52 protein-coding genes and 1 other RNA gene (2 of these 53 cut by a window edge) are annotated in these 57,671 nt (G+C 48.7%); 37 read left to right on the forward strand and 16 right to left on the reverse strand.

What is annotated here, in order from left to right; all coding sequences use genetic code 11:
- Positions 1-1,893 carry the 5' portion of a glycoside hydrolase family 15 protein gene (locus H6F93_RS24150; protein ID WP_190686436.1) on the reverse strand. 1,362 nt of this gene lie to the left of the window's left edge, so the window shows 1,893 of its 3,255 coding nt (coding positions 1-1,893); it begins with the start codon at positions 1,891-1,893; its stop codon lies off the left edge, out of view.
- A gap of 457 nt (positions 1,894-2,350) precedes the next feature.
- On the opposite strand from H6F93_RS24150, the gene H6F93_RS34790 reads away from it, so the two are divergent.
- From H6F93_RS34790 to rpsN, 3 genes are all read left to right on the forward strand, one after another.
- A complete protein-coding gene (locus H6F93_RS34790) occupies positions 2,351-2,482 on the forward strand; it encodes a hypothetical protein (RefSeq protein WP_277882027.1) in 132 nt (43 codons plus the stop codon).
- A 217-nt stretch (positions 2,483-2,699) separates the two neighbouring features.
- Positions 2,700-3,464, forward strand: coding sequence for a WecB/TagA/CpsF family glycosyltransferase (locus tag H6F93_RS24155; protein ID WP_190686439.1), 765 nt, complete (start codon positions 2,700-2,702; stop codon positions 3,462-3,464).
- Between the two features lie 143 nt (positions 3,465-3,607).
- Positions 3,608-3,910: a 30S ribosomal protein S14 gene (gene rpsN, locus H6F93_RS24160; protein WP_190642894.1), complete on the forward strand. Its 303-nt coding sequence runs from the start codon at positions 3,608-3,610 to the stop codon at positions 3,908-3,910.
- 162 nt (positions 3,911-4,072) lie between these two features.
- On the opposite strand, the gene H6F93_RS24165 is transcribed toward rpsN, so the two are convergent.
- On the reverse strand, positions 4,073-6,286 hold the full coding sequence (locus H6F93_RS24165) for an AAA family ATPase (RefSeq protein ID WP_190686443.1): 2,214 nt from the start codon (positions 6,284-6,286) through the stop codon (positions 4,073-4,075).
- Positions 6,287-6,568: 282 nt separating this feature from the next.
- On the opposite strand from H6F93_RS24165, the gene H6F93_RS24170 reads away from it, so the two are divergent.
- Together H6F93_RS24170 and H6F93_RS24175 are read left to right on the forward strand one after the other, a co-directional pair.
- Positions 6,569-7,258: a Bax inhibitor-1/YccA family protein gene (locus H6F93_RS24170; RefSeq protein WP_190686446.1), complete on the forward strand. Its 690-nt coding sequence runs from the start codon at positions 6,569-6,571 to the stop codon at positions 7,256-7,258.
- 467 nt (positions 7,259-7,725) lie between these two features.
- Positions 7,726-8,874 (forward strand): WD40 repeat domain-containing protein, encoded by a 1,149-nt coding sequence (locus H6F93_RS24175; RefSeq protein WP_190686449.1) that lies wholly within the window; start codon positions 7,726-7,728, stop codon positions 8,872-8,874.
- Between the two features lie 15 nt (positions 8,875-8,889).
- Here H6F93_RS24175 and H6F93_RS24180 read toward each other — a convergent pair whose 3' ends face one another.
- Positions 8,890-9,375, reverse strand: coding sequence for an NUDIX domain-containing protein (locus H6F93_RS24180; RefSeq protein ID WP_199313976.1), 486 nt, complete (start codon positions 9,373-9,375; stop codon positions 8,890-8,892).
- Positions 9,376-9,598: 223 nt separating this feature from the next.
- On the opposite strand from H6F93_RS24180, the gene mgtE reads away from it, so the two are divergent.
- Entirely contained in the window at positions 9,599-10,942 is a 1,344-nt protein-coding gene (gene mgtE, locus H6F93_RS24185) for a magnesium transporter (protein WP_190686453.1), read from the forward strand.
- 81 nt (positions 10,943-11,023) lie between these two features.
- Here mgtE and H6F93_RS24190 read toward each other — a convergent pair whose 3' ends face one another.
- Together H6F93_RS24190 and H6F93_RS24195 are read right to left on the reverse strand one after the other, a co-directional pair.
- The gene (locus H6F93_RS24190; protein WP_190686457.1) at positions 11,024-12,517 is read right to left on the reverse strand and encodes an ATP-binding protein; all 1,494 of its coding nucleotides are present in this window, start codon (positions 12,515-12,517) and stop codon (positions 11,024-11,026) included.
- Complete coding sequence (locus H6F93_RS24195) at positions 12,514-13,197, reverse strand: response regulator transcription factor (RefSeq protein WP_190686461.1); 684 nt, start codon at positions 13,195-13,197, stop codon at positions 12,514-12,516. Before H6F93_RS24195 ends, H6F93_RS24190 begins: the two co-directional genes overlap by 4 nt.
- Before the next feature lie 172 nt (positions 13,198-13,369).
- Here H6F93_RS24195 and H6F93_RS24200 point away from each other — a divergent pair, with 172 nt between their 5' ends.
- Positions 13,370-13,981: a hypothetical protein gene (locus H6F93_RS24200; protein ID WP_190686464.1), complete on the forward strand. Its 612-nt coding sequence runs from the start codon at positions 13,370-13,372 to the stop codon at positions 13,979-13,981.
- 252 nt (positions 13,982-14,233) lie between these two features.
- Here the strand turns inward: H6F93_RS24200 and H6F93_RS24205 are convergent, their stop codons facing one another.
- Positions 14,234-14,599, reverse strand: coding sequence for a winged helix-turn-helix transcriptional regulator (locus tag H6F93_RS24205; RefSeq protein ID WP_190686468.1), 366 nt, complete (start codon positions 14,597-14,599; stop codon positions 14,234-14,236).
- A 113-nt stretch (positions 14,600-14,712) separates the two neighbouring features.
- On the opposite strand from H6F93_RS24205, the gene H6F93_RS24210 reads away from it, so the two are divergent.
- Both H6F93_RS24210 and H6F93_RS24215 read left to right on the forward strand, forming a co-directional pair.
- Positions 14,713-15,738 (forward strand): zinc-binding alcohol dehydrogenase family protein, encoded by a 1,026-nt coding sequence (locus H6F93_RS24210; protein WP_190686471.1) that lies wholly within the window; start codon positions 14,713-14,715, stop codon positions 15,736-15,738.
- A 137-nt stretch (positions 15,739-15,875) separates the two neighbouring features.
- Positions 15,876-16,301, forward strand: a complete 426-nt coding sequence (locus H6F93_RS24215) for a response regulator (protein ID WP_206755775.1) — start codon at positions 15,876-15,878, stop codon at positions 16,299-16,301.
- A 27-nt stretch (positions 16,302-16,328) separates the two neighbouring features.
- Here the strand turns inward: H6F93_RS24215 and ssrA are convergent.
- Positions 16,329-16,716: a transfer-messenger RNA gene (gene ssrA / locus H6F93_RS24220) on the reverse strand.
- 143 nt (positions 16,717-16,859) lie between these two features.
- On the opposite strand from ssrA, the gene purC reads away from it, so the two are divergent.
- From purC to H6F93_RS24270, 10 genes are all read left to right on the forward strand, one after another.
- On the forward strand, positions 16,860-17,642 hold the full coding sequence (gene purC / locus H6F93_RS24225; RefSeq protein WP_524538006.1) for a phosphoribosylaminoimidazolesuccinocarboxamide synthase: 783 nt from the start codon (positions 16,860-16,862) through the stop codon (positions 17,640-17,642).
- A gap of 154 nt (positions 17,643-17,796) precedes the next feature.
- The gene (locus tag H6F93_RS24230) at positions 17,797-20,124 is read left to right on the forward strand and encodes a BamA/TamA family outer membrane protein (protein WP_524538007.1); all 2,328 of its coding nucleotides are present in this window, start codon (positions 17,797-17,799) and stop codon (positions 20,122-20,124) included.
- Positions 20,125-20,221: 97 nt separating this feature from the next.
- Positions 20,222-21,112, forward strand: coding sequence for a UDP-3-O-acyl-N-acetylglucosamine deacetylase (gene lpxC / locus H6F93_RS24235; RefSeq protein WP_190686479.1), 891 nt, complete (start codon positions 20,222-20,224; stop codon positions 21,110-21,112).
- Positions 21,113-21,194: 82 nt separating this feature from the next.
- The gene (gene fabZ, locus H6F93_RS24240) at positions 21,195-21,707 is read left to right on the forward strand and encodes a 3-hydroxyacyl-ACP dehydratase FabZ (protein ID WP_190642883.1); all 513 of its coding nucleotides are present in this window, start codon (positions 21,195-21,197) and stop codon (positions 21,705-21,707) included.
- 62 nt (positions 21,708-21,769) lie between these two features.
- Positions 21,770-22,597, forward strand: coding sequence for an acyl-ACP--UDP-N-acetylglucosamine O-acyltransferase (gene lpxA / locus H6F93_RS24245; protein ID WP_190642882.1), 828 nt, complete (start codon positions 21,770-21,772; stop codon positions 22,595-22,597).
- On the forward strand, positions 22,594-23,766 hold the full coding sequence (gene lpxB / locus H6F93_RS24250; protein WP_199313980.1) for a lipid-A-disaccharide synthase: 1,173 nt from the start codon (positions 22,594-22,596) through the stop codon (positions 23,764-23,766). Before lpxA ends, lpxB begins: the two co-directional genes overlap by 4 nt.
- Positions 23,767-23,970: 204 nt before the next feature.
- Complete coding sequence (locus H6F93_RS24255) at positions 23,971-24,360, forward strand: hypothetical protein (protein ID WP_190686482.1); 390 nt, start codon at positions 23,971-23,973, stop codon at positions 24,358-24,360.
- A 223-nt stretch (positions 24,361-24,583) separates the two neighbouring features.
- Positions 24,584-24,784: a hypothetical protein gene (locus H6F93_RS24260; protein ID WP_190642880.1), complete on the forward strand. Its 201-nt coding sequence runs from the start codon at positions 24,584-24,586 to the stop codon at positions 24,782-24,784.
- A 368-nt stretch (positions 24,785-25,152) separates the two neighbouring features.
- Complete coding sequence (nadA, locus tag H6F93_RS24265; protein WP_190686486.1) at positions 25,153-26,127, forward strand: quinolinate synthase NadA; 975 nt, start codon at positions 25,153-25,155, stop codon at positions 26,125-26,127.
- Positions 26,128-26,227: 100 nt separating this feature from the next.
- Complete coding sequence (locus H6F93_RS24270; protein WP_190686489.1) at positions 26,228-27,436, forward strand: 4-hydroxy-3-methylbut-2-enyl diphosphate reductase; 1,209 nt, start codon at positions 26,228-26,230, stop codon at positions 27,434-27,436.
- On the opposite strand, the gene H6F93_RS24275 is transcribed toward H6F93_RS24270, so the two are convergent.
- The gene (locus H6F93_RS24275; protein WP_190686687.1) at positions 27,433-27,588 is read right to left on the reverse strand and encodes a hypothetical protein; all 156 of its coding nucleotides are present in this window, start codon (positions 27,586-27,588) and stop codon (positions 27,433-27,435) included. The two genes, H6F93_RS24270 and H6F93_RS24275, sit on opposite strands and share 4 nt — an antisense overlap.
- Entirely contained in the window at positions 27,530-28,165 is a 636-nt protein-coding gene (gene upp / locus H6F93_RS24280; RefSeq protein ID WP_190686492.1) for a uracil phosphoribosyltransferase, read from the reverse strand. The genes H6F93_RS24275 and upp overlap by 59 nt, the downstream gene beginning before the upstream one ends.
- A 282-nt stretch (positions 28,166-28,447) precedes the next feature.
- Here upp and H6F93_RS24285 point away from each other — a divergent pair, with 282 nt between their 5' ends.
- The gene (locus tag H6F93_RS24285; RefSeq protein WP_190642876.1) at positions 28,448-29,350 is read left to right on the forward strand and encodes a permease-like cell division protein FtsX; all 903 of its coding nucleotides are present in this window, start codon (positions 28,448-28,450) and stop codon (positions 29,348-29,350) included.
- Positions 29,351-29,370: 20 nt separating this feature from the next.
- On the opposite strand, the gene H6F93_RS24290 is transcribed toward H6F93_RS24285, so the two are convergent.
- Both H6F93_RS24290 and aat read right to left on the reverse strand, forming a co-directional pair.
- Positions 29,371-30,051 carry a pentapeptide repeat-containing protein gene (locus H6F93_RS24290; protein ID WP_199313981.1) on the reverse strand — a complete coding sequence of 227 codons (681 nt, stop codon included), beginning with the start codon at positions 30,049-30,051 and terminating at the stop codon, positions 29,371-29,373.
- Between the two features lie 235 nt (positions 30,052-30,286).
- On the reverse strand, positions 30,287-30,865 hold the full coding sequence (aat, locus tag H6F93_RS24295) for a leucyl/phenylalanyl-tRNA--protein transferase (RefSeq protein WP_190686495.1): 579 nt from the start codon (positions 30,863-30,865) through the stop codon (positions 30,287-30,289).
- 150 nt (positions 30,866-31,015) lie between these two features.
- On the opposite strand from aat, the gene H6F93_RS24300 reads away from it, so the two are divergent.
- Positions 31,016-31,345 (forward strand): DUF8822 family protein, encoded by a 330-nt coding sequence (locus tag H6F93_RS24300; RefSeq protein WP_190642874.1) that lies wholly within the window; start codon positions 31,016-31,018, stop codon positions 31,343-31,345.
- 27 nt (positions 31,346-31,372) lie between these two features.
- Here H6F93_RS24300 and H6F93_RS24305 read toward each other — a convergent pair whose 3' ends face one another.
- From H6F93_RS24305 to H6F93_RS24315, 3 genes are read right to left on the reverse strand one after another with little or no spacing between them, the layout of a single operon-like run.
- Positions 31,373-31,942: a pentapeptide repeat-containing protein gene (locus H6F93_RS24305; protein ID WP_524538008.1), complete on the reverse strand. Its 570-nt coding sequence runs from the start codon at positions 31,940-31,942 to the stop codon at positions 31,373-31,375.
- 49 nt (positions 31,943-31,991) lie between these two features.
- The gene (locus tag H6F93_RS24310; protein ID WP_190642873.1) at positions 31,992-34,232 is read right to left on the reverse strand and encodes a GumC family protein; all 2,241 of its coding nucleotides are present in this window, start codon (positions 34,230-34,232) and stop codon (positions 31,992-31,994) included.
- Positions 34,233-34,238: 6 nt separating this feature from the next.
- Positions 34,239-35,696 (reverse strand): SLBB domain-containing protein, encoded by a 1,458-nt coding sequence (locus H6F93_RS24315; protein WP_190642872.1) that lies wholly within the window; start codon positions 35,694-35,696, stop codon positions 34,239-34,241.
- Positions 35,697-36,139: 443 nt separating this feature from the next.
- Between H6F93_RS24315 and H6F93_RS24320 the strand changes: the two genes are divergently transcribed.
- From H6F93_RS24320 to H6F93_RS24395, 16 genes are all read left to right on the forward strand, one after another.
- Positions 36,140-37,372 (forward strand): glycosyltransferase, encoded by a 1,233-nt coding sequence (locus H6F93_RS24320; protein WP_199313983.1) that lies wholly within the window; start codon positions 36,140-36,142, stop codon positions 37,370-37,372.
- Between the two features lie 413 nt (positions 37,373-37,785).
- Complete coding sequence (gene hepA / locus H6F93_RS24325; protein WP_190642871.1) at positions 37,786-39,627, forward strand: heterocyst formation ABC transporter subunit HepA; 1,842 nt, start codon at positions 37,786-37,788, stop codon at positions 39,625-39,627.
- 157 nt (positions 39,628-39,784) lie between these two features.
- A complete protein-coding gene (locus H6F93_RS24330) occupies positions 39,785-41,062 on the forward strand; it encodes a polysaccharide pyruvyl transferase family protein (RefSeq protein ID WP_190642870.1) in 1,278 nt (425 codons plus the stop codon).
- Between the two features lie 175 nt (positions 41,063-41,237).
- On the forward strand, positions 41,238-42,188 hold the full coding sequence (locus H6F93_RS24335; RefSeq protein ID WP_190686498.1) for a glycosyltransferase: 951 nt from the start codon (positions 41,238-41,240) through the stop codon (positions 42,186-42,188).
- A 360-nt stretch (positions 42,189-42,548) separates the two neighbouring features.
- Positions 42,549-43,583 (forward strand): glycosyltransferase family 2 protein, encoded by a 1,035-nt coding sequence (locus H6F93_RS24340; protein ID WP_190642868.1) that lies wholly within the window; start codon positions 42,549-42,551, stop codon positions 43,581-43,583.
- 63 nt (positions 43,584-43,646) lie between these two features.
- Entirely contained in the window at positions 43,647-44,642 is a 996-nt protein-coding gene (locus H6F93_RS24345) for a glycosyltransferase (protein WP_190686501.1), read from the forward strand.
- 107 nt (positions 44,643-44,749) lie between these two features.
- Entirely contained in the window at positions 44,750-44,899 is a 150-nt protein-coding gene (locus H6F93_RS24350) for a hypothetical protein (protein ID WP_190686504.1), read from the forward strand.
- Between the two features lie 444 nt (positions 44,900-45,343).
- Entirely contained in the window at positions 45,344-46,486 is a 1,143-nt protein-coding gene (locus H6F93_RS24355) for a glycosyltransferase family 4 protein (RefSeq protein ID WP_190686507.1), read from the forward strand.
- A gap of 238 nt (positions 46,487-46,724) precedes the next feature.
- Entirely contained in the window at positions 46,725-47,687 is a 963-nt protein-coding gene (locus tag H6F93_RS24360) for a glycosyltransferase family 2 protein (protein WP_190686511.1), read from the forward strand.
- A 37-nt stretch (positions 47,688-47,724) separates the two neighbouring features.
- Positions 47,725-48,780, forward strand: coding sequence for a glycosyltransferase (locus tag H6F93_RS24365; protein WP_190686514.1), 1,056 nt, complete (start codon positions 47,725-47,727; stop codon positions 48,778-48,780).
- 12 nt (positions 48,781-48,792) lie between these two features.
- Positions 48,793-50,061 carry a glycosyltransferase family 4 protein gene (locus H6F93_RS24370; RefSeq protein ID WP_190642863.1) on the forward strand — a complete coding sequence of 423 codons (1,269 nt, stop codon included), beginning with the start codon at positions 48,793-48,795 and terminating at the stop codon, positions 50,059-50,061.
- A 134-nt stretch (positions 50,062-50,195) separates the two neighbouring features.
- The gene (locus H6F93_RS24375; RefSeq protein ID WP_190686516.1) at positions 50,196-51,317 is read left to right on the forward strand and encodes a glycosyltransferase family 4 protein; all 1,122 of its coding nucleotides are present in this window, start codon (positions 50,196-50,198) and stop codon (positions 51,315-51,317) included.
- Positions 51,314-52,546 (forward strand): glycosyltransferase family 4 protein, encoded by a 1,233-nt coding sequence (locus tag H6F93_RS24380; RefSeq protein WP_190642861.1) that lies wholly within the window; start codon positions 51,314-51,316, stop codon positions 52,544-52,546. Before H6F93_RS24375 ends, H6F93_RS24380 begins: the two co-directional genes overlap by 4 nt.
- Positions 52,547-52,588: 42 nt before the next feature.
- Complete coding sequence (locus H6F93_RS24385) at positions 52,589-53,749, forward strand: glycosyltransferase family 4 protein (RefSeq protein ID WP_242043601.1); 1,161 nt, start codon at positions 52,589-52,591, stop codon at positions 53,747-53,749.
- 95 nt (positions 53,750-53,844) lie between these two features.
- Positions 53,845-55,239 carry a hypothetical protein gene (locus H6F93_RS24390; RefSeq protein ID WP_190642860.1) on the forward strand — a complete coding sequence of 465 codons (1,395 nt, stop codon included), beginning with the start codon at positions 53,845-53,847 and terminating at the stop codon, positions 55,237-55,239.
- Positions 55,240-55,484: 245 nt separating this feature from the next.
- Entirely contained in the window at positions 55,485-55,880 is a 396-nt protein-coding gene (locus H6F93_RS24395) for a protein tyrosine phosphatase family protein (protein ID WP_190686519.1), read from the forward strand.
- Between the two features lie 99 nt (positions 55,881-55,979).
- Here the strand turns inward: H6F93_RS24395 and H6F93_RS24400 are convergent, their stop codons facing one another.
- Both H6F93_RS24400 and H6F93_RS24405 read right to left on the reverse strand, forming a co-directional pair.
- On the reverse strand, positions 55,980-57,566 hold the full coding sequence (locus H6F93_RS24400; RefSeq protein WP_190686523.1) for a hybrid sensor histidine kinase/response regulator: 1,587 nt from the start codon (positions 57,564-57,566) through the stop codon (positions 55,980-55,982).
- Positions 57,567-57,571: 5 nt separating this feature from the next.
- On the reverse strand, positions 57,572-57,671 hold the final stretch of the coding sequence (locus tag H6F93_RS24405; protein WP_190686526.1) for a sensor histidine kinase. Its footprint extends 1,763 nt past the window's final position; only the last 100 of its 1,863 coding nucleotides appear in the window; its start codon lies off the right edge, out of view; the stop codon is at positions 57,572-57,574.

Here is a 57,671-nt window from a genome sequence, read left to right on the forward strand (position 1 = left end):
TCGTTCTGTGCCAGCCGTCAGCATAAGCTGTCGCAGGTGCCCTAGTTTGACTGCAACGCCATTACATTCCCCGTCACGCAACTCCTTGATTAGCTCTAGTAGTGGGGCTTCGTCGATTGATTCTTGACCAATCTCAAACATGTCATGGGTCAGCAACAGGGTTACAACCGGACGACCTAACTGATACCAGTGGCGCTTGATGTAAGCCAGTTCCCCTTTAATTTGGGCAACTAGAAAGTGGTAGTCCAGAGTTAGGTAAAACTGCTGCTGATCGAGAAAAGCAGGCAAAAACACGGCTGTCTCGCCCTGGAGGCGAAAAATTCTAGAAGTGGTCAGGCTGCGAAGACGGCGTACTGGGCGACCGCTCAACCCCAACGGGTCGTTGCGCCCTACTTGGGCGTAAATCATAGACAAGTCTTCCGCTTGACGCACCTGAACTGGCTCTACCTGCTTGGGGGTTTGAGTGGCAATGCCATAGGCAGCCAGTTCTTGTTGTAAGGATTCGTCCTCAGCGAGCAGCGCAATTTGCACCAGCGGTTCGCGGTGTTCTTCCAGGCGCAGGTGCCGTCCTAGCGGGTCAATATCGCCGATCGCCAGTAACCCTTCTCGCAAAAACTGCCCCAGCAGATACAGGCTCTGGGCCCAGACCAGCGGCAGGTTTTCGTTAGGCTGGCGAGGTTGGCTATGGGGAATAGCGCGTTCGGCGGCAATGTTGTCGGCGGGCACATAATATAGCTCTGGCAATAGCTGTATCCCGTCCACGTTGACCAGTAATCCTTCTAGTCGTTTTTGGTAATCTTCGGACTGTTGGCGATCGCCCCGAAACAGCGCATCCAGCAGCAGGTACGTAAAAAATAGCGGCCACTCACACTCAATATTTTCAAACTGCTTCAGTTCCCAGGGTTCGTAGTGCAGACGACTGACATCTTCTAGCACAGTCTGGTGTCCGTCTCGCAAAAACCGCTTGCAGCCGTACTTGCCCTGAAGCTTGCTGACGACTTGATTACGAGTCCGCTCTACCAATGCGACATTCTCAACTGCGAAAGCCGGAAACCCAATCACGCTCAACAGCGCTGCATCCACTTCTTTAGAATTGGACTCTCTGGGCAGCAATGACTCCAGCGTGATCCGGGCGCGGGCGATCTCGTCAGGCAAAACGTGGATGACCGATGCCTGACTCCCCTGAACACCAAACAGATTCAGCCCGTTCATCGCTTCCAGTGCGGCTTTTGCCATACCGACCGAGCTAGCGTTGAGTTCAGCCTTGCCATGATTAATTTTGTTGCCCCGCTCCCAAATGCCATAGTCGGGAGTCCGGTAGGCGCGACCGATGTAATAGACTAGGTTTTGAATAAAGTTGACCTCATCCAGGGTGAAAATAATTTTCAGCCCAGAAGCTGTCATTTGCGCCAGCATCAGCAGGTATAGCGAGGTCGCATCCAGTTGCAAATGTCCCCATTCGTCATCGCCAACCACCGTGTCACCCGTTGCCGTGTCGTATTTGGCGTGAAGGGAGTCTAACGTTGCCTGAGTCTGTTTGAATCGCTCTACTTTGTCAGCCTGCCGCATCATGGCAAACAGCAAGCCGCGCATCAGCTTGACAACACTGTGTTCTAGCTCGTAAGTGTGCCCCTGGTCTTCGTCCACTTTGCGGTAGGCTAGCGCCAACCCCCAAACTGCCAGAATGCTGTAGACGTTATCTCGGACCCAGGCATCCGTATAATCCCCGTGAATGTTGACTGCTGTGCTTGCAGGCAGCAGCCCGGATACTGGGTTTTGGCGGGACAAAATAACGGCTTTAACCTCCTGGTAATACCCTTCTAAGCGGGTTTTGAGGGACCCAAAAACGGCTGGCTGAGTGGTTTGAGCAGGCTGGGAGGTTGTAGTTTGCATATTCTGATATTTAGAGGTGGAGCTTAAGCCCTGGTTTAAGGGTTGAGTTTTCGTTCGCGAAGCGCACAAAAACCAGCTCTCTCAATCAGGGTTAAACCACGTCCTACGTGTGATGAAGTGGTCAGTAGGCGAATGCTCGGAGGCAAAGGGCGATCGCCCTCTATTGCTACAAAAACATTCCTCATGATTATGGCTTGTTTAAGCCCTCGTTTAAGCTTCATTCACTACTTAAGACGGACGCGAAAGATAAATGCTACGCCGAGCTTAATTAATTCTTCAGATCTTTATTTAAGGCTGCCCAATTTGCCTGTATCTTTACGGAAAGGTTGATAGGCTGAGAAAGTAAATCTCTGGGCAAAAGATTTGTTGAAGCAATCGGTCAGAGCAGACTGCTGGAGCAACTCTAGCTCAGCTTCAGAAGCTTACTTCTGAGAATTTTAGAACGCAGGTGATCGCCATGTCTCGCCGCTACAACGATAACCAGGCTCCGCTAGTCAAAATTGTCTACTCTAAAGTTGAAGTGAACGGCAAAGTTGAACTCGTTCCGCTAGAGCTATACGCTGACGGCACTCTACAGCGCAGCGCATAGGCAATCCAGGGTTGAGCTTGACGACTGAGAAAGCAACATTCAGTTTCCAAGTTCATTCCCTTAGCATCTTTAGATCTTTACAAAGTGTCTATCTCCCCAGGGCAGTGTAAACCGCCCTGCTTTTTTTCGCGATTTTCTGCCTTAAAATCCCGGGCAATGGTGATAAGCTGCGAATTGGCAATTTGTAGTGGCGATCGCAAGGTGAAAAGGAATGGGTATGCCTGAGTCGTTTCAAATGCCCAAGCAGTTAACGGTGCTGGGGCTACCCGTGCATTTGTTGGACGATTATCCAGGTTGGTTAATTCAGCGGCTAAACCTGCGAAAGGGCGTACATGTGGTGACGCTAAACGCAGAAATGTCGATGATAGCAGAGCAAAATGCTGCTCTGGCAACGGTAATTCGACAGGCTGATTTGGTGATCCCCGATGGGGCTGGAGTGGTGTTTTACCTGGGGCTTCGGGGTAAGCGAGTACGCCGTCTTCCAGGAATTGAGCTGGCAGAGGCTTTGTTGCGGCGATCGCTTCCTACTCCAGCTGATTCATGCTCGCCTTCTCGCCCACTCAAAGTCTTTTTCTATGGCGGCGCGCCCGGTGTGTGTCAGTCTGCTGCTGAAGTTTGGCAACAGCGAGTGCCGGGTTTAGCGCTCGTAGGCACTCAACACGGCTACCTTACGCCCGAAGAACAGTCCCAATTTCGCCAAACGCTCAAGGACTTGCAGCCTGACATCATTTTGGTTGGGTTAGGTGTGCCACGCCAGGAAATGTGGATTGCTGAACACCGCCATCTTTGCCCTGAAGCGGTATGGATTGGCGTTGGTGGCAGTTTTGATATTTGGTCAGGCACCAAAACCCGCGCCCCAAAATGGCTGCGAGAAAATCACCTGGAATGGGTTTATCGGCTGTATCAAGAACCCTGGCGCTGGCGGCGCATGATGGCTTTGCCTAAATTTGCGCTGCGGGCGCTAGTGCATTCTCGTAGCTGAGCCCCTTACTCAACTGGACAAATACCGAGTAGCTAAATTGCTATTTTTAGGGTGAATGGGGCACACCCTAAAAATATGCGGTCTTGGAAAAAATTGGTATATGATAAGAAATACTGTCTTAAACGGGGATAACAGAATTTTTCATGGCTAAAAAGAGCATGATTGAGCGGGAGAAGAAGCGCAAAAAGCTGATCGAAAAATACGCTCAAAAGAGACAAGAACTAAAAGAACAGTTTGACAGCGCGGCTACTCAGCAAGAAAGAGTCGCAATTCATCGTCAAATCCAGCAGCTTCCGCGCAACAGTGCCCCCAACCGCCTTCGCAATCGCTGCTGGCTCACAGGCCGTCCTAGAGGCTATTACCGTGATTTTGGGCTTTCTCGTCACGTGATTCGGGAAATGGCTCACCAGGGTTTGTTACCCGGTGTGGTCAAGTCTAGCTGGTAGTTTCCTTTCAGTAAAACAGCTTGAAGCTGCACAGGACAAGCTAAAGCACAAAGCTTAAACCTAGCAGTGCTGTACCAATTAGAAATAGAACCTAAAATCCCCAGATTCTCAAAGAGTCTGGGGATTTTAGGTTTAAGGTGGAAAAACCAACTGCTTTAAAAACTAATGGCTAGCTTGAATAAAGGCGATCGCCCCTTCCCACTTCACCACTTGATTGAGTAAATATTTTGTAAATAACTCACGCACGGTTCTCACTTCGGACTCACTTAAAGAATTAGAAAGGTGATCTGCATAGCTGGGGCGTGATTCTCCCGGTCGAAACCAGCGTTCCAGTAAGTGAGAGGTAATGCGGATGTCGGTTTGGGTTTGTTCGACCTGGATGTCAACAGTTAGGTTTGCGGTGTGAAAGAGCGCTCGCAACTCATCCACATCCCAATTCACCATTGGATCAGATGGGTTAGTGTAAATACTTTCTTCTGCTTTAATCAGTCGATTCAACAGTTTTTTAGTGAACCGTTCAGGCTCTAGCAAGCGGTAAAGCCGCTGGGTATGGCGGGGAATGGTTTCTGCTAAAGTGAGTGACCCAGCAGGTTGAAGTCGTTCTACCAGTGAGTTGAGAATGAAGGGGCGATCGCTCTCTTGCAAAAGAGCATTACGTCCAAGAATATGGTCAAACCGAATATCGGCATACTTTTCTAGCGCCCGCGGCAGGTCAGCTAATGAAGATTGCAGCACAATCGGACGTGAGAGTTCGGGTAAAATAGATGCCTGTTCTTGCAGTGCTTCAGCATCGTTAATGGTGCGAACGCAAGCATATACGCCGCCTTCGGGCACTCGGCGCAGGGCTTCCCAGGTGAGTAATCCGCTACCTGCGTTCAAGTCTAGGATCAGGTGATGGCGTTGGGGTTGAGCGAGATGAAAGAGGCGATCGCGCACCAATCCTAACTGTTCTCCCACTTGGCTCAAAGTCCGCTGTAGCCAACGATCCTGGGTAGAGTTTGTCGGGCTAAAAGTGAGAACTTCGGGTAACGCTACGCCAATTCCTTCTACCAGTGAGGCAAGCTGTTCTTCTCGTCGTCGGGCTACCTGCTGCTGAATGTCCTCCTCATAGCCCTGGTTAGAGGGCTGGTAAAACACCTGTCCTTGGAGGCTGTTGGGCAAATATTGCTGCGCTACCCAATGTTCTCGATAGGAGTGAGGATAGAGGTACCCAGACCCGTGCCCAAAGCTGTGCTTATCCTGGTTTGCGTCTCGCAGATGCAGCGGCACATCCTCTTCCCGCTCTCGCTCAACCGCAGCAAGGGCATCAAAAAATCCCATGACACTGTTGGATTTGGGTACCGTTGCTAGATACAGTGTCGCCTGCGCTAACGGATAGCGTCCCTCGGGCATTCCCACCCGATCAAACGCTTGGGCACAGGCATTCACGATCGCCACTGCGTCAGGAGCTGCCAGTCCGACATCTTCGCTAGCAAGAATTAGCATCCGCCGAAAGATAAAACGCGGATCTTCTCCGGCGTAAACCATGCGTGCTAACCAATACAGTGCTGCATCTGGGTCAGAACCGCGCAGGCTTTTGATGAAGGCGCTGATCGTATCAAAGTGAGCATCCCCTTCTTTGTCGTAGAGGACTGCTCGCTGCTGAATCGACTCCTCGGCTACCGATAGGCTAATGGGAATCACGCCATTTTCATCGGCAGGCGTGGTTTCAACTGCCAGTTCCAGTGCATTCAGCAGGGCACGGGCATCGCCGTTAGCTACGTTAACCAAGTGATCAATCGCATCGGGGTGAAGCTGAATCGTGAGTTTGCCGTAGCCGCGATCGCCATCCTGTAACGCTTGCATCACAACTTGCCTCAAGTCATTCTCATCCAGCGGCTTAAGCTGAAAGATGCGCGATCGGCTCACCAGTGCCTTGTTTACCTCAAAGTAAGGATTTTCTGTGGTTGCGCCAATCAAAATCACTGTGCCGTTTTCCACCCACGGCAACAGGGCATCCTGCTGCGACTTGTTAAACCGATGCACTTCGTCCACAAACAGAATTGTTTTCTGGGCATACATGCCGCGTTTCTCTTGGGCTGTGGCGATCGCCTCTCGAATCTCCTTCACGCCTGCCAGCACTGCATTGATTGAGATGAAGTGAGCCTGAGTCGTGTTGGCAATAATCCGCGCCAAAGTAGTCTTTCCCGTTCCTGGCGGACCATAAAAGATGAGTGAGGAAAGCTGGTCTGCCTGAATTGCCCGTCGCAGCAGTCGCCCCTGCCCGATGATGTGATCCTGCCCGACAAACTGATCTAGCGTCCGGGGACGCATCCGGGCGGCTAGAGGGGCTTCGGTTTCGATCAGCTGCTGGCGCTGTTGGTCAAACAATTCCATGCCCAAAGGGATGCCGGATTGCAACAAGTACTAGTATCGGGGAAAAGCTGCCCAGAATTCAGGTTCAGCTTGGTAGAACTGACAGATGTGTAATGATTATCGACGCTGCTGTTCTTTTTAACCTAAAAGTATGGTACTACTGTCAGTTTTTGACCAGCTCCGCCAAGTTGCTCAGGCGTTGCAGGAAGGTGTGGCTCAGTTCAAAATCAGCCAGTAGTCCAGTTCTGTTTTGCTAAACTCAGAGTAAATTTTCAGTATCTTTCCTCGCACAGGAGACTTGTCATGCTGACTGTTGCTCAGGCACGACCTAATGAAAGAGCCAAATTTATTCAGCAAACTTATCTGCATCTTGCGGGAGCAGTCGGAGCGTTCATTCTCGTAGAGTTCTTGCTATTTCAGCTTGGAATTGCTGGAGCCATTACCAATCTGGTTGCATCTAGTCGCTTTAGCTGGCTGCTGATTTTGGGTGGGTTTGCGCTGTTGGGCTGGTTTTCGCGCAGTCTGGCAGCCAAAGCTGATTCCATTAGCACGCAGTACACAGGTTTGGGAATCTATGTCGTAGCAGAAGCCCTAATCTTTGCGCCAATTCTCTACCTTGCTGCCTTCTTTGCTGATCCGACTGTTTTGCCAACGGCTGCAATTTTGACACTGTTCCTGTTTGCAGGTTTGACGCTGATTGCCTTTACGACACGCACCGACTTTACTTTTCTGGGCGGCATTCTCAAGATTGGTGGACTGGTGGCGATCGGGCTAATTGTGTGTAGCGTGATTTTTGGCTTTAACTTGGGGCTGTTCTTTTCAGTGGTGATGGTAGTTTTTGCGTCGGCTGCGATTTTGTATGACACGTCTAAAGTAATGCATCACTATGCCACTCATCAATATGTTGCTGCGTCGTTAGAACTGTTTGCGTCTGTTGCGTTGTTGTTCTGGTACATCCTGCAAATTGTGATGTCACTTTCTTCGCGCCGTTAGCCATGCGGGGTAAAAAAAGGGAGGCAGGGTAAAGCCCTGCCTCCCTTTTTTTGTTTTTACTTGGTTCTTAAGCCGAAGTTTCTTCCATGTTGGAGGGACGGCCTTGGGGGGTTCCCCCAACCCCCCAGCAGGGGACGTGCTCGTCCCCCAAACCCCCTCCGCAAGGGATTGGGGTTTCGTGGCAGGACGCGCTTCGCATTAGTGAGTGGCAGGGGACTGCTGAACGTTTAACAGCAAATAGTGCTCAACAGTAGACTTCCTGCGTGAATGGTAGCACGGCTCCGCCGCGCTACCATTCACGCTTCAAACAGTGATTCATGCAGGAGGTCTAGTGTTATGACTTTGCGGGAAGAAAAGGCGATGGGAAGATGAGAATAGTGTGAAAAGTTTTACAACACTAAACTGTTTCACGAAACCTGGACACTCGGCTTTGATTCTTTAAAGGTAGTACGAGTTCCGGCTTTGAAATGATGATAGGACAAATTTTTAAGCGATCGCCCCTCCTCTTCACAGGTCTGGTAGGTCTGATGGCGATCGCCACCGCAAGCTGCACTGCCATTCCAACTGCACGAGAAAATGGTGGTCAAAGCACAGTGGCTACCGTAATGGTGGCGGATTGGCAAGAGGCACAATTGCTGCACACCTTACCCGGACATTCTAATAGCCGTTTGATTGATGTTCGCTCTATGACGATCAGTGCAGATGGTTCATCGCTGATCAGCGTTGGCATGAGTGGCAGCGAACCGAACGAGGAGGGATCGTATGACGGCGAAGTGAGAATATGGAATTTGGAGTCGGGTGAACTTACTTCTACAATACCTGGGCTGTTTGATGAAATGTCTGTTGTGACGGTGGGGGCTGATCGCCAAACCTTGGTGGTGGGCGATCGCTCTTACAACATTCAGCTTTGGAACCTGGAGACGGGAGAAAAGCTTCAGACCCTACCCAACATTGGCTATCTGACTGAACTACTCATTTTGAGTCAGGATGGGAAAACATTAATTACTGCCAATCCAGACGATCAGACGGTGCAGGTGTGGGATGTAGAGAGCCAGCAAGTTAAACAAAGTTTTAACGCGGCTCATGAGGCAATTGTGATTGAGGGAAGCGATCGCTCTGTAGAAGTTCCCGGTAGGCTTTCCAGAATTGCTCTAAGTGATGATGGTAAAACACTCGCTACTACAGGATTAGACAAAATTATCAAGCTCTGGAATCTGGAAACAGGGGAACTCATTCTCGCATTTCCAACTGATCATGAGTATCCGATTCATGCACTCACTTTCAGTCCCGATGGTGAGACGCTGGTAAGCGGCAGTTCTGATAATACCGTTAAACTGTGGAGTCAGGAAGGTGAGCTTTTGCACACCCTCACCGGACATTCGGCAACTGTTCTCTCCCTGCAATACAGCCCCAATGGAGAGGTTTTAGCCACTAGCGATTTGGATAGCACAGTCAAACTGTGGAATCCGACAACCGGTGAGTTGATTCAAACACTGGCAGAAGAACCTGTGCGAGAGGGTGGAACAAGCACTTCTCTCACTTTTAGCCCTAATGGTGAAATCTTGGCAGGTGTAAACTACGACGGCACGATTAAAGTGTGGCAAGTATCTCATTAACAGAGAGTCTCAAGGTCAAGCATTCAAATTAATCATCGAGCTTGCCTGCTGCACAATTTGCTTTTCACCTTTGAACGCCAGAAGTTCTAACGCCTGCTCAAGGCTGACCCATCGTGCTTCATGGACTTCGTGATCGTGGTTCTGGACATCACCACTTTCGTAAGCCAGCAGGAAGAAATGAACGAACTTATGAAAGCGCACTCGCTGCCCCTCCAGATCGCCAATGTACCAGTATTCAGTGACGTCAATGGGCTGAATCAGCTTGGTTTGAATTCCCGCTTCCTCTCGCACTTCTCGCAAAGCCGTTATTTCTGGAGTTTCGCCTAAATCTACAATTCCTTTGGGCAGCTGCCACCGCAATTTAGTTCCCACAGAGACAATCACAATTTCAGCCGTCGCTGCTCCAGGACGAAATGCCACCCCGCCTGCTGAGACTTGCTGAACGGTCAAAAGTTTGCTTCTTTCCGGTTTGAACTGCTCCATCGAATTAAAATTCACCACTGCTTTAAAGTACTTAAGGAAGAGACAAACAACTTCTGCCGGATGAGGGCTACCAATTTGGGTATTCGAGAGAGTAACATAAAAATTAGCAATGCCTCTTTAGGCATTGATGCCGAGTTAATCAGTTTTATGGACCGAAGTCCATCACTTAGTACTATTGTTCATCTCCCCTAACCTGGTGAGCTAAGTCTCCCTGCGCGGGGGAGGCTTAGGAGGTTGTGTCATGCTCACTCAGGACGCTCGCGATACGCTGCTGGATATTCAAGATTTTAATCGGCTCAAGCTAGAGCTAAATTATTTACCCGCTGTTGATGTGGGCGACTACATTACAGAACTTCCCCCAGAGCGACAAGCGATCGCCTTTCGCCTGCTCAACAAAATCCAGGCAACTGAGGTATTTGAATACCTGCCGCCAGAGGTGCAGGAATCGCTGATTAGCTCTCTTCAAGACGCGCAGGTGCATCAAATCATCGAAGCAATGCGCCCTGACGACCGGGCAGAATTGTTTGACGAACTGCCCGCTAGAATCGTGCGGCGGCTGTTGGCTCAAATGAGTTCTGGAGAACGCCAGGCAACCGCCACGATTCTCGGTTACCCAGAAGGCACCGCCGGGCGGGCAATGACGACGGAATATGTGCGGTTGCGACAGGGTTTGACTGTAGGCGAGGCACTGAGCAAAATTCGCCAGTCAGACCAGGATAAGGAAACGGTCTACTACGCCTACGTGACGGATGATGAGCGGCGGCTGGTGCGAGTGATATCGCTGCGCCAGCTTTTGTTCTCCATTCCCGATGCGTTGATCCGAGATGTGGCAAGCGATCGCGTCATTAAAGCCTACACCACTATGCCTCAAGAGGAAGTGGCGCAACTGATGAAGCGCTATGACTTGCTAGCGCTACCTGTGGTTGACCGAGAAGATCGTCTGGTGGGCATTATCACTATCGACGATGTTATCGACATTCTCGAAGAAGAAGCCACCGAAGATATCCAAAAACTCGCAGGTGTGAGTGGTGACGAAGCTGCCCTCTCCCCTCCCGCAGTCACCATTCGCAAACGTCTGCCATGGCTCTTGGGCAACATTGGGCTATACATTGGCGCGGCTAGTGCGATCGCCCCTTTTCAGCAGGTGATCTCCGTTGTGCCTGTGCTAGCGGTGATCATGCCCATCCTCTCTAACACAAGCGGCAACGTTGCGATTCAAGCGCTTTCCGTCACCGTGCGCGGACTAGGAATTGGCGAAGTCACTCCCAAAGACACCGTCCGTATTCTTCGTAAAGAACTATTGGCAGGACTGGGAACTGCTTTAGCATTAGGTTTCACTTTAGCAGTTCTATCTTTGATCTGGTCTGCTCCCCAAGAACGCTGGGTTGGTGCAGTCGCAGGCTCTGTCATGGTGATTAATGTATTTGTCGCTGCGACTGCCGGAACGCTCCTTCCAATGGGACTCAAGCGGTTAAACCTTGACCCCGCTTTGATTAGTGGCCCGTTACTCACTACTACTCTGGATGCGATCGGTTTTTTGACCTTCTTGGGGTTGGTTTCAGTCACGCTGGACCTTTTAGGGTGAGAGCGATCGCACCAAAGAATTATCATCTCATCCTATTACTCAATCACTTTTGCAAGAGATTCAAGCTCAGAATGGATAAAGTTAGGATGAGACTTCTGTAACGTGCGGTGCGATCGCCAAGCTTAATGTAAACGAAGTTTGGTTCGGTGCGTCTGGATCAAGCGTGAGATCGCCACCATGAGCGCGGGCAATTTCTCTGGCTAAGCTAAGTCCCAGTCCGGTTCCGTCAACTTTGCGGGTGTGAGCCGGGTCGCCACGGTGAAAGCGATCGAAGATGCGGTGACGGTCAGCGGCAGAAAGCTCTTTTGAAGCATTGCTGAATGTGACTAACACCATTGTGGACTGTTGCTTGGCATCAATCCGCAACCAGCCAGTCGGCAGGTTATATTTAATGGCATTGCTCAAAAGGTTTTGTAGCACCTGAATGAGTAAGTCGCGATCGCCCCAAACCCTTAGACCATCAGCAATTTCAGTCTGCACAGTGAGTTCGGGTGCAAGTAATTCCAAATCATCAACCATCTCAACCAGAATTGCAGACAAATCTACCTCAGCTTGATACAGGCTCATCTGTCCGGCATCGGCAAGGGAAAGCAACAGCAGTTTTCGCACAATCTCACTTAAGCGATGCGCCTCATCAAACAAACTGCCCAACCGCTGCTGCATCTCTGATCCTGCTTCAGCTTGTTGTAGCGTGCGATCGAGTTCACCTTGTAAGATCGTGAGTGGCGTTTTTAGCTCGTGGGCAGCATCGGCACTAAACCGAGAAGCCTGCTTAAAGCTGCGCTCCAGCCGCTCTAACATCTGATTGAAGACCTGGATCAATTCCACAAATTCTACATCGATCGCCTGACTGGAAAGTCGCTGGTCAAGTCCTTTTGCGGAAACATGTTGGATTGCATCAGTGAGTTGGCGAATCGGACGCAACGCTTGACCTGATAGCGTCCAGGCTCCTACCGCTACCAAAATTAACACTACAGGAATTGAGATCAGAAAAATATTGCGGATAACGACCATTTCCTGATCGATACTTTGCAAACTCACCGCGATCGCCACCTCAGATTGAGGAAATCGAATCGCACCAATACGCCAGGCTCCGCTAGTTTTGTATCGAGTTGCAAAGGGAAAGTTTGACAATCGGTCAGTTAGGGGGCGATCGCCCCTCATTCTTCTATCCTGATTGGGAGGTACTGTTTCAGGTAAATCAGTCGGTTCGGGCAACAGTCGAAATAGCGCTGATGCATCCAAATCCGCTGTCCAATTTGCCGACTGGTACAGCACACTGTTTCCCTGAGTAACCTGCAAAGCCACTAAACCAGTGCCTAACTCGCGGGATAGCATCGATTCATAGAACTGCCAGCGTTCTTCTTCTCCCAGGTGATGGGTTCGTTCTGGTGTACCGCGATCGCCATCGGGTAAACGCACAGATCGCCTCAGTTGATTTTCAAGGCTGGCATCTAGACGGCTGACTTTTGTATCGTAAATCAGCTTCCAGGAGACGACGCTAAATCCAACCAGCCCACTACCTGCCAGCAATACCAACAGTAGCGCCAGCCGTAAGCGAAATGATCGCTTCATGACTGAGGATCAGGTTGACGGAACCGATAGCCGACTCCGCGTACACTTTCGATCCAGCTTGGGTTGCCAGTTGGGTCAATTTTTTTACGAATTCGCTGAATGCAAACATCCACCACATTGGTGCTGGGATTAAAGTTATAGCCCCAAACATGCTCCAGGATTTGCGTTCGGGTAAAGACACGACCGGGCGATCGCATCAAATATTCCAACAGATTAAATTCGCGGCTGGTGAGTTCAACAATTTGCTGATCGCAGGTGATTTCGCGGTTAATGCGATCGAGCTTCAGTGTCCCAACCGTGAGTAAATTTTGGCGTTCTCCGATGCTGCGGCGTACGACGGCATGAATTCGGGCAACCAGTTCTTCTACAAAAAATGGCTTGGCGATGTAGTCGTCGGCTCCTAAGTTCAATCCTTCCAGGCGATCGTCGAGTTCATTGCGGGCGGTTAGTAGGATTATGGGCACATTTCGCCCTGCTCGGCGCAGGCTTTTGAGAATCGACAGCCCATCCTTGCCAGGAATCATGATGTCTAGCACCAGCACATCGTATTCATGGTCAATTGCGCGATCGCATCCTTCATTGCCGTTGTCGCAATAGTCCACGACAAAGCCATGTTCTTTGAGTCCGGCTTGAACAAAGTCTGCAATTTTTACTTCATCTTCGACTAACAAAACGTTCATAAAATGCCCGGTGCCACTTCTCAAGTATAAAGTTGCCCATCTTGAGTTCAAATTACAGTTTTGTAATTTTTGTGAGCCCTCATTTGTCATCTTCAACGGAGTTAATCAAATTAGGCACTGAAGGAATTGATTCAGATATGCCTATCACGTTCACACCAAAAAGGTATTTCTCATGATTCGATTACTCATTGCATCCTCACTGTTAGTCGGCACTATGGGTTTAACGCTGTACCAAGCCAATCCAGCGACTTCACTTGAAATGGGGGTGTCTTCAGAGGCGATTACCCCAACGGGGGAAGTGCTTCGCATCGCCCAAGCTACCCCACAAGAGCCGAGAGAAGGACGGACTCGTCGTCAAATTGATTTTGCCGCTGCCGCTTCTGAGCTTGGCATTTCTGAAGCCGAACTGCGAGAAGCTTTGGGAATTTCTGCGGATTCATCTACCGAGCCAGGGCAACGTCAACGATTGGACATTCCAGGAGCAGCCACCCGCCTGAATGTGACAGAAGAACGTTTAGTGGAAGCCCTAGGAATTCCACCCCGTCGCCCCCGTCCTGATTTTGCCGCTGCCGCTGCAACATTAGGTGTGACTGAAGATGAGCTGACAGCAGCTTTGGGCATTCCCGAGAATCCACCAGCGGAGGGCGAGCAAGCAGGTCGTCCACCTCGCCCTGATTTTGCTGCTGCCGCAGAAACATTGGGTGTAACTGAACAACAATTGAGGGAAGCGCTAGGAGTTCCAGACTGCCAGCAGGAGGGCGATCGCCCCACCACCAACTCCTAGCTTTGTCGTTCAATTTCAGTGACATCCAGTGACGTGATGTGTAACTAAAAGCCAAGAAACTCAAGCATCTTGCCTGCTTGATCTGAACAGACAAGATGCCTATTTCATAAGAAGTTTGAGAAAGCTGCACATTGCATTACTAACATCGGGGTTTAGAGCAATTTCCATTTGTATAAACTACAAATTCCTGTAGGGGCGGTTCGCGAACCGCCCCTACGCTATGGCTTGCCGATTAGTGTAATTTATCCAATGCTACGCAGACTCATCTCCGGATAATTGTTTTTGCTGATTCAGCCGATTGATGTATTGCTCCCCCCAATCTCGCATCAGCAGCACAATTGGCTCCAGGCTTTGTCCCAACTCAGTGAGTGAATATTCAACTTTGGGCGGCACTTCGGCATATACTTTCCGACGCACTACACCGTCTGCTTCTAGCTCCCGTAGTTGCAGTGTCAGCATTCTTTGAGTACACCCTTGGGATAAGCGCTGTAACTCATTAAATCGCTTAGTACCTGACAACAAGTGAAATAGAATTACTCCTTTCCACCGTCCTCCAATTACATCCAAAGTGGCATCAACGGGACAGCCGTAGTTGCAATCATACTGGCGATTTTTCATAGTATAACTTTTGATACTACTGCTCAAAAATGTGCGTACTTGGCAATTCTTAAAGTACTTCACATAATCAAATCATAGTACTCAAGCACAGCCACAGTTTTTAGGAGTCATTTATGAAAGCGATCGCCATTGATCAAGCCAAATCTGCCACTGAGACAGACTGTTTTGCTGAAGTTACTCTTGATCTGCCTCCAGTGAGTCCAAGAGATCTATTGGTTAAAGTGAAAGCAGTTTCCGTTAACCCAGTCGATTACAAAGTCAGACGTTCTGTTCAAGCTGGGTCTGCTCCTAAAGTATTAGGTTGGGATGCAGCCGGAATTGTAGAACAGGTAGGCAGTGAAGTAACTCTGTTCAAACCAGGAGATGAGGTGTATTACGCAGGCAGCATTATTCGCGCTGGAAGTAATAGTGAGTACCAGGTGGTAGACGAACGGATCGTCGGCAAAAAGCCTGCTAGCCTTTCCTTTGAAGAGGCTGCTGCCCTGCCTCTCACCACGATTACTGCCTGGGAAGCATTGTTTGAACGGTTGGGAATTGAGCCACAAAAAACTCCAGCAAATGAGGCAAGTAAACTGTTGATTATCGGTGGGGCAGGAGGCGTTGGCTCGATCGCCATTCAACTAGCAAAACAAGTGGCTGGGTTGACTATAATTGCAACTGCATCACGCCCAGAAACTGTTGATTGGTGCGTAAGGATGGGTGCTGACTACACGATTAATCACCGTGAGAAGTTTATATCAGAGCTTGAGAAGCTTGGCATTCCGCAGGTTGATTACATCTTGTGTTTGAATGACACAGACGGACATTGGCAGAACATGGCAGATGTAATCAAACCTCAAGGAAAAATTTGCTCCATTGTTGAAACAGAGCAACCCTTAGATCTGAATTTGCTGAAAAACAAAAGTGTCACCTTTGCTTGGGAGCTAATGTTTACCAAGCCCATGTATGGAACCCCGGACATGCAATCTCAGCATGACCTGCTCAACCAGGTCGCAACTCTGGTCGATCAACAAGTAATTAAAACTACTCTGACTGAGAATTTTGGGCCGCTGAATCCTACTAACTTGGCAAAAGCTCATGCCTTGTTAGAGTCAGGAAAGGCGATCGGGAAAGTTGTTCTCTCTGAAATGGCAACCTAACCTAGAGACTGGTATGGCTCAATAGCTATTCAGCATTTTGGCGGAATCGGAAACAAGATGCTAGGAAATAGACTTTAGGGATTCAATTCGATAAATTGAAAGACACCCCTCCAGTCGTTTCAATGGGTTAGATAGCTGTGATATCGTCAGAGAGCTATCGGATTTTAATCGTGGATGATGTAGCAGATAATCTATTTCTGCTACAAAACTTTTTGGAGTCAGAAGGGTACACGGTTGACGTGGCTCCTAGTGGGGCGATCGCCCTCGACAAAATGCAGGCTTCACCCCCCGACCTGGTGTTGCTAGACGTAATGATGCCCGAAGTCAACGGATATGAGCTAACCCGAAAAATTCGACGCGACCCCAAGCTGCACGCTCTTCCAGTTGTGCTGTTCACAGCCCACATCGAGTCTTGCCGCATCAAAGGTTTAGCGGTGGGTGCGAGCGATTTTGTGCGAAAGCCAATTGACTTTGAAGTGCTGCACGGCATCATCAAAACTTTGTTAGAGCGCAAAAGCACCAGAAAACCCTACGAGTTTTCTCCGCCACCTAACCTCTTCTAAGAGGAGGAAGGAAAACTATGAGCTAATTAATGGAGCTGACGGGAGTCGAACCCGTGTCCGCTCTGGGTATTAATACTTCGCTCACTCACAGGTTTAGCTTCTCTAGCCCTCGAAGCGGGGATTATCCATTATCCCGGATAACAGGATTCTCTGGTGAAGTCTTAGCCAGTAGGCAACCAGAGGTACCTAACCGGAGCATCCGTTGGGGTTTAGTCTACAGTCCTTAACGGAGTCAAACCGTAGACGCTCGAACCTATAAGAGGTTTTTAGGCAACAGCTAGAGCTGGCTTACGAGCAAAAGAAACGATGTTGTTCGCATCTACTTGTTTTTGAGCCTTGATTCACGAGAGTGGACTCCCTCTCGACCTGTATCACAAAGTAGCGTTCGCCAAAACGTCGAAACCGTTACAGCCCCTTGCATCCTTTCAGTATAGCTTGATGTCTGTCAAACGGGTAGCTAAGGCAAGCGCTCAGCCCTACGGAACCGCAGTCCGCTAGACCTGTCCGCTAGAATTGTTAAGTTCCTTCATTCGAGTGATACCAGGTTGGGGTAAAGTAATGCTTTCCCTGACTTTTTGTTTTGAGAAAAATCTCAACTATCTCTACATGGCTGCTCACCAAAAGCTATACGAAGGCAAAGCGAAGATTCTCTACGCGACAGATGATCCCAACGTTTTGCTGTCTTCTTTCAAGGACGATGCGACTGCTTTCAATGCCCAGAAGCGAGGCAGCATTCAAGGCAAGGGTGAAATCAACTGCGCCATTTCTAGCCATTTATTTCAGTTGCTAGAAGCTCAGGGAATCGCCACCCACTTCATTGATTGTCCTTCTGCAAATACGATGCGGGTTCGAGCGGTGAAGATTCTGCCGCTAGAAGTTGTCGTCAGGAACATTGCCGCTGGTAGCCTCTGTCAACAAACTGGACTGGAGCTAGGCACTGTCCTGGAGCTGCCGCTGGTTGAGTTTTACTACAAGAATGATGCGTTGGGTGATCCTCTATTGACGAGCGATCGCCTGCTTCTCCTAAACCTGGCAACCTCAGAACAAGTCGAACAGCTTCGAGCCAAAGCCCTCAAAATTAACCAAATCCTTACTGATTTCTTCCAGCAATGTGGAATTACATTGGTGGACTTCAAACTAGAGTTTGGTTTAGACCCGTCTCAAAATTTGCTGCTTGCAGACGAAATTAGCCCCGATACCTGTCGTTTGTGGAACCAATCCGACCCCGACCCCAAACAGCGCGTTATGGATAAAGACCGTTTTCGTCACGATTTAGGAAACGTCGAAGCAGCTTATCAGCAAGTTTTAGACAGAATCCTGGCTAAAACCACTCAAATTTAGCCCCTCAACCCGAATAGGCGAATGTTGTTCCATCAATGCTGTAAAATTTCTCCGATTGCTCAGCATCGTTTGCTCAAGATCGTTCGACTTTAAAACGATTGGTTCCTCTGCCTGATTCTCTGTGTCCTTCACCTGCAATGGCAGGTCGTGGTGTGTGGAAGTGCTAAAAAACCCAAACAATATGCGTCTCTCTCCAGTTTTACTGGCAGTCTTTACTGCCTCTGCTGCTCTTGGTCTATCCCGTCCTGCCCAATCGCAAACGTCTGAGGTAGCTCCAGCTACCGGACAAAGCAACGGTTCTGAGATCATTGCACAGACAAATCAGTCTGGTTTGTCTACTTCCGTTCTGTCTGCCTTGCCAACGGTGAGCGCCCCAGAACCCTCCATCGCAAATCTTTGGGCGCAGTCTCCCACATCTCCCCCCATAGCAGATCCCCCGGCAGACGCAGGCAGTCCGCCACCCAACACCCAAACGCCAGTACAGGAAACCCCAAACCAGATTCAGTTTGACATTACGCCGTCTTCGGAGGGCGATGATTCGCCGGATGACACCCCAGAGACTCCTGTCGTGCCTTCAGAAGACGCGCAGCCTGAGCAAGATGCCCCTCCTACTGATGTTTCTCCAGCCGATGACCAACCTGGAGATGAGGAGGATGCACCACCCGCAGGCAGTCAGCCCGCTCCTGCCCCCGGCGCAGAAACTTCACCCGCTGAGCCGCGTGTACTCGTCGCAGAAGTAGCAGTAACCGGTGCTGAGGGCGAGCTGCAAGACGTGGTTTATCAAGCGATTCGGACGCAGCCAGGACGCACAACTACCCGTTCGCAGTTGCAGGAAGACATCAACTCAATTTTTGCAACGGGCTTTTTCTCAGACGTGCGAGCCGTGCCACAAGATACCCCGTTGGGTGTGAGAGTCACGTTTGAAGTAGCACCTAACCCAGTCCTACAGGAAGTTCAAGTTCAAGGCAATCAGGTATTGCCCCAAACGGTAGTAGACGAAATTTTTGCTGAGCAGTACGGCAGCATCCTCAATTTAAGAGAGTTTCAGTTTGGCATTGAGGAGCTTAACCAGTGGTATCAGGACAACGGCTATGTATTGGCTCAGGTCATCGATGCTCCTCAGGTTTCGCCCGATGGAACGGTAACGCTGCTGGTTGCTGAGGGTGAAATTGAAGACATTCAAGTGCTTTTTCTAGGCGAGGATGGCGAGACTGAAGACGAAAACGGGGAACCGATTGAAGGCAAAACCAGAGAATTTATCATTACTCGTGAGTTTGAGTCGCAATCGGGAGACGTGTTTAACCAGACTGCGATCCAGTCAGACTTGCAGCGAGTTTTTGGCTTAGGAATTTTTGAGGATGTCAGGGTTTCACTGAATCCAGGCGATGATCCCCGCAAGGTAGATGTGGTCGTCAATGTGATTGAGCGCAATACAGGCTCCTTGGCAGCAGGGGTTGGCTTTAGCTCGGCTAGCGGTTTGTTTGGTACGGTCAGCTATCAAGAGCAAAATCTGGGCGGCAACAACCAGCGGCTCGGAGCAGAGGTTCAGCTTGGAGAACGGGACGCTCTATTATTTGACCTTAACTTTACTGACCCGTGGATTGCGGGTGACCCCTACCGCACCTCTTACACGGTCAATTTGTTTAACCGCCGATCGATCTCGCTGATTTTTGACGGAGGAGAGAACGAGGTTGAGCTAGAGAATGGCGATCGCCCCCGTGTGCAGCGTTTAGGAGGAGGCGTTAGTTTCAGCCGTCCCCTGGATGAATGGCTGGGATTAGAGAACTGGAGAGCCTCTGCGGGCTTGCAATATCAGCGTGTCTCACTTCGCGATGGGGATGGAGAAATTACTCCGCGAGACGAGTTGGGCAACTTGCTCAGCTTTAACGACGACGGCACCGATGATCTGCTGATCTTCCAGCTTGGACTTGCTCAAGATTTGCGAGACAACCCACTTCAGCCGACTAGCGGCTCTTTGCTACGCCTAAGCACCGAGCAAACGGTCCCTCTCAGTGGCATTCTGTTTAACCGCTTGCGGGCGAGCTACAGTTACTACATCCCGGTAGACTACACCAACTTTACCGAAGGACCAGAAACCTTAGCGCTTAACCTTCAGGCAGGAACTATCTTTGGAGATTTACCTCCCTATGAAGCTTTCTCTCTGGGCGGCACTGATTCTGTCCGAGGCTACGATTCAGGGGAATTGGGCAGTGGTCGTAGCTTTGTTCAAGCAACGGCTGAATACCGTTTTCCGATCTTCGCAATTGTAGGTGGAGCACTGTTTGTCGATGTTGGCTCTGATCTGGGTACCGGAGACAATGTACCGGGTGAGCCAGCCGAAATTCGAGACAAACCTGGGTTTGGTTTTGGCTATGGTGTAGGGGTTCGGGTTCAGTCTCCCCTGGGCGCGATCCGAGTTGACTATGGCTTCAATGACGAGGGTGACAGCAGACTGCACTTCGGCATTGGGGAAAGATTTTAGGAAGGATGAGGGATGAAGGATGAAGGGTAGGGTGAGGGAACCAGCAGGGTTCACACCTACTCTTCCCAGCTCCCTACCGTTCGATGAGGGATGAAGGATGAGGGAAATACGGGTGCAGCAGCTAGAACGCAATCCTGAGCGGTTAGTTGAGACTTCACTACAGCACACATTGGCGACCGGGTTTGAGCGGTCAGGGGTCGGTTTGCATTCGGGTTTGTCAACCCATATCCGGGTCTTGCCTGCGCCAGTGGGAGAGGGGCGCTATTTCGTTCGTGTCGATCAGGCAGGGTTGCCCCGCATTCCGGCAAATATCACTGCAGTAAGTCAAACTCTCCTCTCTACAGAGTTGGTTAGTGGGGAGGCTAGGGTTCGCACGGTGGAGCATTTGTTGGCAGCGCTGTCTGGGATGGGAGTTGACAATGCTCGGATTGAAATCGACGGGGCAGAAGTGCCGCTATTGGATGGGTCAGCCCGAGAGTGGGTGGAGGCGATCGCCCACTCTGGTCTAGTTGCCCAGTCTGATCCCCGTTCGGTCTATACGCTTAAGGAACCGATCTGGGTTCACCAGGGCGACGCATTTGTTGCGGCAATACCTGCTCCAGCCTTGCGTTTTACCTACGGCATTGACTTTGACTTGCCTGCGATCGGCAATCAATGGTATAGCTGGACACCAGCCCAAGAAAGTTTTGCAGAGGCGATCGCCCCTGCCCGCACTTTTGGACTGGCGCACCAAATTGAGCAGTTGCAACAAAATGGGTTAATCAAAGGCGGTAGTCTAGAAAATGCGCTGGTTTGTGGAACTGAAGGATGGTTAAACCCACCCCTAAGATTTTCAAATGAGCCAGTGCGTCATAAACTTTTAGACTTAGTAGGGGATTTAAGTTTGTTGGGAATCTTTCCCCTTGTCCATGTCCTAGCCTATAAAGCTAGCCACAGCCTGCACACCCAACTCGCTCGGCTTGTGGCCCAAAATCTTCTGCCCAGCTAGCATCGTTTTAGCGGTGTTGTGAGCAGTTTTCTTTTGCAGTTCTCTTCTAACAAAGCCCTACTTAACCGACCTAACCGAATCCATGTCTACATTAGTTGACGTTCACACACCGACTCCTCTCACGACCGACGCGGAACAAGAGGTGGTAAATCGCCAGCCTAAAAAAGTGTTTACCCTAGAAGAAATTCAGCAACTTCTGCCACACCGCTATCCGTTTTCTCTGGTTGATCGAATCATCGATTATGTGCCTGGCGAACGAGCCGTAGGCATCAAAAACGTTACTTTTAACGAACCCCACTTTCAAGGACACTTTCCTGGGCGACCGATCATGCCCGGAGTGTTAATTGTCGAAGCGATGGCCCAAGTAGGTGGCATCGTTCTCACTCAGCTTCCGGATGTACCCGAAGGCTTACTGATGTTTGCTGGCATCGATAAAGTCCGCTTTCGCCGTCCCGTTGTGCCTGGAGATCAGCTGATCATGACGGTCGATTTGCTTGTCGTGAAGCGACGACGGTTTGGCAAAATGCAGGGACGGGCTGAAGTTGACGGTCAGTTGGTTGCAGAAGGCGAACTGATGTTTTCTCTAGTGGATTAATTGACATAGAAAGTGAATAAAAAGCTGAAAGCGATAGGCTGAAAGCGACTGGAGACCAGCCCTTGACTACTTTGATTCATCCAACTGCTGTAATTCATCCTGGTGCCGAGCTGCACCCCACTGTCAAAGTGGGGCCGTACAGTGTGATTGGGGAAAAGGTAATCGTTGGTGCGGAAACCGTGATTGGGGCACATGTTGTCCTGGATGGCTGGACAGAAATTGGGGAGCACAATCAGATTTTTCCTGGAGCTGTCATTGGGACTGAGCCGCAGGATTTGAAATATGATGGCTCCCTGAGTCTGGTCAAGATTGGCGATCGCAACCGAATTCGAGAATATGTCACCATCAATCGGGCAACTGGAGCGGGGGAAGCTACCATTATTGGCAGCGATACCCTACTGATGGCCTATGTCCATGTTGGTCACAACTGCATCATCGAAGACCAGGTGATCATTGCCAACGCAGTTGCCTTGGCCGGTCACATTTACATTGAGTCTAAAGCCAGAATTAGCGGCGTACTGGGCATTCATCAGTTTGTCCGCATCGGTCGTCTCGCTATGGTTGGTGGCATGAGCCGAGTTGACCGAGACGTGCCTCCCTATATGCTGGTTGAGGGAAACCCCTCGCGCGTGCGATCGCTCAACCAGGTCGGCTTACGGCGGGCAGGATTGGCTGAGGCAGATGACGGTAAAGTTTTGCAATCGCTCAAAAAAGCCTTTCGCATGATCTACCGCTCTGGACTCACCCTTAATCAAGCGATCGAACAATTTGACCTGCTGCCCGACAACGAACACCTCCAACATTTGCGCCAATTTCTGATCGCAGCCCAAGCAAAAGGACGACGCGGACTGACTCCAGGGCGAGGGGGAAAGGGCAAGGATGAAGGATGAGAGATGACAGGCAAATCCGTATCTTTATCAGTACAGGTGAGGTCTCTGGAGATCTTCAAGGCGCATTGCTCGTAAAAGCTTTGCGAGATCGGGCTAAGCAAAATGGGCTGAACCTGGAAATTCTCGCATTGGGCGGAAAACGCATGGCAGCGGCAGGGGCAACGCTGCTAGGCGACACCAGCGCCATTGGCTCGATCGGAATTTTTGAATCTTTACCCTACGTTTTGCCCACCCTGCAAATGCAGCGGCGAGTGAAGCGCTATTTGCGCCAAAATCCGCCTGACCTGGTGGTCATGGTTGACTATCTCGCCCCTAATTTGGGAATTGGCAGCTACGTAAAGCGGCATTTTCCCCAAATTCCTGTGGTTTACTACATTGCCCCGCAGGAGTGGGTCTGGTCGTTGGGCGCAAACAAAACAAAACGCGTGGTAGAACTGGTTGATCGGCTACTGGCAATTTTTCCAGAAGAAGCCCGCTACTACGAAAAGTGGGGAGCTGATGTTACCTGGGTAGGGCATCCCCTAGTTGACCGGATGCAGTCAGCACCCAGCCGATCGCAGGCGCGAGAAGCCTTGGGAATAGCGCCCGATCAGGTGGCGATCGCCCTCCTCCCTGCCTCTCGCCACCAGGAAGTGAAGTATCTGCTGCCTGTCATCTTTGAAGCCGCTCGTCGCATCCAGGCACAACTGCCGCACGTAGAGTTCTGGGTGCCGCTGTCGCTTGAGGCATATCGCCGTCCGGTTGAGCAAGCGATTCAGACTTACGGTTTACGAGCAACTCTAGTGACTGAACAGGTGCAAACCGTCTTTGCTGCAATGGATCTGGCGATCGCCAAATCGGGCACGGTCAACCTGGAGCTTGCCCTGCTCGACATTCCGCAGGTCGTGCTGTATCGAGTTAGTCCTCTTACCGCCTGGATTGCCCAAAACATCCTAAAATTCAAAATCCCGTTCATGTCGCCGCCTAACCTAGTCGAGATGCAGCCCATCGTGCCAGAGTTACTGCAGGACGATGCGACCCCAGAGAGCGTCACCCACACCGCCCTGAAACTGCTGCAGCCAGAACCCAGGCAGCAAATGCTAGCAGACTATCAGAAGATGCGTCAGGCGTTAGGGGAACCGGGAGTGTGCGATCGCGCTGCCCACGAAATTCTCAGCCTTGTACTTTAGTCATTAGCTGCACACCGCGCCACTGCAACCTATTCAGAAGGCGATCGTCAGATTTACTCTGTAGCCTCTTTTTAGAGAAACGTTATTACGCGACAAAACGTAAAATCAAGCAAGCTCTGCGCCAGTAATTGACTGATTGTTCTACTGGTGAGTGCGATCTTGACAGATACCAACCGTCACAGCACTTAGGGTGCTGATTAAGCCATGAAATCTATCCTCTTCTCTACCACTTTAATTGCATCCCTTGCGTTGATTCCTGCGGGAGAAGCCGCTGCCCAACTTATTCCTCAACCCTGGGTGTCGGTCGGTAGCCGCAACGACGAAACTACCTTTTCAATTGGTGCAAGAGCCTTAAACCTGGGAGTCGAGTTTGGGCTGGGAACTGAAGACTCAACCGGAGTTGATGCCCTGGCATTTGTGAATCTGCCCCTGATCGATCAGGTTTCTCCTTACGTTGGTTTAGGACTTTACTCAGAAGACCAGGGAGTTGCTGTTTCTGGTGGAGTCCAGATTAACCCCACCGACAATCTCATCTTAGGTGCAGGCTACCACTCCATTCGAGGAGTGAATGGGCAAGTCGGCTTTAGATTTTGAGTCCTGGCTTGTTGCGCTCCCTCAGCAGCTTGAGTTTCTACAGCGAATGCTTAACTTCTATACACTGAGTCTTTGCAAAAAACTTGAGCTTTGAAGATGAAGCTTTACGCAGTGATATAGATCACCTCTATCGGAAGAAATAATCACACAAAAGCTGCACCTCAATCACGTCTGATTTGTTCAGAATGACCGATAGTTTTAACATCGCTTAATCTCTAGCCAGATGCAGACTCAAGCCTCCGTTTACCAGATCCCTTTGGAAGATTTGGTTGAACAAATTTTGTTTTCCCGCAAAATCACTCGCGTTGAAGAGAGCCGTCTTGTCTCTGCTTTATCTCAAGATGCTTTAGCAGAAGAGCAGCGAGCGTTAATTCATCGAGTGCTATATGGCTTGCGTCACGATCTCCTGCAAGTCGTAGATTGAACCCGCAAAAAGTTTAGAGGGCTGATTCCTCTTGCAATTCATGCTCCTGAAGCCACGCCATGTGCGTGGCTGTTTTGTTGAATAAAGCACTCGAATATTGGTATTTCAAGACAAAACCCTCACCCTTCATTCTTCCTGCACCTAAGCTGCGTGTAGAAGGATAAGGAATGCGAACTGGTGCCTATCTACTGGATTTTGGGCAATGAAATGGGTAAAGCAGCCCTTTCCATTCTGCGGTTGGTGTGTGGGCTGGGATCTCTGCGGACTCACTTCAGGATTTTGGAGCAGGAATAGTCATGCTGTTTTTGGTAAAAACAACTATAATCAGGAGGCTTCCGAGTTCACTCTACTAACAGCGTTTTTTTACTGTGTTCACTACTGCACTGTCTAAACTCGACCAAAACCAATTGTCTGCCTTGCCTCGTGACTTGTTTCAGGCAATTCAAACCCTAAAGCGAGAATTAAATGCTGTGGTCTTGGCTCACTACTATCAAGACCCCGATATTCAGGACATCGCAGACTACATTGGAGATTCATTAGGGCTGTCTCAACAAGCGGCTAACACCAACGCCGAGGTAATTGTTTTTGCCGGAGTTCACTTCATGGCAGAAACCGCCAAAATTCTCAACCCCAACAAGCTTGTGCTGTTGCCTGACCTAGATGCAGGCTGTTCCTTGGCAGATAGTTGTCCGCCCGAAGCCTTTGCCGCCTTCAAAGCAGCCCATCCTGATCATCTTGTGGTTTCCTATATCAACTGCACGGCCGAAATCAAGGCAATGAGTGACATCATTTGCACTAGCTCGAATGCCGTCCAGATCGTTAACCAAATTCCGAAAGATCAGCCGATTATCTTTGCGCCCGATCGCAACCTGGGACGCTACGTCATGGCAGAAACAGGGCGCGACCTGGTGCTCTGGGACGGGGCTTGCATGGTACACGAAAACTTTTCTGAAAAGAAAATGGTGCAGCTTCAAGTTGCTCACCCCGCCGCTGAGGTAATCGCTCACCCAGAATGTGAACCTGCTGTTTTGCGTCATGCTTCCTACATTGGCTCGACGACTGCGCTGTTGAAGTACGCTCAAAAAAGCTCCAAGCAGGCATTTATTGTGGTGACAGAATCGGGGATCATTCACCAGATGCAGAAACAGGCTCCCGATAAGCAGTTCATCCCTGCCCCGCCGATGAATAGCTGCGCTTGCAACGAGTGTCCTCACATGCGACTGAATACTCTGGAGAAGCTCTATCTGTGCATGAAAAATCGCACACCCGAAATTACTCTTCCAGGCGATATTCAGGCTGCAGCACTGCGTCCAATTCAGCGAATGCTGGAAATGAGTGTGTAGGAACTGTGAGTTGCTAGGCATTCTGCCTTGTGTCAGGTGGACAATGCCCACTAAAGTTGAGGTAGCTTTATTCGTTAGGTGTAGTTTGTAGGGAGATGGTATGGATACAAAAGCTTTTAAGCGATCGCTCAATGCGTCGGAGCAATACCATCGCAAAGGATTTGGTCACGAAGCTGAAGTTTCTGGTCAAATGCAGACCGAGTATCAGAGCGATCTGATTCAGCAAATTCGCGACAACAACTACACCTTAAATCGGGGTGATGTGACGATTCGGTTAGCCGAGGCGTTTGGCTTTTGCTGGGGCGTGGAGCGAGCCGTGGCAATGGCTTACGAAACGCGCCAGCATTTTCCCACGGAGCGGATCTGGATCACGAACGAGATTATTCACAACCCTTCTGTGAATCAGCGCTTGCGAGATATGCAGGTGGGCTTCATTGCGGTGAACGCAGGTCAAAAGGATTTCTCGGTGGTGGATCAGGGCGATGTAGTGATTTTGCCTGCTTTTGGCGCTAGCGTTCAGGAAATGCAGCTGCTCAATGACAAAGGCTGCACCATCGTCGATACCACCTGCCCCTGGGTATCCAAGGTCTGGAATACGGTTGAGAAGCACAAAAAAACTAGCCACACCTCGATCATTCACGGCAAGTACAACCACGAAGAAACGATCGCCACCAGCTCTTTTGCCAGTACTTACCTGATTGTCCTGAACTTGGCAGAAGCCCAGTATGTCTGTGATTACATCCTGAACGGGGGCGATCGCCAGGAATTCATGGCAAAGTTCAGCCGCGCCTGCTCCGTCGGATTTGACCCTGACAAAGATTTGGAGCGAGTTGGCATCGCTAATCAGACCACTATGTTGAAGGGAGAAACCGAGCAAATCGGCAAGCTGTTTGAACACACCATGCTGAAAAAATATGGCCCTACGGCACTCAACCAGCATTTCCTCAGCTTTAACACGATCTGTGACGCAACCCAGGAACGGCAAGATGCCATGTTTGAGCTGGTGGAGGAACCGCTCGACCTGATGTTAGTCATTGGCGGCTACAACTCGTCTAACACGACTCACCTCCAGGAAATCGCAGTCGAGCGGGGCATTCCCTCGTACCACATCGATAGTGCCGAGCGGATCGGACCGGGCAATCGGGTCGAACACAAGCCGCTGCATCGAGATCTGGAGGTCTGCGAAAACTGGCTGCCAGAGGGCAAAATTGTGGTCGGCGTTACATCTGGGGCTTCGACTCCCGACCGCGTTGTGGCAAACGCGATCGAGAGGATTTTTGAACTAAAGTCGGTTGGGGCGATCGCTTAAATTGGGGGATTTGTGGGAGGTTTAACCCCCTGTAGGGGCAGGTTTTGCCAGAGTTTTTGCACCAAGGCGATCGCTTTATGGCTAAACCTGCCCCTACTTGGTGCCAAAGAGGCGATCGCCTGCATCCCCCAGCCCAGGCAAAATGTAGCCATGCTCGTCTAGTTTGTTGTCGATTGCTGCCGTGTAGATCGGCACATCTGGGTGCTGGCTATGGAAATGGCGAATTCCCTCTGGGGCAGCCAACAGACAGACAAACTTGATGGAGTTGGGATTCGTCTCCTTTAAGCGATGCACGGCTGCGACTGCTGAGTTTCCAGTCGCCAGCATCGGATCGACGACGAGAATGTCTCGTTCTTCAATGTCTTGTGGCACCTTAAAGTAGTACTCAATCACCACCAAAGTTCGAGGATCGCGATATAAGCCAATGTGCCCCACTCTTGCCGACGGCATTAACTCCAACATGCCGTCCAAAATTCCTTGCCCTGCCCGCATAATTGAGACGAGCACCATTTTCTTTTCTGGAGCTAAAATCGGGGCATCCATGAGTGACATGGGTGTTTGAATGCGCTCGGTCTTCAGCGGCAAATCACGGGTGACTTCATACGCCAGTAGCATACTAATTTCTTTTAGCAGCGCTCGAAATTTGGCTGTACTGGTTTCAACCCGTCGCATTAAAGTCAGCTTATGCTGGATCAGTGGATGGTTAATTACAGTCACTTCAGCAGCCATAAATGCACTCCTCGACAGACGGATTCAATCACACTACCTGAATCTAATCCTGTTTCTACAGAAGGCTGAATATTTTGGAATATGCAACCTTCAAGAGAATTGGTACAGCCAATTTACGGGTACTGCTAGGAGACAATTTTTGACCGTTTTACGAAAAGGTCAAGTTGGTTTACTCTATGAATTTGTTCAATAGGTACGAATCCTAAGTTGTGAATTTTGAAGACCCTTTAAACTCACAATTTCTGAATTTAAACCTCATAACTCTCAAGCGGAGGCTATTGCGTGCTGCAATTTCTCACTAAATCAGATTACCTGCTGCGTGAAACCCTACTGGGGTTGAAACGGGGCGGCTGGATGAACTGGGCAGCGATTAGCACGGTTACGGTGCTGCTGTTTCTGTTTGGTGTGAGTCTTCAATCTTCCTGGCAGCTTGAGAGTTTGCTCAACCAGTTTGGTAGTCAGCTTGAGGTGTCGGTTTATTTAGAAACCGGAGTTCAGGCAGACACATTAAAACCCCTGATCGAGGCTATGCCAGAAGTTTCTGGAGTGGCAACAACCTCCAAAGAGCAAGCCTGGGAAGCACTGGTCAAAGATATGGGAGTTTCAGACATCCAAGGAGCTACCCAGCAGCTAAACGGCAACCCGCTTGTAGATGAAATCAAAGTCAAAGCTAGGGATTCAGAACAAGTGCCTGCTCTGGCTGAAAAGCTGGCTGTGATGCAGGGAGTCGATGAAGTGCAGTATGTGGATGAGGCAGTCAAGCGCATTGCCCAGCTCAACCAGGGGCTAAACTGGGTCAGCCTTGGCGTGACCGCAATCCTGACGATGACGGCGATCGCTGTCATCACCACAACCATTCGCCTGATCGTGATGGCGCGTCGGCGTGAAATTGAAGTGATGCAATTAGTGGGTGCAACCACAACCTGGATTTATCTGCCGTTCATTCTCCAGGGAATTGCCTTTGGAATTGCTGGAGCCATCATTTCCTGGGGCTTAATTGCGGGTGTACAGCAATTTATCAACCATTTGCTAGCCCAACAGCCAGAGTTTATTCAATTTTTGACCAACAGTTTGGATCTAAGCCGTCAGCAAACTATCCTGCTGCCCCTAGCACTACTACTTTTGGGAAGCACCGTAGGGCTGATGGGTAGCCTGTTTGCAGTGCGTCGCTTTGCCTTACGTTAGAACGCCCCTTATACTGTGGGCTATTTTTGGATGGATTGTTGATTGACTTTTCCATCAGGCATCACAGCGCCTTCTAAGTTTGCGCCGCTGAGGTTGGCACCATTGAGGTTTGCGCCACTCAGGTTTGCACCGCTCAAGTTTGCGCCAATCAGACTAGCTCCAGCCAAGTTAGTTTTGATTAGACTAGCTCGACTGAGATTTGCGCCACTCAAGTCAGCGTGGCTAAGGTTAGCTTTAACTAGACTGGCGCCTTCTAAGTTTGCGCCAATCAAGTCAGCGTTACTCAAATTTGCGCCAATGACATTTGCGCCAGCCAAGTCGGTGCCAATCAGATTTGCTTCTTTGAGGTTTGCCCCGCTCAGGTCAGATTCTCGGGTACCTGACTCACTCAAGTCAGCGTTGGACAGGTCAGCGTTGCTAAAGTCAGTTTTGATGAGGTCACTGTTGCTGAGGTCAGCTTCATCTAGAATGGCTTCGCTAAAGTCAGCTTTGATTAAGTCGCCGCCCCGGAAATTAGCATCGGTTAAGTCAACGCCGCTGAAATTGTGTCCTCTGAGGTCAAGACCGCTAAAGTCAACGCCAGCAAAATCGGGTCTGACCTGGGGATTTTCTTCTCGCCAGCGATTCCACAGAATGGTGTCTTCTTGAAATAAGGCAAGCTGCTCTAGATTTGCCATTGCGATCGCCCTTTCCTCACTCAAAGTTGATGGCTAATAGCGTCTTAAGCCAAATGGATTTAAACACAAAAATTCCTTGTGCTCATCATCACAAGAGTGCTATGCAATTCACATCTCCCGCTGGAGTGATCGGAAAATGGCTCTCAGGGCTGGAGTAAGGAATTTCAGATTAGAAAATCTGCTGCATGCATGGTAGCGCGGCTCAGCCGCGCTACCATGCATGCTTGGAAAAGTGATTCGTGCAGAAGGTCTAGAGAATTCAGACCAGAGAGCAGTGATGGGGGAGAGCTTGCTTGAGCAGATTTTTGTACTCTCGATTGCCGATGTAGTAGGCTCCAAATCTCTCCAGGTGAGGGTTCATCATTTGAGCGTCAAACAAGTGAAAATGACGCGATCGCAATCTCTCTACCAGCTTTACCATTGCCACCTTAGAGCCTTCAGGAATAGCGAAAAACATAGACTCTCCAATAAAAGCCGCACCGATCACAATGCCGAGAATACCCCCTGCCAGGCGATCGCCCTGCCAGGTTTCAAAACTGTAGGCGTAGCCAGCTTTGTAGAGCGCGAAGTAAATTTCTCGCAGCTCTGGTGAAATCCAGGTTGTTTCCCGATTGGCACAACCGTCAACCACCGACTCAAAGTCCTGATTGACAGCAACAGTAAAGCGATTTTGGTTAAGCACACGCTGGAGCGATCGCGGATATCGAAATCGTTCATCCAGCGGAATCAGTGCTCGCTCCCGGCTGGAATACCAGCTCAAGTTTCTGCCCGTCTCATCTGCCATCAAAAAGCAGCCCTGAGCATATCCTTGAACAATGGCAGAAAGGTCAAAATGCATGGTTTATTCCTCACTCATGCCAAACTGCTGCTAGACGCTGTTGATTGTCGATGGAGTGATGAATGCATCCCCAGGATTGTTATATAGTGATCACAAATCCTGACTGGTCATTCTAACTCAGCAGGAAAGCCCTCCACTACTTGCTTGACTATGGCTGAGCCAATTTCACCCATTACCCTGCCGCCGCCTCAAGATGCTCAACAAGAGGGACAGTGGCTCCAGGAAACTTTGCATCAATGGCTAGACCACGAGTTTATTCCAGAACCCGTCAATCAAGATATTGCTAAACGCGCTGCCCAAGTGTTTGTGCGTCAGCGGATGGAAGGAGAAAACGATGTCGGCTCCCTAGTGATCGCCATCCTGACAGAAATGCAGGCGTTTGACTTTTCTAAAAGTTTTTACAGCGAATTTGCCGTTGCCAATGCAGTCAGCGATCTGCTGCTAGACAGCCTAGGAATCGATCGCTGCTGCGGACAATAAAAATCTTGCTCAGACCTGACAATCGGCTTAGCGACAGCCCAAAGACTCTCGCGTGTCCACGCCCGTTACTGGATTAGAGCCACGAGCCGTTTCACAGAGGGCCATCGCCTGCTCTCGGTCAAGTAGCGCAAAGCTAAAGTCAGCCCCCGTGACCTTCGCGCCGCGAAAGTTTGACTTGAGCATCATCGCAGAATCAAAAATTGCATCACTCAAATCTGCCTCTGCAAAATCGGTAATGTAGGCAATGCCATCGCTGAAGTTTGCGCCATAAAAATTAGCATGATTTAGTGCAGACCCATTAAACACTGCGCCTCGTAAATCGGCATTGCTAAAGTTGGCTTCCTTTAAGTTGGCGTTGCTGAATTCTGCTTGCAGCAAGCTCTGCCCCGAATAGTCTTTGGTGGTTGCATCGGCATCATCATAAGCCCGAATCGCTGCAGAACTGGCAGCTAGAGCTGGCATCGGCGACAGAGCAACTAGTGTGACTGCAACCAATGTTAATAGGGTTAGAACAAGTCTAGGAAGATGCTGTAAACGCATGGCAGGTAGATAACGCGGTCGAGTGACTTCATTAAAGTTAACATTTTGATGCGTCACCTGTTGCAGGTTCTACAACAACTTTTCCAGTGCAGCGTGATAGTTTCCCCTAATTTTGCTGTCCAGGATGGGATGGTTCGAGGATTTCGCCAGCCACTTCCTGTGGGATGTAAGATGCTGGTGAGTAAGGTGTTTTGACTCGATCTTTAGAACCGTTTGCCACTGCGCCTAAAACTGATACGCCAGCAATTCTCAAGTCTTCTAAAGCCTGCTCCAGCGAAGAACGCTTGAGCTTGCCGAGGCGCGAGACGAGTACCATACCGTCAGCCCGAGCGGTCAACAGCAGCGCGTCCGAGTAGCCTAATAGCGGTGGTGTGTCATAAATGACCAGGTCAAATGTTTTGTGAAATTCTTCCATTAGGCTTTGCATTCGGCGGGAAGCAAAGAACTTGGGTGGGTCGGGTGGAGCCGAACCTGCCGTCAGGACAAACAGGTAGTCTTCTTTGGACAATCGCTGAATCGCCTGATAGGGAGTGACGCTAGCAGAAATCAAATCGGTTAGCCCTCGTGTGTTGGCTACGCCCAGTTGCTCATGTAGGCTGGGACGCCGCAGATCGGTGTCAACCAGGAGAACTCGCTGCCCCATCGCGGCGGCAGCCTGAGCCAAAAAGACGGCGATGGTGGATTTGCCGCTGTTAGGAACGGCAGACCCGATGACGAGCGATCGCACCGGAGCATCAGGATTAAGCAGGCGAATATTAGTCCACAGCGAGCGAAACGCTTCCACAAAAGCTGGGTCAATCGGACGATGCCCATTGCCATTGCTCAGCACACCTCGGCTCATCTGCAACGACTGAGCGATGACATGAGTTGCGCTAATTGAGTCTTCCAAATCTTCGTAGTGAGGGATGACCCCCAAAATGGGCAGTTTGGTGACATCCTTGATTTGCTTAGGTGTGTAGAGGAAGTCACTCAGTTTGTCGAGCAGTAAAGCCGTGCCGATGCCGATCAGTAAACCTAAAACGATACCCAGAGCCGCGTTCCGAGTAACACTTGCCGATACGGGGCTGGGTTCGCCAGGTGGAGTCAATATCTGCCAGGGAATCTCTTCCTGAGCGGCATCAATCCGTAGAGCTTCTCGCTGCGCTAAAAATAAGCTTAGGTTGTCTGTGGCGATCTGCAGTTCGCGCTGAATGTCTGTGTACTGGCGACTCACTTCAGACAGTTGGTCAATTCTCACATTAATATTGCCGATCGACTCGCTCAAAGCCTGATCGCGGGCTTCGAGTTCCTGAATTCGGCTTCCAACCTGCTCTAAAACTCGCTGTCCTTCCTGGCGCAGTAGCGGATAAAGGCTCTCTCGCTGATCTGCAAGTACCTGCATTTCCTGGCTATTTTCTCGGAACAAGGCTGAACCTTGAGCCATCTGGCTATTAACATCCAAAATCAGGTCTAGCAGCTTTTGGTAGCGAGCATTTTGAGTTAGAGCAGATGAGGCATTTGCGTCAGCTGACTCTGCCAGTTCGCGCTCTAAGTCTGCATAGAGCGATCGCGCCTGCTGTAACTCTAATCGAGTCTCCAACTGTTGGTTTGTGAATGCGCTCGTCTGACCAGACAGCTCACCTCCCCTAGATTCAGGGTCAATCAGATTATTCTCCTGCCGCAAAACCTGTAGCCGTTGCTGCTGCTGATTTACCTGTTCCTGCAATGGATCAAGCTGTGCTTCGATAAAGTCTAGTCCTGTGCGAATTTCTGCCTGCCGTTCTTCGAGGCTGTAGTCCAAATAAGCTTCAGAAACTTCAGTAAGTGCGGCTCGCACTAGCTCAGGATCAGGATGCTGATAGCCAATGACCAGAATGTTTTCTGCCGTCACCGAGATGCTGAGACTATTGATGAAGGCACCGTAATTTAGTCCAGGAAACTGTCCTTCAAGGTCTTCAACAATCGGAGCGATGACTTTAGGGCTTTGCAGAACTTTGAGTTGAGTGTCGGTTATTGCAGGTTGGTCAGAGTTTGGCCGCGTTCTGCGACGGCTCAAAGAGTCAGGATTATTGGAGAGAACTTCTGTCTCTACACTCACAGGCTTGACTAGAATCTCCATACCCGCCTGGTAGACGGGGGTATCGGTTAAAGCCTTGAACACGGCTGCGGCTGTAATTGCGGCTGCGATACCCAAAATTAGCAGTGCTTTACGCCGGAGAGCGCCTACAGTCTGAGTGAGATCTAACCCGCCTTCATCCCCACCATCAGCTTGAATCGCGTCAGCCGGAAGTATCCGTTGAGAATATTGGTCAGCCTTCATCTTTGCCCCCGCAAATGAGTAAATCGTGTCGCCAGCAGTGAGTTCCAAACCGCATCAATCGAAGATCCTGAAAGGAGCACCAAGGATAGAGAAAAATCGATCCAGAGGTGTCAAGATCGTGCCTAACGTATCCGAAATGCTGGCTAAGTTAGAGCGCCCAACAATAACAACATCGTTGTTTTGCAAAATCGGGTTTTCTTCGCTAATTCCCTGAGCAAAATCGACGGGAATTCGCTCTTCCCTCACCGTGCCATCGGGGTTGAGTCGCACGAGTCGCACGGTACCTCTGCGGGCACGAGTATTAAATCCGCCAGCCGAGAGGATAGCTTGATTCATCGGGGTATTTGGTGGAATCTCGACCACTCCTGCCTCAGTAACCTCACCCACAACTGTTACCCTGATGCTGTCTGGTGAGAAGCTAGCGCTACCGTAAAGCGCTGCATCTTCTGGGCTTACGACAGTCGCTACGGGCACGACGATAGTGTCCCCCTCCTGCAAAACAGCATCTTGCCGCAAATCCCCTTCGAGCAACAGCGCTCGCAGGTCGATTTCAAACACCTGTTCTTCACCTGTGCTGGTGGGTCTGCGAACTTCGATGCGTCCGATGTCAGCCATCGATTTGATGCCGCCCGCAACCTGAATGGCGCGGGTCACGGTGGGAGGGCGACCTGTGACGTTTAGCCCACCCGGAACGCCCGCTTCAGAGGTTCTAGCAGTACCCGTGACGGTGTAGGTGCCGGGGCGAAACACTTCGCCAACAACTGCAATATTGACGGCAGGACTTTCTTCTGGGGCAAAGCTAGCAGAGGCGAGGCGAGAGGTTTCTTGTAGATCGATTTGATCGGCGGTAGGGATGTAGATGGTGTCGCCGTCACGCAGTGCTAGGTCATAACGCAGATCGCCTGTTGCCAATAGCTGTCGCAAATCTACGCTGATAATCTGCTCGGTGCCAGAGCGTTGAGGGCGGCGAATTTCAACCCGTCCAATGTCGGCAGCGAGGGTAGGTCCTCCAGCCGTTTGTAAAGCCTGGGTGACCGTTGGAAACTGGGTATCTTGACGCGGAACGGTGTAAGAACCGGGACGGTTGACTTCACCAGCAATGCCAATTTGGAAGGGACGGGGCACTAGCAGGGTAAGCGTGACGAGGGGGCGTCTGAGAAATTCGCTATAGGCGGCTGAAACCACATCAGCTGCCTGACTGACAGTTAGCCCTTGAACTGAAACGAGTCCTGAAACGGGAAGGTTAATCGATCCATCGATTAAAACTTCAAATTCGCCGCTATATTGGGGAAGCTGAAAGGTGTCAATGCGGATGCGATCGCCTGGACCTAAGGTGTAGCCCTGGTCTGTTTGAGCGGGGTTGGGAGGCAGAGCAGAACGGTTGGTGTTGTTTAGAGATGGTAGCTGAGCAGCAGCAGGAGCAATGGGGGCGATCGCCATCAAGGCAAACAACATCAGCCCTGCTGTAGACTTTGTCCACCTGAGTAAATCTGTAGAGCGCGTGTACAACATAAATCTTGTGTAGGTCCAGTGTGCAGAAGCTGTTGCAATAGTCATGCTGCTGTGATAGTCGTATGGGCTAGCCTTAGTGTTTCCGATAGACTCACAACTCGATTTAGGACAGGCGAACGTATCTGAATACCTTCTAATCTTTACAGTGATACACACTGGTATCCGGTTGATTCCCCCCGCTTTGCTAGGGAATTTGATAGATTCCTCAAAGAAAAAAGCCAAATGTTAAATATTAGTGAACTCACAGAAAAAACGTGCTTTTAGAAAGAATCTTCATCTAAAAGTTATTCGTAGGTATTGTCTAATTTGAAAATAAAATTAGGTGCAGATGTAAAGCGTTTGCGTTTAGTAGTTCAACCCTAGTCATAAGTAAATGAAAAAATTAAAAACCAAAGGAATGCTTCAGTTAATAGCTTCCTGGTTTTTATTAAAGATATTTAACTGTGGCTGCTTATTTAGTTATCGTGCCATCAATGGTAAAACCTAATATCCTTGTCGTTTGCCGTAGTTTCTTACCCCAAGCAGGTGGAATCGAGGAATATGCTTATAACCGTTGTTTACAAGACCCTGAACGGGTTGTTGTAGCAACGATGGCTTGTGATGGAGACCAGGCATTCGATCGTCTCCAGCCTTTCCCAATTCATCGCTGGCTTGTTCCAAAGTGGGTGCAGTCACCCCGTGGTTTAGGCAGCGTTCGTCTGACTAATTTCTGCCGACAGGTTGTGAGAATGACTTATTCCTGTTGGTTTGCAGTCAAGCTATTTCGTCGCTATCGCTATGACTACATCGAGTGGTGTCATGGATATGAATTCTCGGTGCTTTTGTTTCTAAGCTATCTGCTGCCGATTCAATTTTTTGTATATTTGCATGGAGATGATGTTCTCGAAATTGCTCAAAAACCACTGTCTAAACTACTCTTTAATTTATTACTCAAGCGGGCTAAAGGAGTAGTTTGTAATAGCTCTTTCACGCAAGCCTTTCTTAAATCAAATTTTCATTGTGATGCATCCATTCACGTGATACATCCCACCGTTAGACCTGAGAAGTTTGGCTGTATAAACGCAGATCAACTTCACGCTTTGCGTTGCCAAATGCGGAAGAATTGCAATATTCCTGAAACAGCAGTTGTCATTTTGTCAGTAGGACGATTAGTGCGCCGCAAAGGTTTCGATCGCATCATCAAAAACTTACCCAACCTGATAGCAAATCAGCTAGATGTTCATTATTTAATTTGTGGACAGGGATGGATGGAGGAAGAGCTAAAAGCCCTCGCCACAGAACTAAATGTGCAGGATCGCGTTCACTTTTTGGGATATGTAACTGACCAGCAGCTAGCAGGTTACTACGCCGCCTGCGATTTCTTTTCGATGCTTACCTTCTTTGATGAACAAGCCCACAGTATTGAAGGTTTTGGCATTGTTTACCTAGAAGCCGCTTATTTTGGTAAACCTGTTCTCGCTTCGAAGGCGGGGGGTGTAGAAGATGCTGTCATTCACGGTGTTACAGGTTTGTTGGTAGATCCCAACTCTACGGCTGAAATTTCTAAAACATTAAGTCAGTTGTGCCAGGATCAACGGTTGCGGGAACAACTCGGACAAAGCGCAAAGGCGCAGCCAGCAGCTAAAAACCTACATCGTTTGCTCTATGCAACGGATACCGTTTCTACAGGAAGCTGAATATTCTGGCTAATTTGACCTTTTATCTTGAGTGCGATCGCCTCCTCCGGACGAATCTCACAAAATTCACAAAGATCTAACAGAGGGCTGAGCAGCTCTCCTTAGGGGTTGCTTTGTCTAAAGCCAGCTAAAGGCTAAAACATAAGGTTTTCTAGGGCAGAAACACACCAGGTTGCACTCTTCCTCCGTAAAGATATCCGGAAAAGCCTGTAACATCTCGAAAACTTGATTCAGGATTACCATCTGGAACAAACGTCAAACGCTTCTGTTCATCAGATAAGAATTCAGGTCGGTTTTCCCTGTTACTTCTAATCAACTAGTGCTGCAAATAAACCAATGCTGCAAGGCTTCTAGTCTCTCCCAATCCCCAGCGCCAGCCAATCTTCAGTGCAGTCAAGTAGATAGTTTTCTCCATGAAATACCAACTTCCTCCAACTTTGCGTCGGATCATCAAAACAACCGGTTTTTGGAAAGATAACAAGTTGATTTTGCGAGAAATCAAGAAATTTCCGCATCTGATTTTTCTGGTTCTTATTTTTTCCTTACTAACGGCCGTTTTTGAAGGATTTGGTATTAGCTTTCTACTCACGTTCTTGCAAAACTTGGTAGAGCCGAATTCAGAACCTTTGCAAACTGGAATTCAGTGGATTGATGTCTGGATCTTGGGCGTTAATGCATCGCCGCTAAGCCGTCTTTATCGCATATCAGGCTTAATCTTGCTCTCGACTCTGTTTCGTGTCCTGTTTGGCTATCTTAGTGCCATCTATGGGGATTTTGGCAGAATCAAGCTAATCAATAATTTGTATAAACAGGTTTTTGAGCAGCTACAGGCAGTCAGCCTGCGTTTCTATGGACAAACAAAGGCTGGTGAACTGTTGAACACTATGACTGCTGAGGTTTCTCAGCTTCAAGAAGCTGTTTCAACATTCACTGCTATATTCGTTAGATCGATGGTTGTGGTTGCCTACAGCATACTGGCTGTGGGCATTTCCTGGGAACTCACTGTAATGGCAGTCCTACTTTTCGGTTTAGCAGCAGCGGGAATAGCATCTCTAAACGGCTGGGTGCGAGAGTCTAGTTTCCCAGAGTCTAGAGCTAGAGGCAGATTAACTTCCACCGCAGCGGAGTTTATCAACGGAATTCGGACGGTACACGCCTTTGGAACTCAAGAGTTTGAACGGCGACGGTTTTACGAGGCGAGTGACAATGTAGCGGCGGCGGCGAAGGTCGCCACGACTCGCTACGCAGTTGTGAAGCCGATCGCAGAAGCCATTGCCAGTGTTGTTTTAATCGGAATTCTAGTTTTAGGAATCAGCGTTTTTGTCAACAATGGAACCCTGACAGTCGCCTCACTCCTCACCTTCATCTTTATTGTGATTCGAGCTGCTCCCGCAATTCAAGAAATTAGCGGGCGGTTTTCTGCAATCAGCCGCTTCCAAGGTCCGATTCAAAGTATCGAGAATCTGTTAAGCACTGAAAACAAGCCTTACCTACAGGCTGGACACATTCAGTTTAGAGGGCTGCAACAGGCAATTGAGTTTGTTGGGGTTGATTTTGGCTATGATGCTGAATCGTCTGTGTTGAAAGATATCACGCTAACCATTCCTAAAGGTCAAACAGTTGCTCTGGTTGGTGCATCGGGTGCCGGAAAATCAACGCTGGCAGACTTGGTTATCCGATTCTATGACCCCACGCGAGGCAAAATTCTATTTGATGGAATTGACCTACGAGAGCTAGAGATTAATTCGGTTCGTCATCGGATGGCAACGGTGAGTCAAGACACTTTTATCTTTAACTCAACCGTTCACAGTAATATTGCCTACGGTTTAGATAACATCAGTGAAGCAGAGGTGCTAGAAGCAGCCCGACTAGCGAATGCTGTGGAGTTTATCCAAAAGATGCCGGAAGGATTGGATACAGTGTTGGGCGATCGCGGTGTGCGGCTCTCTGGTGGACAAAGACAACGGATTGCGATTGCCCGTGCCTTGCTGAGAAACCCTGAAATCTTGATCCTCGACGAAGCAACAAGTGCTTTGGACTCAGTTTCTGAACGACTCATTCAAAAGTCTCTGGAAGAGTTATCTGTGGGACGGACTGTGATAGCGATCGCCCACCGCTTATCAACCATCATGAGAGCCGACCAGATCATTGTCCTAGAACAAGGTCGTATTGTTGAGCAGGGAACTTATCAAGAGCTTCTGAGCTTGCAAGGCAAACTGTGGAAATATCACCAGATGCAGCACGAAGCGAGTTAGTTAGAATCTGTTGACTTTACCCAATCTGTTGATTTCGATAAATAGCAGAGACAATTAGCATTCTGCTGGTGGTAATTGAGCTAGAGAAGAGCTAGCCAAATACAACTAATCCAGATTTGAGCGCGGTTACCTTGTAGTTTCACCACGTTAATTTATCATGAGAATTCTTGTAGAGCAGAGCGGTTATGAATTGAAGAATATGGGTGATTTAGCCATGCTACAAGTTCTGGTTGCACGGCTACATAAAATCTTCCCCGGTGCCCTAATCCACGTATTTACAACTGCTCCAGAAATTCTTCATGAGTATATTCCCAACGCACAACCCGTATCACCATTTGGTCGTGAAATGCGGTTTTCCCCGTTGATTCATCAAGTTCATGGAGTGTTGCCCAAGGGGGTTGCTAAGAAGTGGCTTGCGTTAGAAGACTTGATCTGGAGCCTCTTCCCTTCGTTATCACGTTCATACGTCAAATTCAAACTACGCAAGGTTCCAGACAAGGTAAAGGATGTCGAAACCTTTCTGGATGTAATTTCTAAGGCTGATTTAGTGGTTGCATCAGGAGGAGGATACATCAATGATGAGTTTGGGAATCATGCAAATTTTGCTCTGGAAACTCTAAAACTCGCCACGAAGCTAGGCAAACCCACTGCTATGTTGGGGCAAGGATTTGGACCACTTCAGAACCGCGAGTTATACGCTACGGCTAAAGCTACTCTCCCGGACATAAATCTGTTGACCCTGAGAGAAAAACGTGTCGGAATGCCACTACTCAAATCTCTCGGAGTTCCACAAGAAGGGATTGTTGTAACAGGTGACGATGCAATTGAGTTAGCTTACTCATCTCGGAAGCCCGAACTTGGGGATAGTATCGGAATAAACCTCAGAGTTGCTGCATATTCAGGTGTAAATGCAGCTCTGCTCGAAGTAGTCAAATCAGCCCTGCAAACGTTTGCTCGACAAAAAGAAGTTTCCCTTCTTCCTATCCCAATTGCTCATGGTTTCTATAAAGGGTTTATGGAAACCGATAGTGCATCAATTCAACAATTGCTTGCTGGTTATGACGACACCTCGGATGGTGGAGAATCGCTTGATACTCCATTGAAGGTGATTGAGCAAGTAGGAAGATGTCGTGTCGTGATTACTGGAAGTTACCATGCAGGCGTTTTCTCGCTGTCTCAAGGTGTACCAGTTGTTTGCCTTGCCAAGTCTCAATACTATGTTGATAAATTCCGTGGTCTGGCAGATCAGTTTGGTGTTGGCTGTGAGGTATTGCTTTTAGATGATAAGGACATTGGTGAAAAATTGCTGAATAGCATTCAATCTGCCTGGCATACGGCTGCACAAATCAAACCTCAGTTGTTAGAGGCTGCACAAAAGCAAATAGAGTCAGGGCATGCAGCATACAAGCGTGTTTACGAAATAGCAAAATTCTAAGGAACTATTCATGTAGATAGTGTGTCTTTGTAACAGAGTATGACTTACTCACAAATTGACTGAGACTACCAGGGGTGCCCCCGCAGCTATGCCTAGAAGTACGCGCTTAAAGCGGCTTGAGCAAGCTACAAAACTGGTGCATCTAGCTAGTCAATCCGAAATTTGAGGAGTAACCATGAGTCAGTTTCTATCTGTTATTATTTGCACTCACAATCCCCGCCCGAACTACCTTCAAAAAGTTCTCAATGCGTTGCGTTCTCAAACATTATCAACGGATAACTGGGAGTTGTTATTGGTAGATAATGCAAGCGACAAATTACTTGCATCAGAAATAGACTTGAGTTGGCATCCCCAATCACGCCATATTCGGGAAGAAGAACTGGGTTTGACCCCTGCAAGACTGCGCGGAATGGCTGAAGCAACTGGGGAGACTCTAGTTTTTGTTGATGATGACAACGTCTTAGCGCCAGACTACCTGGAAGTTACGCTACAGATTAGTCAAAATCATCCTTCAATTGGTGCTTGGGGTGGTCAGACCCTGCCCGAATTTGAAGTCTCTCCTCCAGAGTGGACAAAGCCTTTTTGGGGATATTTGGCTCTTCGTGAAGTAGACAGAGATCAATGGTCAAATCTGTTGCATCAGTTAGAAACTACCCCTTACGGGGCCGGGTTATGTGTCCGTAAGACCGTAACAGATCAATATGCTGCCGATGTTCAGAATCATCCGGTACGGTCAAAGCTTGGACGTAGAGGAGCGTCTAGCACAGATGAAATACCGCTCTCCTGTGAAGATATTGACCTAGCATATACCGCTTGCGATCTTGGCTTAGGCACGGGGTTATTTACTGCTCTCAAACTTACACATCTCATCCCAGCTAATCGTCTGACCCAGGAGTATTTTTCTCGCTTGATTAAAGGAACTACTTATTCTCGAATTGTTCTAGAGGCGATGCGTAATAAGTTGCCTTCTCCACCCGATAGATCGCTAAAAGCCAAAGTTTCTGAACTATATTGTTTGTGGAAAATGCATCCTGAACAGCGACCTTTGCACAAGGCTGTTCAGCAAGGAGCAACATTAGCAATTGAGAAGATTTTGAACTCAAAGGAATTTGCTTCCAACCTGTAGCTTTTGTCTCAGGCAAGAAATTTGAATAGAGTCAAGCTTAATTCGGAGTGAATTAAGCTTGACTCTATAGGAACGCTCTGGATCTCAAATGGATAAAGTCGAGTCAAGAGGATGTTTGAAAAGTGACGAATGTCTGCTGTAAGAGCGTAGCATTTGGCGGATAGCTCTGGAATAAACCTAGAATGCTATGCTTTCGCCTATCACCAAGTAACAAGTTAGACCCTTCAAATATTCTCTTAACTCGAATAAATGAGGAGCCTATGAAATTTGAAGAAATATCCTGATTGGTGCGAGTTAGTTGAGTAAATTTTAGTAAATAAATAGCTTTGTGATTTGCTAATACCTTCATCGAGTCCTATCATGAAAAGCTCTCCGCTTGTAAGTGTACTTATTAACAACTACAACTATGGACGCTTTTTACGGGAGGCGATCGATAGTGCCCTAAATCAAACTTACCCTCACGTTGAAGTTGTTGTAGTTGATGATGGTTCAACAGATGGCTCGCAGGAGATTATTAAGAGCTATGGCGATCGCATCATCCCCATCCTTAAAGAAAATGGTGGTCAAGCTTCTGCATTTAATGTAGGGGTTGAACAAAGCAAGGGAGATTTCCTTTTCTTCTTAGACTCTGACGACACATTTTCTCCTGAAAAAATCAGTAGGCTCGTTAATTTGTTTCAGCAGGTCACTTCAGAGAATGCAAATATAGCTATCTGTAACGGGCTTGAGATTATCAACGATAGAAGTGAACATTTGAGGACTGAATTAATTAACCATAGCTGTGAGTGGAAAAGCTTGCACAGGGTTAAACGTCTTAAGGAATTCCAAGGTCAAACGTTGACCCAAATTAGTACAGCAACAGAAGTGTACAGCTATGCTAAAAAATATCGTTACATTCCTTTTTTAGGTGCGCCAACCAGTGGCGTAGCATTAACTCGCTCATTAGCAGAGCAAATCTTTCCTTTAACTTGTCACCTCATCAAGGTTCGTGCCGATGACTTTGTAGTGAAGGCAGCTTCCTTGCTGGGCGATATGTATTTTGCGGAGGATGCCTTAACTCAATATCGTGTTCATGGCAGTAATAATTGGTTTGGTAACAAGAGGGCGGATTCACAAGACTTTCTCCATGCAATGGATACGTTCCTAAACGCTAAACTAGAGAGCAGCCAGAGAGAGCCTATATTAGATTACTTCAATTCCATCCATGCACAGGTTTATTACCGCAATCACTTTGGTACTTTCAGTGCTTGCAGTAAGGAACTGTTGATGTTAGCTACCAAGGTAATGACCTGGTCTCCTAATCAGAGAACGATTAAGTTCTTTGCCAAGGTAATGATGTTATTTGTACTCAATAAAACTGGATTTGATAGGCATTTTTCTGCGTTAAAGCTTTAAGTTCAACGCGATCGCATATTTTTCTGCTACTTAAATTCACAGGCTCGAATAGGATTGGATAGAATGGCAAAACTTGTTTCGGTTATCATTCCCTGCTTCAACGCTGAGAAATGGATTGCAGAAGCAATTGGTAGCTGTCTCAACCAAACCTATTCGGCCGTAGAGATAATTATCATTGACGATGGCTCAACCGATGGCAGCCTAGATGTAATCAAACGCTATGGCGACAGAGTGATTTGGGAGAGTGGTCCTAACCGAGGCGGTAATTATGCCCGCAATCAAGGGTTTGCTCTATCCAAAGGGGACTATATTCAATATCTGGACGCTGATGATTACTTGCTGCCTGAGAAGCTAGAGCGGCAGGTTCATTTTCTGGAAGAAACGGCGTTTGATGTTGTTTATGGCGATTGGCGACATCAATATCATTTGCCCAACGGAGACTCTTATCTAGAAGATATAAAAGTCACTGGCAACCAGCCAGATTTGCTGGAGTCGCTGCTAGCAGATTGGTGGGTTTCGCCTGCCTGTTTGTTATTTAAGCGATCGCCCATTGCCCAAGTTGGCGGCTGGGATGAATCGCTAAAAGCCGGACAAGATCGGGACTTCTTCCTCTCCATCGTCATGAGTGGTGCCAAAGTGGGCTACCAGTCTGGTTGCTATTCCATCTATAGACGCCATGGCAATGTCACAGTTTCTACATCTTCTAAAACTCGATACCTCGAAAGCCACCAGATAATTTTGGAGAAGGCGGAGAAAATGCTTTTGGCAGAGGGGAAGCTATCCCAAAGCTACCGAGATGCAATGGCTCAGTCTTACTTCATGTTGGCTAGAGGATATTTAGAATTTGACCCGCCTCAATATTTCAAACTGCTAGAGAAAACTTTAACGTTATCTCCCAAGTTTCAGGCAAACAGCACAGATAGAACCGCCGCTTACACGTTGGCTCAAAGGCTTTTCGGCTTCCGCAACCTTGAAAGAATTGTCTTTCTAATTAAACAAACTAGATTATTTCTTTTCTATTGGCTCGGAAAATTCCGGTTTTCCTCTGACTCTCCCTGAATGATGGAGGAGAAATAGCTGATTGCCTTTAAAGTCACTTGGACTAAGGAGGATGTAAGCGTGTAAATTTAGCTGCTAGTTAGCAGCATCAAGAACTATAGCTACAAATGGTTTTTGGCAGAGGCGATCGCAGCGCTCTGTCCAAAAACCGTTTTAATACAGAAATGATTGTGGTGGGTGATGGCTCTACCGACAATTCAGAAGATGTAATTGTGTATGACAATTACATTATATTCCCTTTGCTGCTTCTTTGCTAGGGAGTATTTACTTTGTAGACGGCTCGCTAATCCAGTATTCAGTGCATCGAGGTAAAAACTGGTATAGACATAAAAGATTTGTCAGAAAAGGAGTTTTTCAAAAACCTAATGCATTCTCAAATCTAGAGTTAGAGCAAAGCACCGAAGCAGAAGCTTTCTCCTATTTCGACTCAACTCATTTTTGAGCCTGCCGTTATGAAAACTATAGTGACCAACATAGCTACAGTCAAGAGCTACTAAGACTCGCAGCCAGAACGATAAGACTTTAAGGCGGTAGATTGACCAAAGAGTCATCAAATTATTGATCAAAGCAATGTGTTCGACAGTGAATTCAGAATTCACTGTTGAGACTTTAAAGATTGAATCAGTTCGATTTGTTTGAAACGCTCGAAACGCTCTCAATGTTCTTAGTTCTTAATCACTTGAAAATGTTGGAGAAACATCATGAAAGTAGCTTATGTCACCACCTATAATGCACAAGATGTTCATCAGTGGTCAGGTCTAGGGTACTATATTGCCCAGTCTCTCACGGGTCAGGCTATTTCCCTCGATTACATTGGTCCATTAAAGGACAAGTTAATTCACAAGGTTATTCGTAAATCAAAGCGTCACTATCATGAATTGTTTGGTGAACGATATTTGCGAGATCCAGAACCACTCATTTTGAAAGATTACGCTCATCAGGTTTCTCAAAAATTGGCAAGAAGCCAATCTGACCTCATATTTAGTGTTACTAGCAATTCGATTGCTTATCTGGAAACTTCAAAGCCAGTTGCTTTTTATGCAGATGCAACCTTCGCTGGATTAAACAGCTCTTACCCACACTATAGCCAACTTTGCCAAGAAACCGTCCGGGACTGGCACCGTATGGAGCAGTTAGCTTTGCACAAATCTAGTTTAGCAATTTATGCTTCAGATTGGGCTGCACAAACGGCTGTCAATCACTACAAAGCTGACCCAGATAAAGTGAAAGTTGTCCCTTTTGGAGCCAATCTTGAAAATAGTTGGGCTCTAGATGAGGTTCAAAGTGTAATTAAAGCACGTCCTAGTGACGTGTGCAAATTTCTGTTTTTGGGCGTTGACTGGTTTCGCAAAGGAGGAGATATCGCCTTCAATGTTGTTAAGATGCTGAACGCTTCAGGTCTTAAAGCGGAACTGACTGTAGTGGGTTGTCAGCCTGTTCTAGATGAACCTTTGCCTGATTTTGTGCGTCCTCTTGGTTTTATCAGTAAATCAACTCAAGCAGGCAAAGAAGAAATTTTACGTCTTTTAGCGGAGTCTCACTTTTTGATTTTACCGACCAGAGCCGAATGTTACGGCTTAGTGTTTTGTGAAGCAAACGCTTTAGGAGTGCCCTGCATCGCTACTCATGTAGGTGGTGTTCCTACCATTATTAAAGAAGATATAAACGGACGGTTGTTTGATCCAGCGGCAGAAGTATCTGAATACTGTCAATATATTACGGATATTTTCACCAACTACTCTCGGTACCAGCAGTTGGCGTTATCTGCCTTTCATGAATATCAAACGCGTTTGAATTGGTCTGTTGCAGGTAAAACTATTAAAGGACTGTTAATGGATTTGTGAGTGAACCTGCATCAATGTCTTAGCTGACTTCAATTATTATACTAATTCCAAAAGTTAGGGCTACAGATGAAAGGGCACCTCGCTTCGCGGGGTGCCCTTTCATCTGAGTTTGTTTTTGTAGCAACGGATTACTCCCTACTTCTGAAAAGTTCCGGTTTTCTTCCAATTTCTTCAGAATAAGTTGGGAGAGATAGCTTGCTCCCTCGGAAATCACGTGAATTGTAAAGAGGATATAAACGTGGAGACTCAGCCGCTAGTGAGCATCATCATCAATAACTATAACTACGGTCGCTTTATTGCAGAGGCGATCGATAGTGCATTAAATCAGACTTACAGCTCGGTAGAAGTCGTTGTAGTAGATGATGGTTCTACAGATACCTCTCGCTCAATCATTGATGGTTATGGTAATCAAGTCGTCAAGGTTTTTAAGGCGAATGGAGGACAAGCTTCTGCTCTAAATGCCGGTTTTGCAGCAAGTACAGGAGAGATAGTTTGCATACTTGACGCGGATGATATCTTTTTACCTCAAAAAGTATCTGAGGTCGTTGATTTATTTAGGGCAAACTCTGAGATTGGTTGGGTCTTCACTGAATCTGCTCCAGTGAAAACAAAAGCACTAGTCAATATAGAACGCACAGAGTTCTACAAAAATATATTTGTCGATAATTCTAGTGAACCTCCAAAGCTGGTTGATTTTAGGTCAGAACTAAAAAAAGCAAAGTTGCCAAATTTCACACCTTCTACATCTAATTTGTGCTTCCGCAGAACCTTTCTAGAAAAAATCTTTCCACTGCCAGAGTGTAAAGGATCTTCGGGTCTTGCAATCTGCGACACATACTTGAATCTCTTGGCAGTAGGACTGGGGGCAGGATATGTGACAACTAGAAATTTGGGAATTTTTAGAGTTCACGAGAACAATCTCTACAGTACACAGTCATTTGATAATAAGCGGAGAATTTATGCTGAAATTCGTATCGCAACAGCATACTGGATGCGTATTCGCTTCTTGGAATTCAACAAGCTCAGTAAGAAACTATTTTCGCAAGGGTTGAGCGCCTACTTAGCTAGTGGAAGTAATCTCAAGGATTGTAAGGAGTTGATAGAGAAGTATTTTGCCAATCTCCGGTTTCATGAAAGGTTAGAAGTCAATTGTGTGACGTTTTACTACCTCCTTAAATCGCGCTTAAGCAAGCCAGTTTAGGAGAGAATCTTTCGTTCAAAACATCTAACAGACAGCTATGGAAACTCAACCGTTGGTCAGCATCATCATCAATAACTACAACTACGAGCGGTTTTTGGGTGAGGCGATCGACAGTGCTTTAGCGCAAACCTATCCCAATACAGAAGTAATTGTGGTGGATGATGGCTCCACCGATAATTCACGCGATGTGATTGTAAAGTATGGCGATCGCATCATTCCCGTTTTGCAGCCCAACGGTAAGCAGGCAGCAGCCTTCAACAGCGGTTTTGCCAGAAGCAAGGGCGATATCATTATCTTCCTGGATTCCGACGATTATCTTTTCCCCGATGTAGCTAAGCGAGTCGTTGAAGCTTGGGAGCCAGGGATGTCGAAAATCCATTATCGGCTGTCTGTGGTCGATTCATCTGGACAACCTCGCGGATTTTCTTACCCTCAAGGGACACAGCCCTTGTCTAGTGGAGAGGTTTGGCGCACCCTGCTTGATGTAGGCACCTATAACAGTACGCCGACCAGCGGCAATGCCCTTAGCCGGGAGGCGATGAAACATGTTTTCCCAATTCCTGATGAGTTTAAGCTGACGGCGGATGACTATTTGTCCGTTCTGATTCCGCTGTATGGCGATGTCGGAGCAATTGAGGAACCTCTGGGAGCTTACCGGATTCATGACAGCAACCAGTGGGCGGTGACGGAGGTGGCAAGCGATCGCTTCCGTCGGTTTGTGCGCCACGACTTACAGCGATGTGAACTGCTAGAGCAGCGAGCAAGTGAGTTGGGTTATGAAGTGCCAGCCGATTTAGGACTACGCTTTTTTGGAAGGGTCTGGTCGCGCATGGCGTCGTTACGGCTAGATCCTGACCAACATCTGGTGCCCTCCGATCGCCCACTGAAACTTGCTTATTGGGGTGTTCGCGCTCTGTGGAAATATTCAGACTACAACTGGCAGAAGCGGGTGATTTTTAGCCTGTGGTTTGTCTGGGTGGGTGTGATGCCGCTGCCGCTGGCAAAACCTGCGATTAGCTGGCTATTTGCTCCCCAGTTTCGCCCAAAGCCAATTAGCTGGACGTTGAGCAAACTTCGTTTGTTAATGAGTTGAGTGAGTTAAACCATGCAAGACACATTTCGCTTAGGGGTTGTATTTACCCACCCCACTCAGCACCACGCCCCGCTGTGGCAAAAGTTAAATGAACAGCCCGGAGTCTCAGTCTCCGCTTTTTATCTCTGCAATGAAAACCAGGTAAGTGGCGATCGCCACCTTGGCAGCACTCAACCCTGGGATGTTGACCTCACAGGCGGCTATCACAATGAGTTTCTAAAAACTTGGGATGGTAAGATTGCCGACAAGATTGAAAAAGGATTGCTCAACCCAGGGTTGCTCAGCCGTTTGACGCGTCAAAACGTCGATGCAGTGTTTTTGCCTAGCTTTTACACCTACTCCTATCGACTGGCAATTTTGCTCTGCAAGCTGCGGGACATTCCCATCATCATGCAGAATGACGCAACCATCATTACTGACAATCACTACAGTCGGTTGCGAAAGATTGTGATGTCAATGCTGTATCCCTGGATGTACAGCTTGGCGGATCACTGGGTTTCTAGCGGTGACCACAATGCGATTTACCTGCGGCACTATGGCGTACCTGATGAAAAGATGGTGCGGGGCTGCTATCCGGTTGACCGCGATCGCTACGAACAAACGATCGTTCACAATCAGGACGAAATTCAGCAAATTCGCGAAAAGCTAAGCTGGGACAAAGACACCATCCTGTATTGCTTTACGGGCAAATACATTGAGCGTAAGAATCCGTTTGAGTTTATTGAGGCGATCGCCAAAGCGCACCAAATTGACCCTCGCGTTAGAGGCATCATGATTGGCGGCGGTGAGTTGACTGACGCAATTAATCAACGCTTGGAATCCCTCAATGGTGAAGTGTTGAATGTGGGCTTTGTGAACCAGAGCAAACTACCGCTGTATTACGCAGCGACCGATGTGTTTATCTCAACGTCTCACAATGACCCTCATCCACTGGTGATTTCTGAAGCAATGGCGGCAGGTTGTCCGCCAATTTTGAGCGATCGCTGCGGCAACTGGGGTTACAGTGACACGGTTCAGCATCGCTATAACGGGCTGGTTTATCCCTGTGGCAATGTTGAGGCGCTGGTCAAGGCAGTGTTGGCACTAACAGATTATGAAACTCGTCGAGTGTATAGCGATCGCGCCAGAGAAGTGTTCTGTGGGCAAGACCTCAACTGTGAGCTAAATGCCTTGATGGAAACCATCGGCAGAATCAAAAGTGAGCGGCAGCGATCGCCAAATCAGGCAAAACACACATCACCACAGCTTGCAGAAGGTACTACCCCGGTGAAAACGCCCTAACGTCGTTCATTTCTGGTAGCACCAGTAGGGTGCGTTAGCGCCAGCATAACGCACCGAAAGAGCTTGAGTGATGCGTTAGCACTGCGTAACGCATCCTACGACCCAAAACTAAGAATTGATATCAAAGGGGAGCGATGCGGATTGTAATTGCGCGAACCATGCCCAACTTCAGTATGGATGTCTACGCCGACGGACTGGCGGCAGGACTAAGAGCCGTTCGCCCCGATTGGGAGGTGGTTGAACTAGCTCCTGTGCCCCTCGATCGCACCAGCCGTTCTCTACTCCTGAGAGCAAAAAAATTCTACGAACGGTTTTGGAACTTTCCTCGCACCGTGCGGCGGCAAAAGGCAGATGTCTTTCACGTCATCGACCATAGCGAAGCCCACATTGTGTATGGGCTAAAAAAGGCGGGCAAACCCGTGATGGTGACGTGTCACGACCTGATCAACTTCTTCTATAAGGACAACCTGCGCGGTTCAGTCAAGGTGCCCTTTGTCAGTAATGGGATGTGGATGTATTCGGTACGCGGGCTTCAGGACTGTGATCATGTGGTTACAGTTTCGGCGGTCACAGCCAAGGATACCTCCCAAATTCTCAACGTTGAGCCAGCCCGGATTTCTGTAGTGCCCAATGCGGTGGAGTCTGGGTTTCGACCCCTACCCAAGCATGAAAGTGAGTTGTTTCGACAGGAACAGGGCGCTTCCCCAGAAACGGTTTGTCTGCTAAATGTGGGTTCAAATCATCCTCGTAAAAACATCTCAGCCATTCTCAGGTCCTTGGCAATTTTGCGTCAAAAGGAGTTCCCTTTCTTGTTCTGGAAGGCAGGAGCGGACTTTGACGACGAACAGAAGGCTTTCATTCAGGCGGAAGGACTTGGACCCCATATTACTTATCTGGGAAATCCTGATAAGTCCACGCTGGTTCAGCTTTACAATGCGGCGAATATTCTGGTTGCGCCTTCCCTGCATGAGGGATTTGGTATGACGCTGTTAGAAGCAATGGCTTGTGGCACGCCTGCAATTACGTCCAATGTTTCAGCGATGCCCGAAGTGGTGGGAGATGCAGGGGTTTTGGTTGACCCGCAAGATTGGGAGGCGATCGCCGCTGCCATTTGCCGCTTACACAGTGATCCAGGTTTTTATCAGGAATTGGTTAACCAAGGACTGCAAAGAGTCAAAGCATTTACCTGGGAAAAAACAGCAGAACAGATCGCTGAAATTTACGAGAAGCTGCTAAAGGAGCCGTCCCGCGTATGAAAATTTTGATGTCTGCCTACTCCTGTGAACCCGGCAAAGGGTCAGAACCAGGAATCGGCTGGAACACGGTACGAGAAGCCGCCCGATATCATGAAGTTTGGGTACTGACCCGTCCCGATGAAAGCCGAGAGGCGATCGAGGCAGAGCTAGCCCGCAACCCAGTGCCCAATCTCCACTTTGTCTACTTCACGCTGCCGTTTTGGAAGGATAGTTTGCGCTGGGGGCAAGCAGGCGCGATGCAGCTTCACCACTATCTCTGGCAAATCCAAGCCTACTTCGAGGCGCGACGGTTGCACCAGGAAATTGGCTTTGACCTGGTTCACCATGTTACCTTTGCCAAACATTCTAGTCCCAGTTTCCTCTCTTTGCTGCCCATTCCCTTTGTCTGGGGTCCCGTTGCGGGTGGAGAAGTGGCACCCAAAGCATTTTGGCAAGACTTTAGCCCTCGCGCCAAGCTATACGAAATTGCTCGCGACCTATTTCGGGTTGCGGGTGAGCTTGATCCGTTTGTCCGGCTCACGGCTAGACGCAGCGCTATCATTCAAGCCACCACTGAAGACACCGCCCAGCAGCTTTACAAGATGGGTGTTGATCACGTGCAAATCATGCCTGCGATCGGTTTGCCCGAAGCTGACATTGCCCGCCTAGCGCAATGCAAACCAGCCAGTGACTCCCCTGTTCGGTTTATCAGCATGGGCAGGCTGCTGCACTGGAAAGGCTTTCACCTGGGGCTACGTGCCTTCGCCAAAGCAAACCTACCCGACGCGGAATATTGGGTAATTGGCGACGGACCTGAACGACAATCTCTGGAAACTCTTGCCCAAGAGCTAGGCATTGCTCAGCGAATGAAATTTTGGGGCGGACTTCCCCGTGAACAAACCCTCGGCAAGCTAGAAGACTGTCATGCACTGGTACATCCCAGCCTACATGACTCTGGTGGCTGGGTTTGTCTAGAGTCAATGGCCGCAGGTCGTCCGGTGATTTGCCTGGATCTGTCGGGGCCAGCCGTATTGGTTTCTAAAGATGCGGGTCTAAGAATTCCAGCACACAATCCTGATCAGGCAGTGAATGATTTGGCTGTGGCAATGACCCAGATTGCTCAGGATGCAGAACTTCGCAACCGGATGGCGCAGGTGGGGCAACAGCTAGTCCGCGAAACTCTAAGTTGGCGAGCCAGAGGCGAACACATGGCTCAAATTTACGCGGAGACGGTATCCAAAGGCGCGTAGTTGATGACATTCATACCAAGAGAGACGGCGCTCATGCGAATCATGACTGTTCACAATCGCTATCAGATTCGCGGTGGCGAAGATGAGTGTTACGAAGCCGAAGTGAGTTTGCTGCAACAGATGGGGCATCCCGTAGAGGTCTATGAGGAGAACAACGATCGCGTTGCAGCGATCGGTAAACTCCGCATGATGGCAGCCACCATCTGGTCAGGAGAAACCTATCAAGCCGTGAGAAAAAAACTGGCAGAAACGGCTTGTGACGTGGTTCACGTACAGAACTTTTTCCCTCTGATCTCTCCATCGGTTTACTACGCTGCTAGAGCCGAGGGGGTTCCGGTGATCCAAACTTTGCACAACTATCGCCTGCTTTGCCCCAACGCTCTGTTTTTCCGAGAAGGGAAAGTGTGTGAAGACTGTTTAGGAAAACCCATTCCCTATGCAGGCGTGATGCATGGCTGCTACCGAGGCAGTGTGGTTGCGAGTGGTGGTGTTGCTACAATGCTAACGACTCACCGGGCGATGAAAACCTGGACGCAAGCAGTAGATCTGTACATTGCGCTGACAGAGTTTGCCCGCCAGAAATTCATTGAGGGTGGTCTTCCGGCTGAGAAGATCGTGGTGAAGCCCAATTTTGTCAATCCCGATCCGGGCGTTGGGTCGGGTCAGGGAAACTATGCGCTGTTTGTCGGACGGCTCTCGGTTGAGAAGGGACTAGATACGCTTTTGGAAGCCTGGGAACGACTTGGGACAAAGCTGCCGCTCAAAATTGTGGGAGATGGTCCGCTGGTTGATCAGGTCGTGGAAGCAACAAAGCGCTTACCCCAGGTGGAATGGCTGGGACGCAAACCAATGGCAGAGGTTCACGCCCTGATGGGAGAGGCAACCGTGTTGGTGTTTCCCTCAAAATGGTATGAGACGTTTGGGCGAGTTGCAGTTGAGGCATTTGCGAAGGGAACTCCAGTGATCGCAGCAAAGATTGGAGCGATCGCCGAACTAGTCGATGCAGGACGCACAGGTTTACACTTCCGTCCTGGTGATGCTGCCGATCTAGCGGCTCAGATCGAATGGGTTTTGGCAAATCCAGCCCAGCTTGCTCAAATGCGGCAGGAGGCACGCGCCGAATTTGAGGCAAAGTATACTGCTCAAAAAAATTACGAAACACTGCTGGAAATTTACTCTAAAGCTCAGGCGATCGCCGCCTAAACCTTGAAAGTCCGGAGCAAGGTTGAGAATTATGAATTGCTGAATAGGGGCGATCGCGTCATCGCTTGCAACAATCTGTGTGCAGAGGAAGATAGATGACTGTAGAAGCAGGGATTTACCAGAAAAGAAAAGGGTATGTGCAAAATTCCGTTTTACTGCTGATTGCCTTTGCGACTGCCTTTTTTCCTCGAATTCTTGAAGCAGTGGGTGCGCCTGCACCAGTTAACTTCCTTCACTTTGCAGTTGTTCCACCGGCCTGCATTTACGTGATTATCACAGCCCGAGCAAAAGATCGGAGGCAGGTTGCAGCTACGGTAGCGCTTTTAGTCGGGCTGCTCATTTTTCTAGCTATTATGACTGCCAGCGCTCTGCTAAACGAGGCTGGGCTAATTAATGTATTTGTCGGCTACCTATTGCTGGTTGAAGGGTATATCCTGCTGCTAGCAATCATTTCTGTCCCATTTTCGGCAGAGAGCTTTCAGCGCTTTCGACGCTGGATGTTGGGGTTTGCCCTGACTCATTTGATATTAGCAATGGGGCAAAAGATTCTGCTGGATCTCAGAATTCTTGAGCTTCAAGCTGACTTAACCCGAGAAGACAACATTCAAGGAGTCTTCTATGTTTCAGGAGGCGGACATGTTGTCTCTGCTTTCGTTTACATGTCCTTCGGTCTGTATTACTTTATCAGCGCCAAGTCTGTTCCAATTTGGCTTCGGTCTGCGATTGTTTTGGTTGCCTTTTTCCTGCTGGTATCTGCCGATGCAAAGCAAGTATTGATGGTCTTTCTACTGGCCTGGGTTATCCTGATTTTGTTGAGTGTAAAAGACATCAGAGTTACGCTCCAGTATGTGATCGCTGCTGCTGTAATTGGCTATATCCTATACTGGTGTATCCAAAACCTATACGAGTTTAGAGCCTTCAAAACCTGGATTAGACCCGAAATTTACGGTCCAGATGGAGATGCAACGGTACTCAAGTCAGGCCCATTTCGGATCATTCCGTCCTATTACACCTCATTCCTGAACTGGTTTTTTGGACTTGGACCAGGGCACACTATCGGGCGGTTGGGCGGCTGGATGTTGATAGACTATGGATATCTATTAATGCCACTAGGTGGCACTATTCATCCAGCTAGCCAGGCCGTCTGGGCAACTTGGCGCGGATATTATCTAGATTCCAGCTTCTTCTCGCCACTGTGGGGCTGGGCAGGTATTTGGGGAGATACTGGTTTTCTAGGATTGGCTGCCTATCTCTACATTGTTTCAATCATTTGGCAGCGAATTTGCATCGATGATTTCTGTAAGTTTATTTTGCTTACTGTGCTAATCAATGGTTTCATTTTTACTCAGCTGGAAGAGCCTGGGTATATGTTAACGATGATGGCTGTGATTGGCTTACGCTGGCAGGAACACCGAATTGAACGGCGATCGCGCCAAATCTCGGCTCGTCAGATCATGTACAGCACAGATGGACCGATCGAAGCAATTTGACGCTCAAACTATAGTCGTAGCCATCCAGGTTGCGATAGCAAAAGGGAGAAAAGCTTTGCTTTTCTCCCTTTTGTCTTGATTTCAACGTCTAGCACAATGTATCTTCACAAGTTCCCCAAATTCTTCTTCTAGCATCAAAGCATTCAGCCTTATTAAAACAATTAATTGATGAGAAGCCAAAGTGAAATCTCTGCTGGAATGGTGGGGTTGCTTTGATCCATCATTGATGTCTGGGAGAAAAGCGGATGAACACGGTCAGGAAGATTACAAATGATTTGGCGATCGCCGGACAACCTGCACCCGATAAGCTACCCCAGTTAGTTGAAGAAGGTTATCGCTCGGTCGTCAATCTGCGATCGCCTGATGAGGCAGGATTTTGGAATGACGAACAGATTCAAATAGAGCAATTAGGATTACGCTACGTTAATTATCCAATTCAGTCGAGTCATTTAACTCCTGAGACAGCGTTGCGGCTCATTCAACAAATTTCTGACCTGCCCAAACCGATGCTTGTTCACTGCGATACCGGCATCCGAGCATCGGTTATCGCGCTTATGCAGGTTGCAATGAAGCAAGGGATGAGGACGGAAGATGCATTCCAGAAAGTGACAAAATTGGGCTTACTCAATGATGGCTCGTGAGTTGTCGGAACGCCGTATTTTGCTTCCTTGAATTCCTAAATTTTCAGCCTTTTATGCAAAAGTCGGTCGGACTGCTGCTGTTTCTAGGTGGGACTGATACTAATTAGCATTAGAAGGTAGCTCAATCACAAAGCGCACTTCATTAGCGCTACTCTCTGCTCGAATTGAGCCGCCCAAATACGTTACTTGTTTTTTGATCAGTGCCAGTCCTAAACCCGTACCGCCTTGGTTCCAGCGATCGCTTCCCGATACCCGGTAGAACTTGTCAAAAATGCGAGGCAGTTCTTCTGCTGGAATTTCGACGCCAGAATTGCTCACTATCAATTGCAGTTGCTCGCCGACCTGCTGGGCGTTGATCCCGATCGCTTCTCCGGGTGGTGTATATTTGCAAGCATTAGTCAGTAGCTCTCGCACAATGTGCGTCAAAATTGCGATATCTGAAACGAGCGGTGGCAGTGTAGAAGGTAGAAAGGCTTGTAGCCTTTGCTGCCGCTCTTGGGCACGCTCTTGATACACGGCTGCAATGTTAGAAAGCCATTCCACCACCTCAATTGGGACTAAATCCATGGGAGCCCTATCTGCTTCTAAACGCTGTAGTTCCAGCAGGTCGTTGACCAAATCGAGTTCCTGATCACACTGCTCCCGTAGGATGTTCAGGTATTGTCCAACTCGTTGTGATTGGGCATCTACTTCTGCTTCTGAGGTTAAAAGATTGCGTCGATCTAAGTTCATCTCCAATAGATGAATCGACATTTTGATATTGGCTAAGGGCGATCGCAACTCATGGGAAACCGTGCTTAAAAAGTCATCTTTATACTGAGATAAGCGCTGAAGTTCCTCTATTTGCTGTTCTAACAATTGCGCTCGCAGCAGCGAGAAGGATCTTTCTTCGGAGGGCTTCTGTTCCGTCACCTCCCGGAAAACCATGACGGCCCCTGTGATGTTTCCTGCACTGTCTCTGATTGGGGCAGCACTGTCTGCGATTGGCACTTGTCTGCCGTCTTTGGTGACCAACAAAATTGGGTTTACTAGATAGGTAACTGTCCCCGTTTGCAACACCTCCATCAGCGGATCGCTTAGGGGAACCTGCGTCTGGTGATGTATCAGGGGAAGCACCTCTGTTAAGGGGCGATCGATCGCTTCCTGAAACTGCCATCCCGTCAGTGATTCTGCGACGAGGTTAAGGAACTTCACTCGTCCTTCAGCATCGGTGACAATGACTCCGTCTCCGATCGCTTTTAGAATTGTGGCTGCCCATTCTTGCTGTTCCCTGAGTTGGGCTTCCCGTCCATACCGTTGCAGTGCAGTTTTAATGGCAATATACAGATCACGTTCTTTAATCGGCTTGATAATATAACCAAACGGTTCGGTCTCGGTGGCGCGATCAACGGTGGCGCGATCTGAATACCCAGTAGCGTAGATGATGGGAATTTGGAGTTCTTGCCAGATTACTTGGGCTGCCTGAGTTCCGTCCATCTCTCCCTCTAGGCGGATGTCCATCAGCACAACATCTGGCTTCAGCTCTTTGGCTTTGATAATGGCTTCTTCACCTGAAGCGGCGATCGCCACTACTGTGTAGCCCAATTCTTCCAGGCAATCTCTCACGTCGATCGCCACAACCCATTCATCCTCAACAATGAGTACCCGCGCCGAAGCCGAGGAGGGTACATTTGCATCATTCATCATTGCACCTACCCTGGAAATAGAACCCGGAACTCCGTACCACCCTGCCGCTGCATTTCCAGGGTTCCCTTCAACTGACCTACAAAACCTTGAACAAGCTGTAAACCT

This window comes from Leptolyngbya sp. FACHB-671 (assembly GCF_014695745.1).
Taxonomy (GTDB): domain Bacteria; phylum Cyanobacteriota; class Cyanobacteriia; order Elainellales; family Elainellaceae; genus JAAUTN01.

What these genes read in the sequence shown, in the direction of transcription:
- H6F93_RS34790 (WP_277882027.1), top strand. Translation starts at nt 2,351, where the DNA reads ATGTCTCGCCGCTACAACGATAACCAGGCTCCGCTAGTCAAAATTGTC.
- H6F93_RS24155 (WP_190686439.1), top strand. Translation starts at nt 2,700, where the DNA reads ATGCCTGAGTCGTTTCAAATGCCCAAGCAGTTAACGGTGCTGGGGCTA.
- rpsN (WP_190642894.1), top strand. Translation starts at nt 3,608, where the DNA reads ATGGCTAAAAAGAGCATGATTGAGCGGGAGAAGAAGCGCAAAAAGCTG.
- H6F93_RS24165 (WP_190686443.1), bottom strand. Translation starts at nt 6,286, where the DNA reads ATGGAATTGTTTGACCAACAGCGCCAGCAGCTGATCGAAACCGAAGCC.
- H6F93_RS24170 (WP_190686446.1), top strand. Translation starts at nt 6,569, where the DNA reads ATGCTGACTGTTGCTCAGGCACGACCTAATGAAAGAGCCAAATTTATT.
- H6F93_RS24175 (WP_190686449.1), top strand. Translation starts at nt 7,726, where the DNA reads ATGATGATAGGACAAATTTTTAAGCGATCGCCCCTCCTCTTCACAGGT.
- mgtE (WP_190686453.1), top strand. Translation starts at nt 9,599, where the DNA reads ATGCTCACTCAGGACGCTCGCGATACGCTGCTGGATATTCAAGATTTT.
- H6F93_RS24190 (WP_190686457.1), bottom strand. Translation starts at nt 12,517, where the DNA reads ATGAAGCGATCATTTCGCTTACGGCTGGCGCTACTGTTGGTATTGCTG.
- H6F93_RS24195 (WP_190686461.1), bottom strand. Translation starts at nt 13,197, where the DNA reads ATGAACGTTTTGTTAGTCGAAGATGAAGTAAAAATTGCAGACTTTGTT.
- H6F93_RS24200 (WP_190686464.1), top strand. Translation starts at nt 13,370, where the DNA reads ATGATTCGATTACTCATTGCATCCTCACTGTTAGTCGGCACTATGGGT.
- H6F93_RS24205 (WP_190686468.1), bottom strand. Translation starts at nt 14,599, where the DNA reads ATGAAAAATCGCCAGTATGATTGCAACTACGGCTGTCCCGTTGATGCC.
- H6F93_RS24210 (WP_190686471.1), top strand. Translation starts at nt 14,713, where the DNA reads ATGAAAGCGATCGCCATTGATCAAGCCAAATCTGCCACTGAGACAGAC.
- purC (WP_524538006.1), top strand. Translation starts at nt 16,860, where the DNA reads ATGCTTTCCCTGACTTTTTGTTTTGAGAAAAATCTCAACTATCTCTAC.
- lpxC (WP_190686479.1), top strand. Translation starts at nt 20,222, where the DNA reads ATGAGGGAAATACGGGTGCAGCAGCTAGAACGCAATCCTGAGCGGTTA.
- fabZ (WP_190642883.1), top strand. Translation starts at nt 21,195, where the DNA reads ATGTCTACATTAGTTGACGTTCACACACCGACTCCTCTCACGACCGAC.
- lpxB (WP_199313980.1), top strand. Translation starts at nt 22,594, where the DNA reads ATGAGAGATGACAGGCAAATCCGTATCTTTATCAGTACAGGTGAGGTC.
- H6F93_RS24255 (WP_190686482.1), top strand. Translation starts at nt 23,971, where the DNA reads ATGAAATCTATCCTCTTCTCTACCACTTTAATTGCATCCCTTGCGTTG.
- H6F93_RS24260 (WP_190642880.1), top strand. Translation starts at nt 24,584, where the DNA reads ATGCAGACTCAAGCCTCCGTTTACCAGATCCCTTTGGAAGATTTGGTT.
- H6F93_RS24270 (WP_190686489.1), top strand. Translation starts at nt 26,228, where the DNA reads ATGGATACAAAAGCTTTTAAGCGATCGCTCAATGCGTCGGAGCAATAC.
- H6F93_RS24275 (WP_190686687.1), bottom strand. Translation starts at nt 27,588, where the DNA reads ATGGCTACATTTTGCCTGGGCTGGGGGATGCAGGCGATCGCCTCTTTG.
- upp (WP_190686492.1), bottom strand. Translation starts at nt 28,165, where the DNA reads ATGGCTGCTGAAGTGACTGTAATTAACCATCCACTGATCCAGCATAAG.
- aat (WP_190686495.1), bottom strand. Translation starts at nt 30,865, where the DNA reads ATGCATTTTGACCTTTCTGCCATTGTTCAAGGATATGCTCAGGGCTGC.
- H6F93_RS24300 (WP_190642874.1), top strand. Translation starts at nt 31,016, where the DNA reads ATGGCTGAGCCAATTTCACCCATTACCCTGCCGCCGCCTCAAGATGCT.
- H6F93_RS24315 (WP_190642872.1), bottom strand. Translation starts at nt 35,696, where the DNA reads ATGTTGTACACGCGCTCTACAGATTTACTCAGGTGGACAAAGTCTACA.
- hepA (WP_190642871.1), top strand. Translation starts at nt 37,786, where the DNA reads ATGAAATACCAACTTCCTCCAACTTTGCGTCGGATCATCAAAACAACC.
- H6F93_RS24330 (WP_190642870.1), top strand. Translation starts at nt 39,785, where the DNA reads ATGAGAATTCTTGTAGAGCAGAGCGGTTATGAATTGAAGAATATGGGT.
- H6F93_RS24335 (WP_190686498.1), top strand. Translation starts at nt 41,238, where the DNA reads ATGAGTCAGTTTCTATCTGTTATTATTTGCACTCACAATCCCCGCCCG.
- H6F93_RS24340 (WP_190642868.1), top strand. Translation starts at nt 42,549, where the DNA reads ATGAAAAGCTCTCCGCTTGTAAGTGTACTTATTAACAACTACAACTAT.
- H6F93_RS24345 (WP_190686501.1), top strand. Translation starts at nt 43,647, where the DNA reads ATGGCAAAACTTGTTTCGGTTATCATTCCCTGCTTCAACGCTGAGAAA.
- H6F93_RS24350 (WP_190686504.1), top strand. Translation starts at nt 44,750, where the DNA reads ATGGTTTTTGGCAGAGGCGATCGCAGCGCTCTGTCCAAAAACCGTTTT.
- H6F93_RS24355 (WP_190686507.1), top strand. Translation starts at nt 45,344, where the DNA reads ATGAAAGTAGCTTATGTCACCACCTATAATGCACAAGATGTTCATCAG.
- H6F93_RS24365 (WP_190686514.1), top strand. Translation starts at nt 47,725, where the DNA reads ATGGAAACTCAACCGTTGGTCAGCATCATCATCAATAACTACAACTAC.
- H6F93_RS24370 (WP_190642863.1), top strand. Translation starts at nt 48,793, where the DNA reads ATGCAAGACACATTTCGCTTAGGGGTTGTATTTACCCACCCCACTCAG.
- H6F93_RS24375 (WP_190686516.1), top strand. Translation starts at nt 50,196, where the DNA reads ATGCGGATTGTAATTGCGCGAACCATGCCCAACTTCAGTATGGATGTC.
- H6F93_RS24380 (WP_190642861.1), top strand. Translation starts at nt 51,314, where the DNA reads ATGAAAATTTTGATGTCTGCCTACTCCTGTGAACCCGGCAAAGGGTCA.
- H6F93_RS24385 (WP_242043601.1), top strand. Translation starts at nt 52,589, where the DNA reads ATGACTGTTCACAATCGCTATCAGATTCGCGGTGGCGAAGATGAGTGT.
- H6F93_RS24390 (WP_190642860.1), top strand. Translation starts at nt 53,845, where the DNA reads ATGACTGTAGAAGCAGGGATTTACCAGAAAAGAAAAGGGTATGTGCAA.
- H6F93_RS24395 (WP_190686519.1), top strand. Translation starts at nt 55,485, where the DNA reads ATGAACACGGTCAGGAAGATTACAAATGATTTGGCGATCGCCGGACAA.
- H6F93_RS24400 (WP_190686523.1), bottom strand. Translation starts at nt 57,566, where the DNA reads ATGATGAATGATGCAAATGTACCCTCCTCGGCTTCGGCGCGGGTACTC.